A 50,821-nucleotide genomic window follows, 5' to 3' on the forward strand; every position below is an offset into this window, starting at 1 on the left:
CCTTGCCGGGGCGGGACTAAGAATTCATTATGAATTCAGTCCCGCTCCCTTTTTTATTTGTCCAAGAACTTTATGCCCCAGACTCCTAATCATTCTATGTTGTTATTCTTCATTAATGACATTCAAAAAGCGTCTTAGCTCATCTGTTTTTGGTTGATTAAATAGTTGTTCTGGTGGACCTTGTTCCCCGATAATGCCGTCATGAATAAACACGATACGGTTAGACACTTCTTTCGCAAAGCGCATTTCATGGGTCACAATAACCATCGTCATTCCCTCATCTGCAAGCTCTCTAATCACTTTCAATACATCTGTAACTAGCTCAGGATCTAGCGCAGATGTAGGTTCATCAAAGAGCATGACCTTAGGATTCATGGCTAATGCACGCGCAATAGCCACACGTTGTTGTTGTCCACCTGATAAAGCGTGGGGACGCTGGTCTTTGACACTTATTAAACCTACCTTTTCTAATAAAGCTAATGCTATACGTTCCGCTTCAGACTTTTTCATTTTCTTAACGGTAACTAATCCTTCCATCACATTCTCTAACGCTGTTTTATGAGGAAAAAGATTATAGCTTTGAAATACCATACCTGATTGTTTACGCACATTAATTTGTGACTTCTTATCATCTGCCGTGTAAGTAACACCGTTAACTGAAACCGTTCCTTCAGTTGGAATTTCCAATGCATTCATCATTCTTAATAATGTTGTTTTACCAGAACCAGAGCGCCCAATAAATGTGATGACTTCTCCTTTTTCTACCGTCAAATTGACGCCTTTAATCACTTCTTTATCATTGAAGGATTTATGAATATTGTTAAGTTCTATCATGAACGATACCCTCTTTCAATTTTAGATTCATATAATCCTTGGAGCACTGAAATAATAAAGCAGACAACCCAATACATGATGGCTACTAAAATATATATTGTAAAATATTCATACGTTGTTGAAGCCACCTCTTGTGCTTTACGGAACATTTCCGCTACTAAAATAAAGCCTAATAGCGATGTATCCTTTATCAAGCTTAAAAATGTGTTTCCTAAAGCAGGGATAGACACACGAATAGCCTGAGGTAAAATGATACGTTGCACCGTTTGACGATAAGTCATCCCAATGGAATATGCTGCTTCAGTTTGTCCTTTCGGAATGGAAATAATACCACCACGAATAATTTCGGATGCATACGCACCTACATTTAGAGATAAACCTATAATTGCAGCAATAACTGGTGCAAGTGTCCATTGATTATCTGCATCACCTGTGATTAATCTTCCTAATTCTGGTATACCATAGAAGATAATAAATAATTGTACAATCATTGGTGTGCCTCGAATAATTGAAACATATATACGTGCAATGGCTCTTAATATTCTACTGGTTGATATTCGCATTAAAGCAGTAAATAATGCAAGAATTAACCCAAGAATAAAAGTCACAATTGTAATCGGAATAGAATATTTAACTAATCCTTCTAACATAGGTCCGAAGGCTTGTCCAGCTGCGTCTAAAGCATGTTGCTGTTCATTATTGAGGTTTAGAAACATCTTCACCAAACCATTTCTTACCTATTTTAGCTAATTCGCCACTATCTTTTATTTTTTTCAAGCCTTCATTAAAGTCTTTAACGACTTTACTGTCAACCTTTTTAGAAAAAGCAAAGCCAGATTTACTTTGTTCTGCCTGACCTTTAATAGCTTTAATCTTAGCGTTCGGTTTTTGTTTTGTGTAGTCTAAATAAGATAAACTATCGTTAAAAGTACCATCAACACGATTAGATAATAATAAGTCCATAGATTGGTTAAATCCATCCACTTTAGTAATATCAGCGCCTTTATCTTTAGCTAATTTACCATAGTTAGATGTAAAGGTTTGCGCTAATTTTTTCCCTTTAACATCGTCAAATGATTTAATATCCTTTTCATTGTCACGCACAACTAACACAGCATTTGAATATGTGTAAGGCGTTGAAAATTGATATTTTTGTTCTCTTTCTTTATTGATGCCTACTTGGTTTGCAATGACGTCAAAACGGCCCGCATCTAAACCAGCAAACATTGAATCCCAAGATGTTTCATTAAATTTAAGTTTATAACCTTCTGCTTTTGCGACTGCTTTAATCACATCTATATCGTAACCAGTTAATTTATCTTGTTTATCATGATACGTAAATGGTGCATAAGTTCCTTCTGTTCCAACCTTTAAGGTTTTATCACTACTCGCTTTATCATCTTTAGATGATCCACCATTTCCACATGCTGCTAATACAAAAACAAGCGCAATTACTGTAAATAAAAGTCTTTTCATCTGAATTGTCCCTCCATATTCCTATTATTTCTATCAGAATAGAATAATTTTAATCCTATCCTTACTATTAGTCAATAAGGAGTTACTCATTACAATCATTTTTCATGCCTTTACATAAGCCTATTGACGCTGATTTTTTAACATAAAAGTAAGCAATAAACTAATAACTGTAATGATAACAGCAAATAAAAATCCAGCATGATAGCCATGTAACACCGCATCAATTTTTATTTGAGCTGTCATCTCAGCTTTGGTCATTCCACTATATTGTTGTATATCTGGCGAAAATGCTTGACTTGCTTGGGAAAGAATAGTGATTAAAGCCGCCGTCCCAATTGATCCAGAGATTTGTTGCGCTGTATTCGTCATGGAAGAGCCATGTGCATTTAACGCATGCGGTAATTGATTCATAGTATGTGTCATAATAGGCATTAAGCTCAGAGCGATACCAATCATTCGTATACCATAAATTGTTGTTAAAATAAGTGCCGACGTATGCTCATCCATAAAAATGAAATAACATGTTGTCACAATAACAATAATGACACCTATAAATGCTAACAATTTCACGCCAAAGCGTTCATATAATACGCCAGATATCATTGACATTATTGCCATCACTATTGCACCAGGTAACAACATTAATCCAGAATCTAATGCTGAGCGGTGTAAGACATTTTGTACAAACATCGGAAGCACAGTTTCTGAACCTATCATTGAGATCATTGTTACTGACATAATCGCTAGTCCAACGGCAAATTGCTTATTTTTAAAAACTTCAAAATTCAATAATGGTACGTCAAGTTGATATTGTCGCCACACAAATAAAGCAATAAAAATCACACCAACAATTATAGTTGTCAGCACAATAGGATTATTCCATCCGTCTGTTGCAATAGAGCTCACTCCATAAAGCAAGCCACCAAATCCTAATACTGACATTGTTATGGATAAAGTATCGATTGGAGCATACACTTTTGTGCCAACATTTTTAACCGTTTTTAAAGCAATTAAGAATGTGAATGCTGCAATAGGTGCTACTACGTGAAACAACGCTCTCCAATCTAAATATTCAACTAAATAGCCAGATAATGTCGGCCCAATCGCCGGTGCTAGTCCAATTACTAAGCCAAAGGTCCCCATATATTTGCCGCGTTCATGTGGCTCGAAAATATCTAAAATCGTTGTCATCATCAGTGGCATCATAATGCCAGATCCTAATGCTTGAATAATACGTGCGATTAATAAAACAGAAAAATGAGGACTAAATCCGCCAATTATCGTCCCAATAAAAAAGACAGCAATTCCGACTAGAAACACTTGTCGTGTCGTATAACGCTGAATTATAAAGGCAGACAAAGGAATAACAACACCGTTTGTTAATAAGAATGCTGTTGTTAACCACTGCACTTGTGAATACGTAATATGAAAATCTGCCATAATACTAGGTAACGCGGTTGTTAGCAGTGTTTCATTAAGCAATCCAAAGAATCCGCCAAATAACATCGTGATAATCATTGTAAGTTTTTGTTGTAGTGACATATGTTCCTCCCACTAAAATAACATCATACATTTCATAAATAATAGCTATTTTACTAATAAATTCAACACTCCCCTAATTTTTTGCTTAAAATAAAAATAAATCGTAATAATTCCTATTTACAAAATACTATTAATCCGTCATACTATATGAATAAGGGAGGCGATAATATGAAGCAAGATGTACAAACTGCACGTCGAAACTTAAAAAGCCCTAATATTAAAACTAGAAAACGTGCATTAAAAATTATCAAGCAACATAAACGCAAGTAACCCTATCACTCACTTAATAAATAGAAAACAAATTGTTGCATATTATTTTAATATTTCATTATTCATACTTATCTTTATTCACACTTATACTTTATATTTATCTTTATTTCTTAAGCACTTACATTGAATGACATAAAAGCCATTACGTCGCATTTCACGCAACGTAATGGCTTTGATTTATTAAAGATAATATTTATTTGTAACGTTTAAGTTATCATCTAATTCATAAACAAGTGGCGCACCTGTTTTAATTTCGTAACCGATAATGTCTTCATCTGAAACATCTTCTAAGTATTTAATTAAGGCGCGAATAGAGTTACCATGTGCAGAAACTAATACTGTTTGACCATCTAATAAATGTTGTGAAATATGGTCTGTCCAAATTGGTACAACACGATCTAATGTAGTTTTTAAACTTTCAGAGTATGGCATCATACGTTTATCTAAGTGACGATATTTTCTGCTTTGTAGATATTCTTCACGTTGTGCTTCTGTTTCAGCTGGTGGTTCAATATCATATGAACGACGCCATTTATGAACTTGTTCTTCACCAAATTCTTTTCGCGCATCATCTTTATTTAATCCTTGAAGCTTACCATAATGTCTTTCATTTAAACGCCAGCTTTTATGCACTGGAATCCATAACTGATCTGATTCTTTAAGGATATAATTTGTAGTTTCTAGCGCTCTTTTTAACAGTGATGTATAGGCTACATCAATTTCGATGTTGTTCTCTTTAACCTTACGTCCAGCTGTGACTGCTTCGTTAATACCTTGTTCAGATAAATCGACATCAGTCCATCCTGTAAATAAGTTTTTTGCGTTCCATTCACTTTGTCCATGTCTACATAAAATTAATTTAGGCATGTAAAACACCTTCCTATAACTGAGATTTTCTTGTTGCAGTGAACAATGTATTTTTTTGTTACTTATATTATAAAACGACTTGCACAAGATTACTATCATTGACATGCTATTTTTGTAATAAATTACCTGAAATTGTGATCTAGCAGTGATATTTGTCGCAAAATTGCAAAAGTTGTTATTAAATTATGAGCTGTTAGTAACCACCAATGACTTAATCTTTGCTATAATTAAGTTTCCGTAATTGATTTTGATAACGTAAATAAGGGAACCGTTTTTCTTCATATTATCCTGTTTATTAAAGGAGTTTTTATTATGAGAAAATCAATATTAGCATTTATCGCTACGGTATCAATTGGGGCAGCAAGTGCTGAAACTTATACACATACGGCACATGCAAATGACTTAACAAATGAACAACAAAAATCAACACCACCTACCACACAGTCTATACAAACAACCTCTTCTCCTGAAAGTGATAACGATGTAGATGCTGTATATGACCGCTTTATGGCTGCAGGTGGGACTGAAGAACTTTGGGAAAAAATTGTGTTACCTGAATCAGGAGGCAATCCGCATGCTAAAAATGGAGAATATTTTGGCTTAGCACAAACTAAGTTATCTTGGGGCTATGGAACCGTTGAACAACAAACGCGTGGCATGATTGAATATGCTCAGTCGCGCTATGGTTCAATCAATGCAGCAGTTAGATTTCGGACAACGCATGGATGGTGGTAAGAAAGCACACTAGGAACAGACAGCCATACATTACAGTGTATTGAATATAACAGAAGCGGGAAAAATTTATTATGAATTCGTAGTCCCGCCCCGGCAAGGTTGACTAGGATGGAAAAAAACTTGGTATAAGCCTATTTTCAATCCCTTCAACTACTGCCAATATATAGTAAATAGCCTAGAACATAATTACGTTCTAGGCTATTTACTCATAACTTAAAATTTTTTAATTCAAAATCTATTGGTAATATGGTTCCGGATGGACATAAACAGATGAAATTCCCTTACCATGCAAATGGCTTTCAACCCGATCACAAATATCATGTGCCTCTTTAAGCGATAGTTTAGCATCAACAGCAATTGTTACATCTAAAAATATACTGCTACCATGATAACGTCCTTTTAAACTATTCACTTTAATCACATCAGCTACTTCCAACACATCATCACGATATTGTTGTAACTCTTCCTCATTAAAGCCGTCACTTAAGGCAAATATCGATTCTTTAAAAATGCCAAACCCTGTATAGATAATTAAAAAACCTAAAATTGTAGCTAAAATAATATCGACAATTGGTAAACCAAATTGTGTAAACACTAGCCCTATCGCCGTTCCTATACTCACTAAACTATCCGATAAATTATCTTTCGCTGCTGAGTTTAGTGAGCTGCTATTTGTTTTCTTAGCGAGTTGTCGATTAACTATATAAACAGCGAACATGATTATACCGCTAATTGCACTAATCACAATTGTTATCGCACTTGGTGTGTGGTGGTCTCTTGTAATTAATCTAGGTACATTTTCAATAACAACTTGAATACCTACGAACATGATTATAAATGATACTAATAATGTTGATATATTCTCTGATTTTAAGTGACCATAAGGATGATTTTTATCTGCAGGTTTAATCGATATTTTCAAGCCTACAATCACTGCCAATGATACTACAATATCTGTCATATTATTTAAGGCATCCGCTCTTACTGCCGCAGAATCATAAATAAAACCTGTAAGATATTTCGTAACAGATAAAATAATATAAACAATCAAACTGAGATACGCGCCACGCTGTGCCAGTTTTAAATTTTCACTTTGCGACATTCAACTAACCACCTTAACATCCTTTATTAAAGCTAGTATGAATGAATTTTAATTGTTTTACAATAATTATTAATTTCGATATTTTTTGTAATAATAACATAACTATTTTATTAGAAGCACCTAAAATTTTAGTTATAATCACATACACTTTATAACACGTTAAAATTTGTCTCTAAGTATCCATTTAGACATAACAAATGTAATCGGTATAGTTATGATTAAACCGGCAAATGGTGCTATTTCTGATGGAAAATGTAGCCAGCGGACAAATATATATAATAACGCCGTTTGCATTCCCATATTAACAACTTGTGTAAATGGAAAACTTAAAAATTTAACTAGCGTCGGTTTAACTTTATAAACAAAATAACAATTTAAATAGTATGAAATAACAAAACTAACTACAAAACCGGTAATGTGGCTTACCATATAGTTTATGTCGAAGACCTTTAACAGTAATAAATAAACAATATAATAGTTTAGCGTATTGATGCCACCTACTATAATAAATCTTAAAATTTCATAATGTGTTGCATTTAATTTCATGATTGATTCCTCATTACCCTTCATCTTCTTTATTAAGACAGCGCCTATATTATCGTTTCTCGTACAAATAATATGCTATTAGTGTATTATTTTTCAAGCTATTTCTACTATAATAATAGTATAGCAATAAATGTCATAGACAAGGAGTGGCTTTATGTCCATAAAACATATTGTTATCGCACCAGATTCATTTAAAGAAAGCATGTCTGCTAAACAAGCAAGCATTGCCATCAAAGAAGGCTTTGAACGTGTTTTTAATAATACTGTTCATTATGAACTCATTCCTATGGCAGACGGTGGCGAAGGAACAACAGCAGCGTTAGTGGAAGCATTAAATGCTGATTGGCGATATATTCGTGTACGAGATCCATTATCACGACCAATTATGGCTGGATATGCCATTACACCGAATAAAGATACAGCAATCATTGAAATGGCAGCAGCTTCTGGACTCCATCTTGTTCAAGCTAGTGAACGTAATCCATTAATAACGTCCACGATTGGTACTGGCGATATCATTCTTGATGCATTGAATCAAGGTGTTAAACGTATCATTCTTGGTATTGGAGGTAGTGCAACAAATGATGGTGGTGCAGGCATGTTAACTGCACTTGGGGTTCAATTTCTCGACAACAATCATCAAATCTTACCACAAGGTGGCGGTGCGCTTGCTCAATTATCGAAAATTGACAGCACAAACCTTGATAAACGTTTAGCAAAAGTAACGTTTAAAGTTGCCTGTGATGTAACTAATCCATTATTGGGATTACAAGGTGCCAGTGTTGTTTATGGTCCACAAAAAGGTGCAACCGAAAAAATGATACCAAAGTTGGATTCCGCCTTGGCAAACTATCATGATAAAATAAAAATAGCTTTAAACAAAGATGTAAAAGATATCCCAGGGGCTGGTGCAGCTGGTGGCTTAGGGACTGGTCTACTTGCCTTTTGCCAAGTCACAATGATGAAAGGCATCGATCTTGTATTAGAAGAAACTCAATTTAAATCTTATGCCGCGCAAGCAAATTTAGTCATTACTGGTGAAGGAAAGATAGATGGACAAACAATTTATGGAAAAACACCTATTGGAGTAGCTAAAGCAGCTAAACAATTTCATTGTCCAGTCATCGCTATTTGTGGCTCATTAGGTGACAACTATGAGGCAGTGTATCATCACGGCATCGATAGTGTCTTTAGCATCATTGAACAGCCTGAGACATTAGATCACTTATTAGAGCATGGATATGATAATATGGTAAAAACTGCTGAAAATATTGCACGCTTGATTAAACTCTCATCGTCTTTTCAGCTCTTAAAGAAACAAAACAACTGATTAAGTATTTCCCAGAAAATATTAGAGGTGATGTTACATGAAACGAACAGAAAAATATAGAGACAGTTATGAACAAGATAAAGAATATCAAAATCAGCAACAACGTCAGCAGCACGCGCGTTATCAACAACAACGTTATACAAACCAACAGCAAGCACAATATCAAAATAACGGAGATAGATATCGTCAACAGCAAGCACGTTATGATGAAAATGGCAATCGTTATTACAATGATCGTGATTTTCGTAGAGAACAACAGTTAGAAGAAGATAATATAAGACAGAAAAAGTCTAAAAAATGGTTATATATTATCATCGCCCTGCTTTTAATTGTCGTTGCCGTGTTTGTGACACTTGCATTTATGGGTGGAGATAGCAATAGCGATAAAGTAAGTAACGATCCCAACGTATCACAGAACTACCAAAAACAAGTCAAAGATAAAGACGATAGTATTACAAGTCAAATTGAAGCGGCTAAAAATGATATCAAAGACAAAGTCAACACAGACAATACGATTCAAAAACTACAACAAGAAATCAATAGCTTAAAACAAAATGAACAAAATAATGCAGATTCAAAATTCACTAAATTTTATTAAGATCAGTTAGATAAATTAAAAAATGCCAACCAAGCACAACAAAACAATGCAGACCAAAGTAAAGTTGAAGGTATGCTTGATGATATCAATACTAAATTTGATAGTCTTAAAGACAAAATAGAAAATTTTATCAATAGTTTTAGTGGGAAATAAGTTACTTATTAAATTTGAAGACCATTAGGTAACATTTTAATATATGAGCAGGACTGAAATCATTATAATGACGTTAGATTTCAGTCCTGCTCTTTTTCTTTTTTGCTTAATGCACTATCACAGCTATTTATATTATGGCAAAATGTTGGTATAATTAAAAAATTAAAATATTTAAAATAAAACATGAATTTAACATTCGAGGAGTCTTTTATGTCTCAGTCATTTCGTACGTTTCCTATTACTTTGTTAATCATATTAGGTGTTATTACTGCCTTTGGCCCTATGACCATTGATATGTATGTTCCTTCATTACCTAATGTACAACATCATTTCGGGTCATCCACATCAAAAGTTCAATTAACGCTATCCTTTACTATGATAGGCTTAGCCATTGGTCAATTTTTATTTGGTCCGTTATCAGATGCATTTGGTCGTAAAAAAGTTTTATTAATGATTTTAACGATATTTTTAATTGCTTCATTCGTGGCAACGCTAACGGACCACTTACCTCTATTTTTAATTTTACGTTTTGTTCAAGGCTTAACTGGTGGTGGTGCCATCGTTATAGCCAAAGCTTCAGCTGGTGATAAACTCCATGGCAATGCGTTGGCTAAGTTTTTGGCGGCGCTAATGGGTGTCAATGGAATAATTACAATTATCGCACCACTGATTGGTGGTTGGTCACTTAAACTAGGGTCATGGCATGTCATCTTTATTGTGCTAACAATTGTCACATTTATACTTATTATAGGTGTATTATCGCAAATGCCAGAAACAGCAAAAGATACACATTCCAAATTAAACTTTAGCCACATTTTTTCAGACTTTGGACAACTGTTGCGTAAACCCAAATTTGTCATTCCTATGCTATTACAAGGATTGACATATGTGATGTTATTTAGTTACTCATCTGCATCACCTTTTATTACACAAAAAATATATACACTTACCCCGCAACAATTTAGTCTGATGTTTGCAATTAATGGCATTGGGTTAATAGTTGTCAGTCAAATTGTGGCGACATTAGTTGAATATATCCATAGACACACCTTATTAGTTTATTTAAGTATCATACAAATTATTGGCGTAATTCTAATTGTTATAACTTTAACATATCATCTACCTATATCTGTATTGATGATTTCGTTCTTTATTAATATTTGTCCAGTTTCCTCTATTGGGCCTTTGGGTTTTTCAATGGCAATGGAAGAACGTACTGGTGGTAGTGGCAACGCATCAAGTTTACTAGGTTTGTTCCAATTTATTCTTGGCGGCATGATTTCACCACTTGTAGGCTTAGCAGGTCAATTTAATCCAATGCCCTACTTAATTATCATTAGTACTACAGCTGCCGTGTTCATTATTTTACAATTTACTTATTTTAAAATTAATAAGCCGTATATTAAATAAAATATATCAGTTTGGGACATCATTATATTTTAAGCTATGAACTAAATATTGGCAGTAGTTGACTGGAATGAAAATACACTTATATCAAGCTTGTTTCAATCCTAGTCAACCTTGTCGAAGCGGGACTATGAATTCATAATGAATGCTGTTCCGCTTCTATATTTTTATAACATTACCGTTTCGTTGTTAACTTGCTTACCTTATTCCGACTCTATCGGAAGCCATATTTCAGCTACATAATCATCACTTTCAATATCTCCTGGCAGGTAAAGTTCAAAGAAATTGGCATCTTTGATACGAAAACCTTCGCGTGGCAACAAGTTTACATGAATATGGCGCATTGTGCGTTGTATAGAATCTGGAAAAGGTCCACTTGTCGTCACAACTAAATAATCACCTTTGACTAATTGAACCTTTGAATATCCCTCATGTGGTATAGATTGATTTGTGACACCTATTAAATAATCCATTCGCCCGTCTTCGTGTGAAATACACACGCCTAATAAGCCATTTAGTGTGCCATCACTGTGGCGTGCTAATTCTTCATCGATATGTGCACTTATCACATCCTCCCAAAATGATGCAATATGTTTTTGAGCTTGTGTACCACTTCGATAACTTCGATGAAAACCAACAACTTGTATTTCTTCTAGCTGTTCTAATCTATATTGCATAAATCTATCCCCTTTTTATTTTTCTATAATTATTATAGCCACAAAATGAATCATTTAATCTAGTAGTCAAAACTTTTTAATATACGAATTTGGCATTGCGTTATATAATAAGTTGTATTATTTTTGGACAGTGTGTTTACACGTACCGAGGAGAACGATGTCATGAGTAAAACAATCTTAAACGTTAAACCAATCAGCCAACTTTTCCCTTTACCCTTAGTTATGGGATGCGAAGGCGTTTCTGCAGCAATGTTGCTGCAATATAATCATCATACTACGAAAGCCACAGATATTATGAAAAACTGGCCGACACATAAAAATAATCCGTATAAAGGTTATGTTGGTCATCAATTATTTATTAAGTTTGGACATCACCAAACGATTTTTCCTGAAGCGTTTGTCCCACATCTTCAACAATTTGATGCACGCGTCAGCAATGGTACAGGACATGCATTATCCGAACTTGAACAGATTATTGATCAAGGCCAACCTGTCATTATTTATCACACAAGTTTAGGACAAAAGCCATTACACAAAATCTATCATTTCGATCAAAAACCTACGCCGACCGTCGCAAATATTCATGTGACATTATTAATTGGCTACGACGATACCCATTATTACTACATAGATCCACTATGGAGTCACCTAGGTTGGAAAATTGTCTTTCCAGCTATATTACCAAATAAATTTCAAATCATTAAAATTAGTAAACAAAAAATGGCTACGAGTTATAATGCACCTGGTCAAAAATGCATTTATATCAATCCTAACAGTGAACAACCTAATAACCTCTCAAGTAATAGGTAACTTCGAAATGCATATTAAATACAAACAGAGCATGCTCTGTTTGTATTTGTCTATAAGTATTTCATTTATATTCGCTCTCTTATTTTAATTCGTTTTTAGAACCTCTTACCATGTAATTAATGTATGATACTTATCATTTTTAATCATTTAGCAACCTATGTTTCTTGTTAATCATTAATTGTAAAATCCATTAATGCATGATTGACTTCTGATATGATATCATACGTTCGCCATTGCCGTTGATAGCCAAGACATGGGCAAAGATACGTTATGCCATTTTCTGTCAGTTCTTTTCTAAAATGCACATGCCCCATAATGCTATAACGTACAGGATAATCCTGATAGATACTGTCAATGTCTGTCGTCCCAATATAAGCATTAAAAAAATCAAATAGACGATGTGGTGTCGGAACCATAAATGCAGGGTAAGTCACAATATGCGTTACTATAATAAGTTTTCTTGGTGCTACTTGTGAAGCATGCGCTCGTAATTCATCAGCAAACTGTTTTGATAATTGCCGATCATCCACTGTCCAATCAATACGGACTTTATCTTGCCAGGTCGCCCCATAATGCTTGCCGCTTTGTAACTGTTCTTCTGAAAAACGTTCATGTGCATAGCTATAATCATACCAAGCCGTTGAGCCTATAATTGCCCAATTGTCATTGATAATATAAGGCTGTGTCATGAGACACTCTGGTTGTTGACGAAAAGATGTGACAATATCAGTTGAGCTATGATCTAATTGATCTGACCAATAGTCATGATTGCCAGGTACAAATAGCACAGGAATATTTATTTGGGCTTTAACTTGAGAGATAAACGCACACGTCATTTGATAATTGTTAGAAATATCACCGGCTATAATTAATAAATCCACTTGCCGCTTGATGGCACAGTCAACCAAAGCCTGCATGTAACCTTCACTATTTATATAAGTATGTCGATCGATATGTAAATCTGAAATAGTGCCTATTTTCATAAAACTTCCTACTTTGCTTGTTACTTATAATCATTATGTCACAAGCACTACACATTTTAAAATTTTGAAACTTACATATACCTAAAGATAATTGTAATTTCTATAATTAACTGTATAATAAAACCATATTTCATCATAATTACACATAAATATACATTATTATGACCTATAAAAAATATTTGACCTCAAAGTTTAAATAGCATATTTAGCTATGATTTCGACAAGCTTATCGTTTATATGGAGGATGACTTTATGGCACAGCAATTACAAAGAGAATTAAGCAATCGTCATATCCAATTAATAGCCATTGGTGGCGCTATTGGCACTGGTCTCTTTTTAGGTTCAGGCCAAACCATTTCGTTAACTGGCCCTTCCATATTATTGGCATATATGATTATTGGCATGGTGTTATTTGCTTTTATGCGTGCTTTAGGAGAGTTGTTGCTAAGTAATACGCAATACAATTCCTTTGTAGACATTGCCAATGACTTTCTCGGTCCTTTTGGCGGCTTTGTAATTGGATGGACGTATTGGATTAGTTGGATTATTTCCAGCATGTCAGACTTGACAGCTATGGGACAGTATTTTAGCTTTTGGTTTCCCAATTTTCCCCACTGGATTACGGTTTTATCTATCGTATTTATGCTAACTTTATTTAATTTATTAGGGGCGAAATTATTTGGGGAAATCGAGTTTTGGTTCGCGATTATTAAAATTATAACAATTGTCGCCATTATCCTTATAGGTTTGGTGATTATTTTATTTGGAATACACACTTATTATGGACAAGCTTCTTTTACTAATTTGGCACAGTATCAAGGGCTGTTTCCTCATGGTTCATTTGGCTTTTTAATGTCATTTCAAATTGCACTATACTCATTTGTTGGTATCGAATTAATTGGTGTCACTGCTGGGGAAACGAAGCATCCAGAAAAAACGATTCCACAGGCTATTAATAATGTACCTGTTCGCATATTATTATTTTATATTGGTAGTTTACTGGTCATCATGTCTGTGATTCCATGGGATAAAATTGGTACAAACAGTAGTCCTTTCGTAACAATGTTTAAATTAATCGGTATTCCATTTGCGGCTGGTATTGTCAATTTCGTTGTGTTAACTGCTGCCGCTTCTGCAACAAATAGTGGCATCTATTCCAATAGTCGTATTTTATTTGGATTGGCTAAAAGAGGCTTAGGCCCTCAACCGTTAACAAAAACAAATCATCATGGTGTGCCTTTTATTGCCATGCTAATATCGTCAGTCATCTTATTAGTAGCCGTATTACTCAATTATATATTTCCTAACGCGATACAATTATTTATCTATGTAACAACGCTATCTACTGTGCTCTTTATAGTGGTATGGTCCATGATTGTTGTGTCTTATATCAAATATGTACGTCAGCATCCCCAACAACATAAACAAAATACATTTAAATTATTAGGCGGACAGTGGATGGCCTATGTTATTTTAGGTGTCTTTGCTTTGATTTTCATTTTATTATTCTTTAGTAAAGAAACAAGAATGGCTCTATTTATCTCACCAATTTGGTTTATCTTTTTATTTCTTTTCTATCGGCGTCGCCTTGCAACAAAGATTAAAGAATAAATATCAAAAATATTCATCCCTCAATCACTTTAATATCGTGACTGAGGGATACTTTTTAACACTTCTTTATTTCATTCTAGGTACTTCATGATAAAATAACTATATTATCTATACTAGAAGGAGTGCGTTATGGAATTACTTGAAGCTTTCTTATTATTTATTACTGCAGTGATTATCAGTTCGATTATTTATAATCGCTTTCCTAAAATTCCTGCTGCTTTTATACAAATTGCCTTGGGTGTCTGTTTATTCATACTCCCCATTCCGATTCACTTTAAATTTGATTCTGAAGTCTTCATGTTTGCGGTCATTGCACCGTTATTATTTGTTGAAGGCACTCACGTGTCGCGTACAAAGCTGATGGAGTACAAAAAGCCCATCGTCTTAATGGCCATGGCGTTAGTATTCGCAACAGTTATTGGTGTCGGCTATTTTATTCATTGGATTTGGCCTGATTTACCTATGCCAGCAGCTTTTGCTATTGCAGCGATTTTATGTCCGACTGACGCTGTAGCAGTATCCGCTATTACAAAAGGAAAAATGTTACCCAAAGGCTCAATGGCTATCTTAGAAGGCGAATCATTACTCAATGATGCTGCAGGTATCATTTCCTTTAAAATTGCAGTAACAGCCTTAGTTACAGGGTCATTTTCTGCCTTTCATGCCATAGGACAATTTATTGTGTCCACTATTTTAGGTATTTTAATTGGCATTATCATTGGCACTTTGGTAGTTCGTTTACGTATTTATCTTACAGCAAATAAAGGTTTAAAAGATAACAATACATTAACATTTATCCAACTTTTGACACCTTTTGTTGTTTATTTTATTGCCGAAGAACTACATGCATCTGGAATTATTGCCGTCGTCATTGCTGGTCTCATTCATGGCTTAGAGCGTGACCGTCTCATTCGTGCCCAAACGGAATTACAAATGAACTACAACCAGATTTGGACTACACTGAGTTATGCATTAAATGGCTTCGTTTTCGTAGTACTTGGCTTTATCGTTCCTGAAGTTGTGGATGAAATTATTCGCGTAGAGCCAGAAAATATTATGTTTTTAATTGGCATTACGCTTAGTATTGCCGTAGCCATTTATGTTTTTCGTTATATATGGGTGTATATTTGGTTTAAGGACTTTTATGCCCCTAAAAATGTGCAGTCTTATTTGGATGATGACAGTGGTTCTATTCCAACACGTAGTCGTTATGCATTTATCATGACGATGTGCGGTATTCACGGTACCATTTCATTATCAATGGCTTTAACACTTCCAGAATTAGTAGGTCAACAGCAACATTTTGAATATCGTAATGATTTATTATTTATCGCAGCCTTAATGGTGTTAATTAGCCTGATCTTAGCGCAAATTATACTGCCGCTCATCACACCATCAGCACATGAGACAGATTTCCAAGGAATGAGCTATCAATCGGCAAAGATTTTCATTGTACAGCAAGTCATTGACTCTTTTAAAGAAAAGTCAACCTCACAGCCAGACATTGACTATCGACCAATTTTAAACCAATACTTTAATGAATTATCTTTCTTATTAAATATAGAGCCTGATAATAAAAATACAAAGGAATTGCGTCGTTTAGAAGATATTGCAGAAAAAATAGAGACAGAAACGTTAGAACGTTTAATTGCTAAAGGAAGTATCACTAAGCAAGATATTTCGAATTATCGAGGTGTAATTGAATATTCTCAATTTTTTAGAGAAGCATCTTTCATCAAAAAGCTCTCACGCTTCATCAAATTATTCTATCTACGCCTTAAAGCACTTAAAAGCAGTGACAAATCTGAGCGTAATGATATACGTCAAAAATATCAAGATGGCTTTAAGCATGTGCAAAAAATTATGCGTATCGTCAACCATAATATCATCTTAAAAATGCGTGAAGAACAACATAGTGGTAACGTACTTGAAGTAAGCTTGGTCATTAATCGCTATACGAACCTTACTCAAACCTTACGTCAAAGTGCTTCAAAAATAAAAGCACGCCAAAAAAACGAATTAATTGTTAGCAATGAAACCCAACAATCATTAAAATTACAAGCACTATATACACAACGTGACGTACTCGATAAACTGATTGCCAACAATAAAATAACGAATGATATCGCGAAACAAATTCGTGAAAATATCAACTATAATGAAATTGTGTTAGCCAGTGAATCAACACATTAATTGTACGAATATAAAGGTACGACCTCCTTAACTATGGAAGTCGTACCTTTTTAATGAATTTAAGAATCATGTACACCTTGGTCTAATACTTCTTTTTGCTCTTTAATGAATTTCATCATAGATAGATAATTACTGTTACCAAAATCCCTAGAACCACTCATAAATTCAATACCACTTAAATAAGCAACTTGTGGTTCTTTATCACTATTATAATTAAACGGTGAGAAAGTATAGAAAGCAAGTACTGGCACTTGATCTTCTTTCTTTTTCGCTGGTGCTTTAGCGATGACTGATACATTGACTAATGGAATACCAGAATATTTCATTTGTCCTATACCGTAAGACACTGGTTTAGGAGCTACCAATTGATTTAATGTTTTAATGTCTTTCATTTTGTCACCATCTAAAGCTTTTTCAAAATCAGCTGTATAGAATCCTGGTTCGATTGACGCATAAACGAGTTTACCATCTTTATATTTAGTTAAAATCTCAGCATAAAACTCTGGGATATTGCTCTTTCCTATTTTCTTACCACTTGGATCAACATACCAATAGTCAATTTGTTTCAGACCACCTGGATTTTTTATTTCTTTACGTTTAACACCTTTTTTATCTTTAAAGAAGTCATCAACTTCTTTCATAGATGCCCCTTTTGATTCTTTAACATAGTTATAATCTGCAAGTTCAACCTTTTTCATAAGTTCTTTATAATCTTTCCAACCTTGCATACCTGTTTTATTTGTTAATGACTTTTCAGTAACAAGTGGATCCAACTTGCCCATGATGTCTACTTTTTCTTTTTTACTTGCTTTCTTTTCTAATTCTTTATATTCTTTTTCTTTGTCAGTCATCTTATCGTCATCTTTAATTTTAACTGTTTCAGTATCTGTTTTAGATGATTTATCCGATTTGGTTGATGACTCTTTGTTATCATTATCATGGTGTGAGCAACCAGCTAATGTAAGTCCTAATGCAAGTAAAATCATAACTATACCTTTACGCATATTTGTTCCTCTTCTCTATTCGTATTTAATACTAGCGTCATACAATTCAAAAACGATGTTATATTTAAATTTTACAATAGTTGACTTACTATTTAAATAACTTTTTTAATATTTTAAGCAAAATAAAAAAGAAATCCGTATAGCACATAAATTTCTATGACATGTTAAAAAAGGAGCGGAACAGAATTCATTATGAATTCGTAGTCCCGCCCCGGCAAGATTAACTCGGATTGAAAAAGCTTGGTATACGCATATTTTCAATCCAGTCAACGACTGCCAATATATGGCATTCATAGCCTAAAACATAATAATGTCCCAGACTTTTTATGCTTTTATTTTTGGATTTATATCCCCGTCTAACCTCTATCATCTGTACAACAGGGTTTAATTATTTTTTTAACTTATACGGAATCGTCGCAAGAATAACATTTTTTTGATAGAATAAATGCATTTTCAAGCGAATACTCGTTTGATTGTGTAAAAAGTTATGCCATGGCTTTTTAGTTACAAATTGAGGTACAACCACGGTGATGACATAGTTCTTATCATTAGCTTTTTTATTAATTTTATCAATAAAGCGTGATATTGGACGTATCACACTACGATATTCTGAACGTAAAATAACCAAACGTATATCTGGAAAATGAGCTTTCCATTTATTTTGCAAACATGTTTCATCTTTATCTCCAAATGACACATGCACAGCAATGACGTCATCTGCAATCATTTGCGCGTAATAAATAGATTTATCAACGGCAGATGTAATACTACTAATCGGTACTAATGCTAAATTTTTATCCACGATTGGCATGTCTTGAATCATCGCATTTGAACGTAATTGTTCGGCAATATCTCTATAATGCATTCGTATTTTTAAGAAGCCAATAACGACGATTGGCAAGAAAATGAGAATTGGCCAAACCTGATTAAATTTCGTAATTAAGAATATCATAAATACGACAAAAGTAATGGTACCACCAACTGCATTCGCAATCAGTTTGACAGCCCATCCTTTTTCTCGACCCTTTATCCATTTAATGACCATACCAAACTGGGCTAATGTAAATGGAATAAATACACCTGTGGCATATAATGGAATGAGATTTTCAGTCTTACCATCAAATAAGATAATTAAAATAATCGCAAGTACTCCTAAGACGATGATAGAGTTAGAATAACCTAATCTATCACCTCTCGCCGTAAACATGACTGGCATATATTTATCTTTAGCCATGCTTGCAGCTAGCATTGGAAAGGCCGTAAAACCTGTATTTGCAGCAAGAACTAGAATCATTACTGTCGTAGCCTGTACAAAATAATATGCCACATTCTGGCCTAATACATGTTTAGCTAATTGTGATAGTACCGTTGTTTCTTCTTGTGGTAAAATGCCATACCAATATGATAAGCCTACGATGCCCACTAATAAGAAGCCCAAAATACTACCCATAGCGATAAGTGTTTTAACTGCGTTATTAGGTCCTGGTTCTTTAAAGTTTGTTACAGCATTAGAAATCGCTTCTACCCCAGTTAATGACGATGCCCCAGAAGAAAATGCTTTTAATAGCAAGAATAAGCTTACTCCTGGCACAGCCGTTCCTACAGCTGATTGCATGTGTGGTTCTGCCTGACCTGTAGCTACTTTAAATGTTCCTATAATAATCATCACAATAAGGCCCACGATAAATAAATACACCGGATAAGATAACACCGTAGCAGATTCTGTTAAACCACGTAAATTTAACAATAAAATAAACAATACTAATAAACATGCAATTAACACTTTATGTGAATAAAGTGTTGGAATTGCAGCAACAAGTGCATCTGCACCTGATGAAATACTTACCGCTACCGTCAATATATAATCGACAAGCAAAGAGCCACCTGCGAGTAAGCCCCATTTTTCTCCCAAATTAGATTTCGATACCATATAGGCACCGCCACCTTTAGGGTAAGCATAAATGATTTGTCTATATGATAGTGTCAATGCTGCTAACAAGATAAGCACTGCAACTGCAATTGGTAAGGTATACCATGCTGCTGCAGCACCTACAATAGACAAGGTAAGCAGAATTTGTTCTGGACCATAAGCCACGGATGACAAGGCATCCGAAGATAAAATCGCTAATGCTTTAAATTTACTAATCTTTTCATTCTTTAATTCTCTATTTCTTTTAGGTTTGCCAATAATTAGTCTTTTAAATTGATTGAACATAACTACTCTTCCTTATTTATTACATTTCGATGGATAAACTATACTCCCATCTCTAAGAAAAGTATACCGCTGTCATAGAAATTTAATAAATATTTTTGCCCAATTTGTTACAAATTGCCATAAATATTTAACTGCTTTACTATTGTTTTTATATTATAAAATAATTGCCAACAATATATGAAGCCCTTTATTGCGCGTTTTATAATTAAAATTGTTATAATGAGCATATATTTTAAAATGAGTTGAGTGCAATAATTTAGCAAAATTAGGGGTAAATCACGTTGAAGAAGAAAATATTTGCCTTTTTAGGCGGAACCATCTTTGTGGTCACTATACTTACGATCGCCATGATAATCAATCACCATATTAATCAGAAGAAGACAGAAACGATGTTATCTAAGTCATCACAACATTATATAGATAAAATTATCACAAGTGAAATGGATAGTGGACATATTCCCGGACTATCTGTGTTGATTATGAAAGATAATAAAGTCTATTTAAATAAAGGATATGGCTATGCAAATACCAGTACTAAGGTAAAAGCCACACCGAAAACACGTTATGAAATTGCTTCAAATACAAAAGCTTTTACAGGCTATGCAATTTTACAATTAGAAAATGAAGGCAAACTGCATCTATCAGATAAAGTTTCTAAATATGTTCCTGGTTTTTATATGAAATATAAAGATAAGAGAATAGATGATATCACGATAAATCAGTTGATTGCACAAACGAGTGGCATTCCTGGAGATATTACAGATAATGACACCATTACCAGTAAAAATGATAGTCTAAGTGGTATCGTTGATAGCATAAAAGGACGTGAACTCAATAATAAACCAGGTGATCAATTTGAATATTCAAATATGAATTACGACATTTTGGGATTAATTGTGCAAAAGGTTTCAGGCCAATCTTATTCTAGTTACCTTGAAAACCAAATTTTCTCACCACTCAATATGCATCAAACCTATGTTAAAGGTGATACCGAGAAAAAAGGTTCAACAGCTCAAGGTTATGAAATCAAGCATGGCAAAGCCGTAAAAGATAATCCTAAATATAATGTTGGTGATGGCCCAGCCGCTTATATGGTATCTAGTACAAAAGATTTAGAATCATGGATGAGCCGTCAACTTAACCCAACACAAGCCACGCAATCTTTAGTTCAGTCTTCACATAAGCCGAAAGTTAAAACGGCAGACGATAATAAAGCGCCTAGTTATGCAACTGGCTGGTTCGTTGATGACTCAGAAGCAAATACAATTGTATATCATCCTGGTACCCTTGAGAACTTCTCATCGTATATCTTGCTAAATAAAAAGAAAAACTATGGCATTGTTGTGCTGGCCAATGCCTATTCAGATAAAACACCTGACATAGCTGAAGATTTGAACAGTCAAATTTTAAATAACAAAAATTACACAACAATTGAAAATGCAATTAATCAAAGTTCATTAGTTTCTTACGTCATTATCACGTTAAGTCTGTTCATTACAATTGCCATTGCTTTCTACATGTTACGTCGAATAATCAATATCTATCACGGTACATTTGTAATTCATGTTCAAGGGAAACTTTTAGGTTGCTTTTTAATTATTATGGCTGTCTTTATTAGTCTCATGACAGCTATCTATTTGCTACCAGATTTAGTTATGGGCAACACCAACTGGGACTTTATCATGGTATGGTTACCACTGCATGCCAAACTGGCATTGTGGTCTGTTATGCTCACTATCTTATGCGCTACTATCACATTAGTAACGATGCTCTTTTCTAAGAAAAAAAGATAAATTTTATCGTTAAACCTAATTAATTTGAAATAAAAATTAATTAGGTTTAGTTATTTTTTTAATCTTTGTGTTATGCTATGTTTAACAATTATTTGTTGAAGGAGCTTAGCAATGAATAAACATACACGACTCTTATTCTTTAGCTGCATACTGCTACTAGCTGGCTGTAATTATTCAAAAAAACAACATCAAACGGGATTCTTTTTTTATGTATTTGTTAAACCTATTGATTGGCTGTTACACAGCATAGGTCAACTCTTTCACAGCTATGGTATTGCAATTATTCTCATTGTCATCATTATTCGTTCCATTCTGTTACCGTTAATGTTAAATCAAATGAAACAAATGCATACATTACGAGAAAAACGTGCCATCGTACAAGATGAAATAAGTGACATTCAAACACAAATGCGCCAAGCTTCAACGCCAGAGATTCGTAAAGAAGCGAATCAATTGTTGTTAGCTAAATATAAAGAATATGGTATTAGTCCATTTAAAAGTATTTTAGGATCTCTTCCAATCTTTATTCAAATTCCAATCATTTTAGGATTGTTAGCTTGCATTAAGCATCCAACCTCTGATGCATTGGCACAACATCCACATTTTTTATGGTTTAACCTCATGCATCCAGATATTTGGTTGGCATTGTTAGCTGGTTTACTTTACTTCATTCAACCACTGGTCAATGCAATCCATTATCCTAAAGGACAACGCAAAACTTATTATACTATGATGGTGCTTTCTCCTTTATTCATCATTTATGCTTCGCTGCATTCAGCTGCAGCTATTAGTCTCTATTGGGTTGTTAGTGCTTCATTCTTAATTGTACAGACTCATTTTGGCCATCGTCGATATAAGAAACAAGCTCAGGCGGCAGCAATACAACTTGAAAATTACATCGCCCAACGTGATCAAACATCTTCACAACACTGACATATGTAAAAAGCACGCAAGTCCTCCACCGAAGACGCGCGTGCTTTCTATTATCTCGCTTAATTATTGAATTGGATTCATGCCATCTTTCCATGATTTATATTGTAGCGTGCCACCTTGTGACTTAAATTTCTCATTTGATACGCCACGTTCGAATGGCTCTGCAGGTGTAATATTCACTTTAGGATTAACCTTTAGTTGTTGTTTATACCATTGTGCAAAGTCAGAACCTTTGACCGGTTCATCATCTGCAACATTATAAATACCGTTAGCAAAGTTAATTGCTTGGATAGAAGTTTCTACAGCATCATCTAAATGAACAAATGACGTCACACCATCTGATAATGTTACCTCACCATCAATAAATTGATTATAAATCATGCCATCCTTGCCATACCATGTTCCTGGACCATATAACCAACCAAAGCGTAAAACTACATAATTATCCATACGTGCTGTTTGTTCCTCTAAACCTTCAACCGTAATTTTACGATCACCAGTAGAATGATCATCTAATGGTGTCTCTTCTGTAGCTAAACCTTCTCCAGGTTCATAAGTAAATGCGATACTTTGGGCAATGACTTTTTTCACATGATGTTTTAATGCAGCATCAATTAAATTTTTAGAGCCATCAATACGTACTTTTGTATTTGCTGCCATATCAACCTTTTTCAAATCTGTAATTTGATTAATAATTATTTCGGGTTGAAAGTCAGCAATCGCTGCTTCAATCGTGTCAGCTTTTAATATATCTCCAATGTATGCTTTAACATTTGCAGCTTCTAATCTTTGCTTGCCTTGCTCAGAAGTCGTAAAGCCAGCTACATCGTACCCTTCTTCTAATAGACGTTGCGTTAATTTTGTACCAATTAGTCCTGTCGCACCTGTTACAAATATTTTTACCATATGACGTCACCTCGTCCTTATTTTATCATCGTAGCACTCAACAATATGTTGCAGTATTAAAGTTAACACTAGTTACATTTCACATGTGCACATTGTGTTTAAAAACATTTTTTAAAATTAATAATGTAATATGCATACATTAAAGTTGATTTTTAAATAGTAACATATCAAACAGCTGAACTCCATTATCACAAACTGGATAGTCATAATTGGTAATAAAAAACTTTCTTTGTTTCAACATACTTAAAACCAAGACTACGATAAAATGATTGTGTTACAGGACTATCACTTGTACCACCATACATTGTCGTACCACGATAGTCAGTAAAATTTTGTTCCATTAAACGTCTATCAAGCCCTTGGCACTGGTAATTGATGTCAACAGCAATATTTTTAATTTCATAGAAATGCGTATTTCGCATGGCAATCACTGCAATGGTGATAAACGTTTCTCCCTCTAAATAACCCACGACGTATGAATCATATGGATCATAAAGATAACGCAGTATAGCTTATCGTTCAGGATTCTTAGTTATCACTCAATATATCAGTTCTTCCATCGTCTATTCCTTTTGTAAAAAAAGACTGAGCATACACATTATCAATTGGTAATTAATTATAATGCTTGGTCTCAGTCTTTCATTAGTGATTTTATTTCGCTTGTCGTTGGCTCTCTTTAGCATGGATTAAGTTCGTTACAAATTGGTTCACAGGTGCATCGATACCATGTTCCTGTCCTAATCGTGCAACCGCCCCATTGATGTAATCTATTTCTGTAAGACGTTGATTATTGATTAAATCTTGATACATCGAAGGAAAATGTGGTCCTACTTTATGGTTTAAATCCACTAAGTAGTCATAAATATCATCTACGTTTAAATGTACCCCGTCAATGGTTGCCACTGCTAATATTTCTTGCGTTAATTTATAAACTAAATTTAGTGCATATTCACTCGCATTTAATGTTGACAAACGACATTCTAAGACTGTACATAGTGCATTTGCTGTTCCATTTACGCAAATCTTTTTCCAAATCGATTGTTGTAAATTTTCGCTTTTCAATGGATTTAATCCTGAATGTTTCAAAATATCAAAAACAACATCAACATTTGCCTGTCCTTCAGGTATTAATGCGCCAATTTCAACTGGTCCAGCACCCATTAAATGTGTATGTCCTGGTGATTCAAGGCCTGCTGTCCACACCGTCACACCACGTACAATGCGTGCTTCATCTACATAATTAACGATGACATCTTCATGTTTTAATCCGTTCATCGTACAAACCATAATCGTGTGTTCATGAATATGTGGCTTAATCTGTTCTAACATGTCACTTAGTTGCATTGATTTAGTAAATAGAAAGATGACATCATACTGATCACCTTTAGGAATTTCTGTATCGTGATACATTGGGATATTTAAATGATTTGCTTCCCCATTAATATCGATATGTAAACCATCTTGTTTGACAGCTTGCGCTTGTGGTTCCCAGCCGTCAATAAATGTCACATCATAATTTTGTTTATACATCATAGCGCCAAAGCCACTACCTAAAGCACCAGATCCTGCAATTGCTATCTTCATGTTTGTATGCTCCTTCTTTCACCTTAATTAATTTTAAAATACTACTTAACTATGTTAGCGTCAACAACATTAACATAATATTCTTAATTTTTAGATAAAATGGACTAAAAATTTTGAGACAACACTTATTTTATAAGTCGTTGCCTCAATGATGTTCATAAAAATGCTCCATACTAATATTTTTACGGTGTCATATTGGTGCGTTTTGGTACAAGTAATAAGATCATAAAGAATGCTAATACTGCAATTCCAGCGTTAAAGAGCACACCTGCAGCACCGCCCCACTGTAAATTCATTGCTGATGCAAATAGGCCATAAATTGTGCTGGACATAGCAACACCAAAGGCATTCCCTAATGACGATGCCATTTTATAGACGCCAGAAGCGACTCCTACTTTCTCATCCGGCGCTTCGGCAACTGCCGTATCAGTTGATGGTGTCGCATACATTCCAAGTCCAGTACCAAAAAGCAGATACCCTACAACGCTAGAAATGATATACCATATATCTGGCAAGAACGTTAATGACAGTAATAATAAACCTATAAATGTAAACGCACTACCAAATAACAATGGTCGTTTAGCACCTTGTGCTTGTAAAATCTTTTCTCCTACACGAATCATGATTAATACTGATATTAAATAAGTAATAGAAATCATACCAGCTTGTCCTGATGTAAAACCTAATTTTTGTTGATAAAACGTATTAATAACTACAATCGTACCACCAGCAACGCCATTTAACATAAAGTTTGATACTGTAGCACCACTATATCCTTTATTTCTGAATAAATGAAAATCTACCAATGGATTATCAGCTTTATTTTCATAGATAAGAAAAGTAAAGCCCGCTATAAAGAACACAACAAATAATGTGAGAATCATTGGTGAGAATAGTCCTTTATCTGATGCTTGCGTCACTACAACATTGACACTTAACAATGTGATCACTAATAAAATTAGTCCAATAACGTCAAATTTTTTAACTTCTGAGCCAGTTGTTTCAGCTTTCGTTTCCGGTGTATGTTTAATTAAAAAGAATGCAACAAATGACAGCGCTATTGAAATAATAAATATCCAGTGCCATCCAATTGTAGATGCGACCCAACCGCCAAATAAAGAACAAATACCACTGCCTCCCCATGATCCAATAGACCAATAGCTTAATGCACGTTGGCGTTCTTTACCTAAAAAGTATGTGTTAACAATAGCCAGTGTTGCAGGCATGATACATGCTCCAGCAAGTCCTTGTAAAGCACGTCCTGTAATAAGTAGCCAAGGAAATGGTGCAATAATAATTAATAATGAACCCACGATATTTAATGCTAGCCCTAAATAGGTCATCTTGACACGGCCAAACTTATCAGCGATGTCTCCAGCACCTACGACAAACAAGCCAGCAAACAGGGAAGTTAAACTAACAGCAATGTTAATTGTCCCTATATTGGCATTAAATGAAGACTGCAGCGCTGGTATAACACTCACTACTGATTGCGCAAACAACCAAAACGTGAGGACCCCAATAATAATACCTGCTAGCAGTCGATTATCTCCCCTAAATTCTTGTGAAGTGTTCATAATAAAAAATTGCCTCCTAAAATTTCAAACTGAGATGAATGATTGTATATTGAAAACGTTATCATATCTAAAGCTTAAATGGAATTACATACTTAATTATATTATAAAAGCATGTTAACTATTATTTCTCTAAATAGTCGGAATATATGTTTATAGATAAATATTTTACTCTATTCATTTTCAATTTTCCACAGTTAACAAAACGATGACTGTTTAACACATGAGCATAAAAACCTGTTAAAATACTGTTATATAAAACTTTTCAGTTATTTAGAAGTGGAAAATATTTTTTTGGGAGTATGGCACAATGTTCAACCTTTTTATTTTATTATTAGAACGTGTAGGGCTCATTATTATCATTGCTTATTTATTGATGAACACAAGTCATTTTAAAACAATGATGGGAGAGCGAGAAAAATGGCGTTCACAGTGGCAATTGTTAATTATTTTTGGCCTATTTGCGATTACTTCAAATTTTACAGGCATTGAAATTAAAGATGGTCAAATTATTTCAAGCAATATTTATTATCATTTAAATTCTGAAGCTTCCATGGCAAATACACGCGTGTTAACGATAGGTGCATCCGGATTAATTGGGGGTCCATATGTTGCCCTTTTTGTAGGTATCATATCTGGTTTATCACGCATGTATATCGGAGGCGCGGATGCCTACACCTATTTAATTTCATCTATTATTATAGGTTTAACATCAGGGTTTATCGGACATTTAGCCATTAAAAATCATCGTTATCCAACGGTTCTACAAGGGGCAGTTATCGGTATTATCAATGAAGCGATTCAAATGCTATGTATATTAATATTTTCAGAAGATACCACTGCTGCTATTGAACTCGTACAATTAATATCTTTACCCATGATTTTAATTAATAGTATTGGCACCGCAATTTTCTTAAGTATTATTTTATCCACATTGAAACAAGAAGAACAAGCACGTGCCGTTCAAACTCACGATGTATTACAAATAGCTAATGAAACACTGCCTTATTTTAGAGCAGGGCTTAATGAAGCTTCTGCTAAACGTGTGGCAGAGGTGATTTTACCGCTTATGAATGTCTCTGCCGTAGCAATCACTAATAAAAAAGATATCTTAACACATGTGGGCGCAGGAAGTGATCATCATATTGCCAAAAAAGAAATCATTACAAATTTGTCCAAAGAAGTGATTAGAAGTGGACAATTAAAAGAAGCCGAATCTAAAGAAGGCATTGGTTGCAATCATGACAATTGTCCACTTGAAGCCGCAATTGTTATTCCACTTTATACCAATCATAATGTCGTTGGCACATTAAAATTCTACTTTAAAGACAAACACGATGTTACAAATTCGACAAAGCAGTTAGCACGAGGCTTAGCCGAGATTTTTTCAAGTCAGTTAGAACTGGGTAAAGCAGAAACACAAAGTAAATTATTACGTGATGCAGAAATTAAATCATTACAAGCGCAAGTTAATCCGCATTTCTTTTTCAATGCTATCAATACAATATCAGCATTAGTACGCATTGATAGTGAAAAAGCACGTAAATTACTGTTACAACTAAGCCAATTCTTTCGTTCAAATTTACAAGGTGCGCGCAATAATACCATCACATTAGAAAAGGAATTGCAACAAGTTGAAGCATATTTGTCACTCGAACAAGCGCGTTTTCCTAATCGATTTCATATCGATTATCACATCGATAAACAATACCACCACATTTTGATACCGCCATTTATTATTCAAATATTAGTGGAGAATGCGATTAAACATGCGTTTAAAAATAGAAAAGCAAATAATCATATTATCGTCACTGCTAGTCAACACGACGATGCGATTCAATTAACTGTAACTGACAATGGTCAAGGTATTCCAAAAGAACGCATACCATTGTTAGGTCAAATAAGCGTCAACTCTGAAACAGGCACTGGCAGTGGTTTAGAAAATTTAAATCGTCGATTAATCGGCTTATATGGCCCAACTTCACAACTCTCTATTACTTCTACAAATAAAGGAACTCGTGTCAGTTGTATGATTCCTTATCATGAACAAAAGGAGGATATTTAAGTGAACATATTAATCGTAGATGATGAACCTTTAGCACGTAATGAATTACATTATTTATTAGATAATATTCCAACAGTAAAACATGTGGAAGAAGCTGAAAATATATCAGAGACTTTAGAACATTTACTATATGCGTCTTTTGATGCTGTTTTTTTAGATATTAATCTCATGGACGAAAGTGGTATTGATCTTGCAGAAAAAATAAAAAAGATGCAACATGCACCTTACATTATTTTTGCAACGGCACATGACACCTTTGCAGTTAAAGCCTTTGAGTTAAATGCTACAGACTATATATTAAAACCATTCGAGCAACAACGCATTGAACAGACGATAGAAAAAATTGCCCGCACCAAACAGTATGTAAATTCAGCGGCAGATCAAAATAAATTAGAACCACAAAATCATCAAAATATAAACACGCATACGAAGCAAACCGTACTGCCGATTGAGGTGGATGAACGCATTCATGTGCTTAATGTAGAAGATATTGTAGCCGTAACCGTCAATAATGGCATTACAACCATTCATTCAGTAAACCAAGATTACCAAACTTCTGAAAAGCTCAATTATTATGAAAAGAAATTACCCACAACACAATTTCTTAAAATACATCGTTCAACCATTATTAATAAACTGCATATTAAGACTGTAGAACATTGGTTTAATTATACTTATCAACTTACCATGACGTCTGATATCAAGCTACAAGTTAGCCGATCATATATGAAAACATTTAAACAAGAAATAGGTATAGATTAAAGCATAAATCTAACACACGAATCAAATGCAAGACGCTGATTCGTGTTTTTTCTTATTTACAGGATTAATTTAGTTAATATTTTTACATTGTTTTAGTGAAGATTTACAGTCTATGAACAGGATAAGACATAAATTCCAAAATAATTGCACAAAGATGATTAGAAATTAAAAATCCTCTTTGTGCTTCTTTTATATACAATACTTTTTTGATTGGCAGGTATACCAGTGGACTCTATCACGTTGAAATGCACTTCACTTTGTTGGGTCCACCCCAGCTTGCGTTGTCCGTAGAAATGCGTTTTGCATTTCTTTTTGCTGGGGCCCCTGTATCTGGGGTGTGTTTTTTTGTATGTGGGGGTGTGTTTTTTGTATGTCGGGGATGTTTTTGTCACAGTGAAGCGTTTTCATATTAAAATGTGATCAAGATTAATAACCAGGGGGAAATTGATATTATGGCAAATGAAAATGTGAATAAAGCAAAGGCTCATGGTCAGTCTGTTGTGTCTAAAACGTATAACTTTTTCCAGCAAGCATTAACAATAGCAGTGATTTTACTTATTTCGAAAATCATTGAAAGTTTTATACCGTTTCCAATGCCAGCTTCAGTAATAGGGCTAGTATTACTGTTTATTGCATTGTGTACTGGTATTGTGAAGCTGGGACAAGTTGAAAGTGTTGGTACAGCGTTAACGAATAACATCAGTTTCTTATTCGTACCTGCAGGTGTTTCAGTTATTAATTCTTTACCAATTTTAAGCAAAAATCCAATTCTAATTATCTTATTAATTATTATTTCAACATTACTATTACTTGTATGCGTTGGTTTTGCATCGCAATTCTTGGTAACAAAATCATTGTTCCCAACGGCTGAACAAAATGAAAAATCTAGACATGTTGAGGGGGATAATCACTAATGATTGAACATTTAGGAATCAATACACCTTATTTTGGAATATTAGTTTCATTAATACCATTTGTAATCGCACAATATTTTTATAAAAAGACAAATGGTTTCTTCTTACTAGCACCGTTATTTGTAGCCATGGTTGCTGGCATAGTTTTCTTAAAGCTAACAGGCATAAGCTATGCTCAGTACAAAGTCGGTGGAGATATTATATACTTCTTCTTAGAACCAGCAACAATTAGCTTCGCCATTCCACTATACAAAAAACGTGATGTCTTAAAAAAATATTGGTTACAAATTTTTGGTGGAATCACTCTAGGTACACTTGCTGCATTGATTTTAATTTACTTAGTCTCTACATTATTCCAATTAGGAAATACTGTAAGTGCTTCTATGCTTCCACAAGCAGCTACAACAGCGATTGCATTGCCAGTATCAACAGGTATTGGTGGTGTCAAAGAACTTACATCATTAGCGGTTATTCTTAATGCGGTGGTTATCTCTGCCTTAGGTACTAAAATTGTCAAATGGTTTAAAATCTCCAATCCAATTGCACGCGGTTTAGCATTAGGCACAAGCGGACATACACTAGGTGTTGCAGCAGCCAAAGATTTAGGTGAAACAGAAGAATCTATGGGCAGTATTGCAGTCGTTATCGTTGGGGTCATTATAGTAGCAATTGTTCCACCGCTAGCTTCTATTTTATTCTAAACAAAAACTCATAAACGGTTGATTCAATATAGCAGAAATGGGAGCGGGACTATGAATTCATAGTCCCGCTCCAAAAGATTGACTAGGATTAAAAAAGCAATGTATCAGCGTATTTTCAATTTTTTCAACTACTGCCAATATAAAGTTCATAACCTAAAACGTAATGATATGCTCCTACCAAAGCAAATATTGAAAAAATGAAAACCTTGAAGTGTGTTTTTTATAATCTTATTTATTAAGTGTTCCTAATTCCATGGCACTATTTTTGTGGTTCAACCATGGCAATTCATTTCTTTGTTTTTTAATATGATATGAACTTTTTTATCCATAATCGCAAACATATTGATAAAAAAGAAACCTGCTATTATACCTATCCATGCAATAAACATAAATATATTATATAAGTGATCTATTGTAAGCATCTCCATAGTCACCCATGAAATTCCTCCAAGTAAAAGATAAGAAAATAGTGTAAAACCAAAATTTTTTAATGTTGGTATGAGTATAATTTTTGATTTAGTTTTATTTCTCTTATATATATCTAGTGTTACTTTTTTATTGATGTATAAGAAAAAGATAAATATACCTAAAAATCCAATAACACAACTCAATATAGCCACACTTTCTTGCACTTGAACATTAAATACGTCGATATATTTCCTAAATAGTACGTTTGAAATTATAATAATCCCCACACCTATACTTGATCCACTATTTTTGACAGGTTTCACGATATCTAAATTGTTATATTCTTCTTCACTCAATTTGGCGTATCTTTTTGGGATAAACCAATTAATCATTGGAAATAGAAATGTAATCCAGTGACTGATGGTATCAACCATAAAATAGTCATTATTGTATTTTATAATTCGATATTTGGGATTCATATTTATAATTTTTGATTCACATAGAACGTTAATCACTTCCATTTTATTGAAACAATAGTGTCTAATAACCGACATCTTTATTTTTTTCTTTTGGTTAAAAATAGCTAATGAAAATTGATATGTTTCATCAGCTATTTTATAAAATTCACAACTATAGCTTTATTCTAAACCAAATTGTTTTTCTTCTACTTCTCCACGAGTTATATCATCGCTTAATTCATTTAGCATTTCTTGATACAACTCTTGAAATCTTATTTCATCATCATCTGAGTATCCTTCAAATATAACGCGATCGACATTTTCAGTATTAAAATAATATATTTGATTTTCCACTAAACCTAATGGATATTTACAAGCAGAATAGTCAAACATTACTTTTTTATCGTCTTGTTCTATAATTGGACCTCGATTCAATATCATCATTTTTTGTGATCCACCTTTTAAATAGACAATGCTACCTATTGTAATCATATCTTCACCTCTTTGTTTTTTAATATGACATGTACTTTTTTATCCATAATCGCAAACATATTGAAAAAAAAGAAACCCGATATTATGCCTATCCATGCAATAAAAATAAATATATTATATAAGTTTTCTATTACTAGACCATAGAAAGTCATCCATGAAAACCCACCGAATAAAATATAAAAAAATATTGTGAACCCAAAATTTTTAAATGTTGGTATAAGTATAATTTTTGAATGAGTTTTATTTCTCTTATATATATCTAGCGTTACTTTTTTATTGATGTATAAGAAAAAGATAAATACACCTAAAAATCCAATAACACAACTCAATACAGCAACACTTTTTTGTATTTGAATATTAAAAATATTGACGTAATTACGCAAAAGTGCACTAATCAAAATTGCTAGTCCAGCACCTATACTTGCCCCACTATTTTTAACAGGTTTCACGATATCTAAATTGTTATATTCTTCTTCACTCAATTTGGCGTATCTTTTTGGGATAAACCAATTAATCATTGGAAATAGAAATGTAATCCAGTGACTGATGGTATCAACCATGAGATAGTCATCATTGTATTTTATAATTCGATATTTTGGATTCATATTTATAATTTTTGATTCACATAGCACGTTAATCACTTCCATTTTATTGAAACAATAGTGTCTAATAACCGACATCTTTATTTTTATCTTTTGGTTAAAAATAGCTAATGAAAATTAATATGTTTTACTCATATCGCTTTTAATTTCACTCATTAATATTCCACCTTTCAACAATTAAAGTTATATTAATCATTGCTATGTCTTATTCTTAAAAGTTTCACTCTATTTGAATAAAAGTTCGTAAGATGACTAAACAATTGTTAAATTAGAATTATTATAGAATAATAATAGATTATTTACATATGTTTATTCTATCTAAATATTGTGAAAATGTATATATCAATATTTGTTTTTAAACCTTATTTTCCTTTTTTAATTTTTGACTCCTTTGTAAGATTTATCAGTTACAGCTATACAAAAAACCAGCCAACAAATTGATATATTTGCTGGCTGGTGTATTTTTAATTAATTGTTTGAGGTTGTGGACCTTTTTTCTTTTGTGTTGGATCAAGCTTGCGTTCTAACATTCTCAGTCCAATATCGATTAAAATGGCAATGAGCGCAATTGGTATCGCTCCTGCAAGAATAAAGGCTGTACCGTCTGTTGAGTTTGTACCACGTATGATAATATCACCCAATGTTGGTGCTCCAATAAACGAACCAATAGCTACGATGCCAACCGCAACAACAAGTGCAATCCGTATCCCACCGATAATCACGGATAAGGATAATGGTAGTTCAATCATACGTAATACTTGGTTACTTGTCATTCCCATTCCTTTACCTGCATCTTTAATATTGGCATCAACTTCGACAATTCCCGTATACGTATTTTTTATAATTGGTAATAGCCCATACAAAAATACGGTCACTACAACGGTGGTTGGTCCAAGACCTAATGCTAACATTAAAATGGCTAACATAGCGATAGCTGGAACCGTTTGAATCACGTTGGCAATCGTAATCACAGGCCAAGCTAATTTTTTAAATCTAGCAATAAAAATACCAATAGGGATACCCACAATACTTGCAAATAGCACGCCATACACAGACATTAGTAAATGTTTAAAGAATAATCCCATTAAATAGCCGAAATTGGTCGAATAGTAGTGTGCTAATTGTTGTAATAAATTACCATCCATTATTTACTACCTTCTTTCTTATCATCAAAGAAATGATGTTTTTCTAGAAATTCTTTGGCTATGACTGCTGGTTCTTTACCTTGACCATCCGCTTCGTAATTTAATTTCTGCATCTCTTTAGTAGTGACGGTACCTTCTAATTTTTTCAATGCTTTATCTATCTCTGGATGATCTTTAATTAATTTTTCGGTTGCTAATGGACTACCATCATACGGTGGGAAAAATTTGCGATCATCTTTTAAAACTTTTAAGTTATATGCGGCAATACGTCCATCTGTTGAATAACCTACGGCAACATCTAATTTTTTGTTCTTTAAAGCATCATATACTAAACCAATCTGCATTGGTCGTGCACTATCAAATTTGAAGCCGTAGTCTTTTTGGAATGCTGGATAACCATCACCTTGGCGATTCATCCATTGGGTATCCATCCCTAAACGCAGCTCATCTTTGTATTTCTTTAAGTCCGATACTTTCTTTAAATGGTATTTGTCGGCAACTTCTTTGGTCACCATAAATGCATAGGTATTTTCAAAGCCAAATGAATTATAATATTTCTGATTAAATTTCTTTTTAAATAAGCGTTGTGATTCAGACATTGCTTTGTCTGTATCTTTCGTTGGTGGTGCAGCAAGGACACTTGTTAATTCTGTCCCTGTATATCGCACGGCTGACATATTGACATCCCCACGTTGTAAGGCGTTATGTTGAATAATACTTGAACCAAGATTACCAATAATTGTTGGTTTGATTTTACCTTTGGTCTCATGTTCAATCATATATTTTTCAATGTAGCCCATAATTTTTGTTTCACTTGTTTCGGTTGTTGTAATTTTGACATCATCTTTTGAATTGCCATCACCAAGGCCTGGTAAACTACATCCAGATAACACGAGTAGAGATAGGACCATGATGATTAAGCTTGTTTTCACTTTATTCATTATAATGTTCTTCCTCCCTCTATTATCTAGATACTTTTAAGCCTTTTGGGACGACCCATTTTTCAACTAATGATAATAAGAAATCAACAATAAGTGCTATTGCTGTAACAAGTATCGCAGCAGTAATAATCATTGGTGGTTGGTATAAATTTAACCCATTAAATACTAAATCACCTAAACCACCAGCGCCGACATAACTTGCTAATGTTGCCCAACTAATTACATACACGCTTGATAAGCGTATGCCACTAATAATCATTGGCAATGCAAGCGGGAGTTGAACGTCTTTCATAAGTTGAAGTCTAGTCATTCCCATGCTTGTACCGGCTTGAATAACATTTTTATCAATATTTTTCACACCGAGAATGGTATTGTTTAATATAGGTAGTAATACATATACGAATAATGCCACAATGGCAGGCGTTTTACCCACACCAAAAATAGGAATCATTAACGCCAAAATCGCAAGTGTTGGAATGGTTTGAAGCACCCCTGCAATCGTTAATACGATATTTGCTGTTTTTTTAGTTTTAGATAATAAAATTCCAAGCGGAACTGCTATCACAATGGCTAATAGTAATGCAATAATTGATATTTGGAAGTGTTCAATTGTCTTTGATACGAGTTGACTTCCATATTCTTGGAGAAATTCACGCATTAACGATCATCTCCCATTTCGTTTGTTTTATGGTCTAAACCATTCATTACATCTTGTTCTCGAGGTGGTGCATCTTGTTGTGATGTTGACTGTTTATCTTTGTTATCACTGTCCAATGGGGCGGCATCATCATTTTCGTCTCCCCATAATGAATCATAAACAATGTCTACAAGGTTTGCGCGTGTGATAAGTCCTATTAAAGTATTATCATCATCGACAACTGGCACATTACGTACATTTCGCTTTAAAATGGTACGCACAGAATCTTGTAATTTCGTATCGATATGTACTTTATAAACATCACGCTGCATCATATCAATTAATTCTTCACCTCTACGTAAACCTTGATTAATATCTTCAATATCTAAAAAGCCCAATAGTCGATTTTGATTATTCACAACAAATATGGTATCAACACGACGTTCTCTCATAATATTAACTGCATCATTAAGCGAATCATCTGCGTGCACCGTCACAGGTGTAATCATTGCACCTTCTACAGTTTTCATATTTGGTCTATCTTGGATCAATCTATTTTGACCAATAAAATCAACAACAAAATCATTAGCAGGATGTCTTAAAATATTATCTGGCGTATCAAATTGAACAATCTTTCCTTTTGACATAATACAAATGCGGTCTGCTAATTTAATCGCTTCATCCATATCATGCGTTACAAAAATAAAGGTTTTACCTAATTTTTGTTGTAACGTTTTTACTAAATCTTGCAATGTATCACGTGTAATAGGATCTAGTGCACCAAATGGTTCATCCATTAAGATAACATCTTGATCTGCTGCTAATGCACGTACCACCCCAATACGTTGCTGTTGACCACCTGAGAGTTCTGCTGGATAACGATCTAAATAATCCTCTGGTAAGTCAACCAACTTAATCAATTCTTTCGCTCTAGCATCCTTTTTCTCTTTTGACCATTTTAATAGTTTAGGTACTAATACAATATTTTCTCGAATTGTCATATGTGGCATTAATCCAATTTGTTGGATGACATAACCAATACTTCGTCGCAATTCAACCGGATTCATATCCCCAATATTTTTACCATTAATAGTAATTTGTCCTTCTGTTGGTTCAATCATACGATTAATCATTCTTAACGCTGTCGTCTTACCACTTCCACTGGTACCAATAAATGCAATAAATTCCCCTGACTCTATATCCAAAGATATGCGATCTACTGCCTTTTTGTTACCTGAGTATATCTTTGTTAAATTTTTAATACTTAACATCTATGTACTCCCTTTCTTCAATACATATCAGAAAATGATTAACATTATAAAAACCGTCATTCCCTTGGTTTAACAAATATAGTAATAAGTTAACAAGCGCATGACGGCTTTTACTTTAAATCTCATTTAATTGTGATTGTTAATCCATTTTCTTCGCATATATTTTTATGGTTACTTCATACATATACCCTAATTATTAAAAATAAACATATTAAACTTGCGAAAAATTAAATTTTTATAGAGTTTGCCTATTTTGTGAAAAAAATTCGCTCCAGCTTAGATAAAATATAAATTTATTATTATTCGCCAAAATAGTTTGAATATTTCATAAATTAGTATTACTCTATATGTATACTAAGGATTCAAAATTGAGGAGATGTCTAATTATGAAAGCAGCAGTATGGTATGGTCAAAAAGATGTTCGCGTGGAAGATCGTGAACCAAAAGTATTAAAAGATAATGAAGTGAAGGTTAAAGTATCATGGACGGGGATTTGTGGTACGGACTTACACGAGTATTTAGAAGGTCCTGTCTTTATTTCTACAGAACAACCTGACCCTTTATTAGGTCAAACTGCACCAGTGACGTTAGGCCATGAATTTTCAGGCGTAGTTGAAGAAGTAGGTAAAGACGTAACTAAATACAAAAAAGGGGATCGTGTTGTTGTGAACCCTACCGTGTCTCGACATGAAAAAGAAGAAAATATCGATCTTTATGATGGTTATTCATTTATTGGGTTGGGATCTGATGGTGGATTTGCTGAGTTTACAAATGCACCAGAAGAAAATGTTTACGCATTACCTGACAATGTTTCAGCTAGAGAAGGTGCTTTAGTTGAACCAACAGCCGTTGCAGTACAAGCTGTCAAAGAAGGCAACTTATTATTTGGTGATAAAGTAGCTGTCTTTGGTGCTGGTCCAATTGGATTATTAACAGTTGTCGCTGCTAAAGCAGCTGGCGCAAGTAAAATCTATGTCTTTGATTTATCTGAAGAACGCTTAGCTAAAGCTAAAGAAGTAGGTGCAACTCACGTCGTTAATTCTGGTAAAGTTAATCCTGTTGAATACATCAACGAACACACTGACAACGGTGTTGATGTCACTTTTGAAGTTGCTGGCGTCGGCGTTACGTTACAACAATCTGTTGAAGTCACTCGCCCACGTGGGACAGTAGTCATCATCTCTATCTTTGCGCACCCGGTTGAATTTGATCCAATGTTATTAACAAACTCTGGAGTGAAATTAACTTCAACTATTGCTTATACACCAACGACATTCCAACAAACCGTTGACTTAATCGCTAGCGGTAGCTTGGATGTTAAATCAGTCGTAACGGATGAAATCGAATTACAAGACATTGTTGAATCAGGTTTCGAACAACTTGTAAATGATAAATCACAAGCTAAAATATTAGTAAAATTAAATGGCGACCAAAAATAATACTAATGTATTTATTTTATAGGAAAAGACGGTTGAATGGCATATTCAACCGTCTTTTCCTATAAGCTTTTTTCAAATTAAGCTTGTTTACTGCCCTCATAATTTGTTGTTCAACCAATTAGAAATCTCAACTTCACTGTCTATCTTCTTTCTAATATATTTACTAATCCATCATGCCTTTACCATCTAATATATGATTCACATATTTTTCCACTCTATTATGACGAGTTTGACTACGTTTTGCTTGACCAATATAGTACATATATTGGCGTTGACGACCTGGTGTTAAACTTTCAAATGCCGTCTTTAATTCGGGCATCTCATCAAATTTAGAGGCTAATTCTTCAGGCATCTCATAGTCTGCAGTCTCTTTCAACGTCACTGTTTTACCTTGTTGTTCAACCTGGATTGCTTGTTTAACATAGTATAGAATCTCATCACGACGTTGTTCTATTTCCTTTAAAGAAGTAAAGCGTAGCTGTCTCGCTGCTTGGACCTTTTCTGTTTGTTGTACCAATGTACCATATTGATCTTCGAGTAAAGCGCCTTTATGAAATAATAATGCTACATAGTGTTTAAACCCGTGAATGAGCACGACATTTTTATTATTTAATGTATAACATGGGTGCATCCATTTATACTGTTCTTCTAATTCTGTTTCATTAAAAATAAGTGTTCTTAAATATTGATATGCCGATTGCCATTGGCTATCTTTACGCAAAAACGCTTCAACTTGTGCGTTGGTCTGCTTTTTATCCATCACTTCGCCCCTTTCTTTATTTTTATCAATTTAAGTTCATATTAGCCTGACACCAGAGCAATTGCAACTATAGGATATGTTATAGTAACAGTAAGTATCATATTAGGAGCGTGTATAGTCATGGTCATCGTCAAAACAGCTGGCGGCGCTATTGAAGGTACAACAAGTGATGGGATAGATTGCTTTCTTGGTATTCCTTACGCGCATGCGCCAATCGGATCAATGCGTTTTAAGCATGCACAACTTAAGACATCATGGTCCTCCCCATATCAAGCAATGCGTGTTCAAGCCATCCCACCCCAACCACAAAATAAGCTTGAAACCTTTTTTTCTTCGACACCTAGATCTTTTGTTCAAGATGAAGATTGTTTATATTTAAACATTTGGCGTCAAGCTAATGACAATTACCTTAAGCCAGTAATTATTTACTTTTACGGTGGTGGATTTATCAACGGACATAGCACTGCTGAACTCTATACACCAGAACATATCGTAGCGCAAGAAGATGTCATCGTAGTGACCTTCAATTATCGCTTGGGCGCCTTAGGTTATTTAGATTGGTCCTATTTTAATGCAAATTATGATAAAAATAACGGTTTATCTGATCAACTCGCCGCATTAAAATGGGTGCATACATTTATTGACTCTTTTGGCGGAGACCCAAATAATGTGACTTTAATGGGACAATCTGCAGGCAGTATGTCTATTATGGCATTAATGCAAATGCCTCACGCAGTTACCTACTTTAAACAAGTCATCTTATTAAGTGGTACGCTCAAATTAGACAGTGCTGATGTAGGAACGACGAAAGTAAGACATTTTGAACAATTAATGGAACAGCGCTATGGTCATCATGATATTACGTTATTACATTCTTCCCAGCTATTACAGCTTATGGATGACGATGAACAAGCGCGTGGTAAATCGAAAGGATTAGAACTAATTTACGCACCAATAGCTACAAGTGACATGTCTCTACCTCTCCAAAAAAATCGTAAACCTATGCTCGTATGCACCACACATGATGAAGGAGATATTTATATTACTGGCGAAGAACATAAGCTCACGCCTAGACGCTTTACAGAAGTGATGGCCTTATATGATATATATGTTAAGCCACATGACGTGCAAAGTGCAGTACAACAGTCACAAATCATTACATATTCTTATTTTTTAGCACCTGCATTGCACTTTTTAAAGCATTTCAGCACAACTAACCAGGCATGGTTAGCACGTTTTGATTGGTGCATACCACTTCATCATGACTACGGAAGTGCGTATCATATTTTAGATGTTATCTTTTGGTTCGGTAAAATGGACATCTTAGCTGCACACCAAGTATCACAATTAACGCATGTCCGACGACTAAGCAGGCAAATGATACGTGATTTAGCGCAATTTGCTCGCACAGGAACATGTCATTGGCAACCTTATTCTGCAACACACCAGCAACCATATGTATATAAGTAAAGGAGCGGGACAGCATTCATTATGAATTCGCTGTCCCGCCCCGGCAAGGTTGACTAAGATTGAAAAAGCTTGGTATACGCGTATTTTCAATCCAGTCAACTACTGCCGATATAGATTCCATAGCCTAAAACATAATGATGTCTCAGACATTTACTGCTAATTATTAATATAATGATTGCGTAAAGCTAAAGTAATGATAAGTCCAGCAAGTCCTATCGCAGCACTGACATAGGGTAAAAATGAGACCTCCCATTGCGATACAACTAAGCCGCCAATCATTCCTCCTATACCAATACCTGCATTCAATGCTGACATATTCCAACTCATAACCTGGCTTGTATCCCCTTCAACTTGCTCAATCAAACCACTTTGAATGGCGGGATTAGTGCTCCATTGCATAATATTCCATACAAAAATACCGATTAATAATAAAGCTGCATAAGGTAATATTATATTCAATAGCACCATCATAACAACAAAGACTGCGATTGATATCGTAAGCCAGCGCTTACTTGTCCATTTATCAGCAAACACCCCACCAAGTGAAGTGCCTATAACACCAGCGACACCGTTCATTAGTAATGCAACAGAGACAAAGCGCAATGTATAATCATGTGATAATATCAAGGGATTAATATAAACAAATGTGGCTGAATTTGCCACAAGTATTAAAAAGGTAATTGTGATAAATTTGACGACTTCTTGCGGTCTAATAATTTTTGAAGGCACATCAGATGCTTCTGTACCATTTGACTGCTCTGTACCAGCCACCTGTTGAAGTTCTCTTTGATGTGGTAAGTAATACAGCATCAATATACCTGCTAGCACACTAACGACAATAATAAATAGAAAGGTGTAACGCCAACCTACTATATCCCCAATCATGGTTCCAAGTGGCACACCGAAAACATTAGCCGCACTAAATCCAGAGTATACAACGCCAATCATTTTCCCACGATTTTTAGGAAGGGTTAACATGGCGGTTAAGGCTAACACTTTTACAATAATAAGCGAAGCAGCAGCAGATGATAGGATGCGACCTATAACGAGTATAGTGAAATTAGGCGCCAAAGCAATCATAGCATTACCTATAATGAATATAAGCAACGTCCATAACAGTACCGATCTTGCACTAAAGCGATGAGTTAATTTAACTAATATAGGTCCACAAATAGCAAAAGTCAATGCATATAGCGTGACCAATTGCCCGACAACCGCTTCAGACACATGCAAATCAGCACTCATTAGATTCATGATTCCCGCAACCATCATTTCTACCATTCCAACAATAAAAACACTAAGAATAAATGTTGCAACACGCATGACTGACACTTTGTTTCTCTCCTTTCTATCATTCATTTTGTATTGCATAATAAAAAAACAGCTACGTCTAACACTGTTTATGTCGTAACTGTTTCATTATATAATAAATTATTCTTTTTTGTATATAACTCCCATTTATATACGATCAGACTCATCTAAATAGTCCTCCGTGATGGTCATGGTAATCATGGCAATCGCAAAACCGATTAACGCACCATAGATGACATATGAATTGTGTAATAATAAATCAATACCAAAGTTTAAATGAAAGCGTGCTTCAAACCATGCAAAGACAAACCGTAAAATATTAAATAGAAATAACACCGTAGCAATAAAACCAGAAGTATAAGCTACTATTTTCATTTATATATCCCCTTTTCTAATAAGCTTAATAATAACTTTAGTATAATCAAGATACTTTAACTTCAATTTATTATCAGCTTAATTCTTCCTTAAATATGTAAAAAGCATATAGTTTAATTAGCTAAAGTTTAATATGATAGAGTGTGAGGTGTTATATATGACAATAGATGTCCTAATTGTTGAAGATGATAAAGATATTAATGAACTGATGAAATTGTCCCTTACGACTAAAGGAATTAAACAAATAAAAGTGGCTTATGACATTGACCATGCAAAGACCTTACTGCATGACTTTAACTTTCAAGTTGTATTACTAGATTTAAATTTACACGCTGAGGATGGCTACCAATTGCTCAAATATATTGATTTATCGGTGACTAATGTTATCGTAGTTACAGCCAAAGATACCAATTTGGATGTATATAAAGGCTTTGAAAAAGGAGCCGTAGATTACATTAAAAAACCCTTTGATCCAATGGAGCTGTATTATCGGGTTTCATTACATCTTCATTCAGATGCCTGCACAACTTACCACTATGATTATTTAGATATCGACTTTAACAGCATGGATGTCCAAGTAAATGGACATTCTGTACCATTAACTGCCCGCGAATATGATTTGCTTATTTATTTTATCCGTCATAAAAATCAAGTACTGACAAAACAGCAATTATATGAGCATGTCTGGGGCTATGATACCGGTGTAGATGATAATACTTTAATGGTTCACATTCGGACATTACGTAAAAAGATAGAACGCCAACCTAATCAACCTACCTTTATTCAAACCGTACGCGGTAAAGGTTATATTTATAAGGAAGATGCCTATGAATAAACGTTTTAATTTTAAATTTTCAAAATATATGACATTATTTATGCTTGCGAATATTATTTTAGGTGTCGTATTCGTAGTATATTTGTTAATTGAAACTTATGACCGCATATATAGTGATATCAATACTATTGATCCTGATTATTTAATTGCAAATGATATTGTCAAAGAACCCAATCAACATATAAAGGATTTGGCAGCCGAACACAACGTTTCGCTTTATTTTACGGATACTGCGGGAAATATACTATATCCTCATACAAAAAAAGGACAAAACTTGAAGTCTCGAATTCTTAAAAATTTGCGTTATGCACATGCTGTATCAAATAAGAAAGGCACGTATATGGTCTATTTTTATCCAAATCAATCAACAACTCGTGTTAACAATGCACGTCAAATTAAGACAGATCAACTATTAGAGAGCATTGTTACTCAAGATTATAATAAATGGGACTATAAATTAAATCAGCATCATCTTAGCTTTATTAAGAATCCCAACCCTAAACCTATATTAGATGATGATGAATTGGGCAAAGGATTTGAAAATAGTGGAAAGTTCTATTTAACTGTTTTAATGATTTATGTGTTACTCAGTATTGTATTAATTGTTATTGCTACATTCTTTGTAACAAAGCGTGTAACAAAACCAATGTCTTATTATATTCATTGGATTAACCATCTAGCACATGGTAAATTGTACCAACCTACCACAAAAAGTAAGTTGAAGCGTTTTATTAATACTTATCCAGAATTACATCACAGTTTGTCACATCTAACACAGCAATTATTAAATGATAAATTTTATCATAATCAAATGACTTATTATAAATCTAAATGGATTAGCCAAGTCTCCCATGATTTAAAATCACCTTTAACAACCATTTATGGTTATGCGAAATTAATACATGCCGATAGTGAAACACAACAATATGTAAATTTAATTACACAAAAAGCCTCATTTATGACTGAACTGTTAGAAAGTTTAAATCAAACATTTGATATTGAAACCAACCAGATACAGTATAGTAAAGAGCTTTTCCCCGTTGAATCAACGATGAATAAAGTGATTAATGTGATTGGCTATGACAATATAGACGTATACTTTCACACAGCATCACACAAGACATTTTATGGCAATAAGCTTTATTTTGAACGTCTAATGATTAATTTAATCAATAATAGTCTTGAACATAATAATGAGAATCCACATATTCAAATCCAGTTGAAGGTATACGGTACACAGCTCATTATCGATTATTTAGATGATGGTATTGGACTGCCACATACTGATTTTAAATCATTAGTTCAGGAAACATATACAACTAAGAAAGATCGCGAAAGCCATGGCTTCGGTTTATCCATCATCAATGATGCCGTCAACTATCACCATGGAACAATACAATTACAACCAACAGCGCAAGGCGTTCACTTTCATATTATGTTACAAGACAAAAGCTAACATCATTGAAGTGACTAAATTATTCATCCTAGGATTATAGACCTATAACATCAACGCCAAAATTATAAAATCTGGGAAATCACAACTGAAGCATCATAGCCAGTAAATGTGTTGTCACAAATGCATTTCCTGGCTTCTTTTATGCTAATATAACGTTTTATTAACTCGCTTTCTTTGAGAATAGCTTCAGCCCACCTTAATCGACAGTATTTGTAATTTTGCGCTTTTTTCATCTTATACTGCTTTCGCAAGCACCCAACCAAAACACTTCGCTTACATATGTTTAAATATTTTTTTTTAAAAATAAGGCCCTTTCATTTAATTTAGTATAGACATCTTAACTAAATTAAAGAGGTACCTTTTCTTCAAAAATGATTACATTGTTCAACTTACACTGATACAAGAATCTTCTGAATACATCCTAACTTATGATTTATTCAGATATGTGAAAACAATCATTAAAATGCTTCTAGATGCTATAGACGATGTCATTATGCTTCATCAACAATGTCATTATCACGTGCAACCAACTGATGACGCGCATTAAAGAATTGACCGTAGCTTAAATAAGTAGCAATTAACGCTGACATCACGGTAGACGTCGTATGAACAAAGACAACAAGCAATTGAAATTTGACCGCTTCTAATGGCGGTGTGCCACCTATAATTAAGCCTGTCATCATCCCAGGAATTGACACTAAACCATATGTTTTAACTGAATCAATGGTTGGAACAATCGCTAATCGAATGCTATCACGTACAGCATCTTTAGACGCAAGTTTTGGCGATGCAGCTAACGTTAACTTAGATTCAATATCATTTACATCTTTAACAAAGGCACGGTCTAAATGCTGATATGCCAAATTAATAGCTATAAGCCCATTGTTTGCCAACATACCACTGATTGGAATGACTTCATTTGGTTTAAAGTCTATCGCACCTGTCAAAATAATAGCCGTCAATGGAATAGCTGTCCCAATGATAATCGCAATGAGTGAAATCCAAAAGACGTGATGCATCACTTTTGAAGCCCTATGTAATGTATTCCATGAAGCGTTAATTATAATGATAAATACTGCAAGTAAGAGTAACCACGTGGCATCTATTTCAAAAATATAATGCAATAGAAAACCTAGGATAAGCAATTGGATGGTCGCACGTAGTGACGCTACAACTAAATCTTTAATAATATGTAAGCCTTCTTTATACGAAATGGCAATCGGTATGATTAACAATAATGCCGTTAAGCAAATGGCTGTATTACTCATTGTGCTTCAACTCCTCTTGCTTAGTAATTTGACCATCAACAATCGTAATTCGTCTGTCGAAATGACGCATGCTCTGATCATCACTATGTGTAATCCACATAACACCTACACCGGTCTTGGCTAAATCGAACACGAGCTGTTCTACAATTCGCTTATTGGCGGTATCCAAGGCACTAGTCGCTTCATCTAATAATAATAGTTCGGGTTGATACATCAACTGTCTAGCTATGGTAATACGTTGTCGCTCACCGCCTGATAAATGTTCGATGCGTGTATTTAAATTATAATGTCCTAAATTAAGATGTTGAAGTAATTGTAGCGCTTTAGTTTCATCAAACTCATCAGAATGGGCCATCGCTGGAAAACGCATATTATCACCAATATTTTGGCCAAAAAGTTCACTTTGTTGCATCAGATAACTTATTTTCGAGCGCAATACTTCTGGTTCATATGCATCGAACGGTTTATCGTTTAATAATAATTCGCCACTTGTCGGACTGATTAAGTTATCTATTTGTTTTAACAAAGTGCTCTTCCCACTTCCTGAAGGTCCTACAATGGCTACAGTTTCCCCTTTTTTCAATTGGAAATTGATATTGTCTAAAATTGTACGACGTGTTGCTTGATAACATAGATGTTTAATTTCTAATAACACGTAACATCGCTCCTTATTATGTCTTACTACTATCGTACCTTATTTTCAGGTATCATCAATGACGAATTAACAACAAAAAACTATGGTTAAGCATGTAATAATGATGTTTCTTAGCCTTTACAATAATTATAAAAATTGTAATAGTGTCAAAATAAATGAAAGTAAGTTATTAAAACTATGTAACGCTATTGTTACTGCTAAATTGCGACCACTCATGTTATATGCCACCACAAAACTGGTTGCCATAATTAAATAAGGTCCGATTTCAAATGGCGATGTTGCGTCAGTGACATGAATACCAGCAAATAGCAGGATTGAAATAATCGACATTACTGGATATGACAATTTCTTACCTAATTCATGAATTAATAAATGACGAAATAGCAGCTCTTCAACTATTGGTGTAATAATTACAATATTTAAAAATAATAACGGCCATACCTTGATATTACTAAATAGTTTTCTAATTTCTTGTTCATTCTGCGTATCATGAAATTGCCAATGTTCTGGTAAAAATTGCATTACGTTGGCATAGACGATATTCGCTACATACATGACCAACAAGACGATAATCATGAGATAAATATATCGTTGTAATTGCTTCACACGAGCGATTGCAGTGTTTAAAAGTGCACGATAATGTAAGGCCCAAAAAATCAAAACTACAGATAATTGTGCCAATAAAGCATAAAGTTGTGAAGTATAAGTTAAACCACTTGGCCGATGCAATAAAGTAAATGATAACCAATTGATTGCGTCAGCTAATATAAATGGCAAATACATATTACCTAATACGTATACAAGTATCAGTAAGAAATCACGTTTAACCATCTGGGGCTGTCGCCAAGGATTTTGATGATATGTCATTGATGAAATTCTGTTATTTTTTGTCATTCTATGATTCATAATAAACTCCTTTAATTTATGCTTAAAGATAACTTTGGTAGCTAAGCACTAGAAAAATGATACATTGCGTCATACTATGATATACATATGCTGCTAATAAATTTTGTTGTGACCATCTATATATGATAACAGCACCTATAGGAATAAGGCTGTAAATTCCAATTTCCAGAACAGAATGATAATGATAGGAATGAGCTACAACATCGGCAATGATGCTGAATATCATGGCAACTACCATGGGTATGCACTTCGCTAATTCGTGTATGAATAAATGGCGAAAAATCAGTTCTTCAACCAACGGCCTTAAGACAACCATCGATACCCAGACAAATGGTAATGCGTGAGGATGCGTAAACATACCAGATAAGTACTGCTCAGATTGACTGTGTTGAAACCCCCAAGGTTGGTTAAGATGATGTGCTATACATTGACCGCCATAATAAGCCAATAATGTTAAACAACTTACAATGACGATTGGCCATAGCATAGGTTTGATATCACTACTTAAACGTTGATAAATTGTTCTTAATTTCTGCTGATACAAGAAGAAAAAGCATTTCAACGTCACAATTTCCGCAACAATGAAACTCAATGTTAATACAATGGGATAAATAACTTGTGTTGGTTTATCTTGTGTTAATACCGCCCAGATACCATAGACGCCAAATACTATGATGATAGGCATGAGAACCTTTAAGAAGACATAAACTGGAATTACCCAAAACAATCGTTTCTTTACGTGCGCATCAATGGGTTGTCGTGTATTATATGTATTTAATGTCTGCATAGGTCACCTCATTCATTTGAAGCTATCACATGGCTACCAACATCGTGCTGATACCATGCTCCGCGTATTGTTCACATTTCACTTTACCATGTTCCTTAAATTATGAAAATGTTAATTATTTTGACATTAAAAAATAAGTAAATCAATTTTAAAAAATAGACAGTCACTATATTTCTCATATGTCATATTTAAACGTTGTACTACTTTTATGCTTAATGATCATTAACTTGTATCCTTATATTAGTGGAACATTACATTGTTTTTCCATATAAATAATGTACAATAATCATTACAGAGATAACGGGGGGATAAAGAATGATATTAACAACAATGCAATTTATTGTAAATGTTATTATAGTAAGCTGTCTATTATTCGTTGTTTTATTAGGGCTGTGGTTACTCTTTAAAGACAAACATCAGAAACAACATAGCGTATTAAGGAACTTCCCTTTATTAGGAAGAATTCGTTATTTTTCAGAAAAAATTGGTCCCGAAATGCGTCAATACTTATATGCTAATGATACCGAAGGCAAGCCGTTCTCACGTGTCGACTATAAAAATATTGTTATTGCCGGAAAATATAACTCAAGAATGACCAGTTTTGGTACGTTGAAGCACTATGAACATGGGTTTTACATACAAAATGCAATGTTTCCATTACAGTCAACTGAACTAGTTATTGATAACCAACATATGATTTCTACATTTATTTATCAAGTTGATAATGAGCGGTTATTTAAACGAGACGAACATCGCAAACCAGCTGATATTAAACCATTTCAACTTGATGATCAGCATGCTGTCGTCATCGGCAATGATTTAGCACATCCGTTCATCGTTAAACGTTTAGTTGGACAATCTGGCATGAGTTATGGTGCATTAGGTCAACGTGCCATAACAGCACTATCTCAGGGGTTAGCACGTGCTGGCACATGGATGAACACAGGTGAAGGTGGCTTATCTGATTATCATTTGTCCGGTGGTGGGGATATTATTTTTCAAATAGGACCTGGCCTTTTTGGTGTCCGTGATCAAGAGGGAAATTTTAGTAAAGATGAATTTGTAAAATTAGTGAATCAATCGGCAATCAAAGCATTTGAGCTTAAACTTGCACAAGGTGCCAAGACCCGTGGCGGTCATATGGAAGGAAATAAAGTGACTGAAGAGATTGCACAAATACGCAATGTCAAACCGTTTCAAACAATTAATTCACCAAACCGTTTTAACTTTATTTCAAATGCAGCAGAATTAATCATTTTTGTTGATGAACTTAAACAGCTTGGACAAAAACCAGTTGGCTTTAAAATTGTAGTGAGTCATGTTGATGAAATTGAAATATTAGTGAAAGAAATGATACGTTTAGATAAGTATCCTAGTTTTATTACTGTTGATGGTGGCGAAGGTGGTACGGGCGCTACTTTTCAAGAATTACAAGATGGCGTTGGCCTACCATTATTTACAGCACTTCCTATTGTGTCTGGCATGCTTGAACGCTATGGTATACGGGATAAAATTAAGATTTTTGCTTCAGGCAAGCTAATCACACCCGACAAAATCGCCATTGCACTCGGATTAGGCGCTGATTTAGTTAATATTGCTCGAGGCATGATGATTAGTGTCGGCTGCATTATGAGTCAACAATGTCACCTCAACACATGTCCAGTAGGTGTTGCTACGACAGATCCTAAAAAGGAAAAAGCGCTCATTGTAGAAGAAAAAACATTTCGCGTAACCAATTACATCACAAGTCTACATGAAGGCTTATACAACATCGCAGCAGCAGTTGGTGTTAACAATCCAACAAATATCACAGCACAACACATCATACATCAACAACAAAATGGCACGTTACAAAGCATAGACACATACAAACTTAAACTTCTGGAGCCATAAGTTAAGAAGCGTTAAACATTTCTTTTTACAACATGTAATAAGCGTTAGTAAGTCTCACAATAAAATATAAACAAAGCCAAAAATAAAGGAGCAGGACAGAATTCATTATAAATTCGTAGTCCCGCCC

47 protein-coding genes and 1 pseudogene are annotated in these 50,821 nt (G+C 34.2%); 19 read left to right on the forward strand and 29 right to left on the reverse strand.

What is annotated here, in order from left to right; translation table 11 throughout:
• Positions 1-102: 102 nt before the first annotated feature.
• The 4 genes from HMPREF2864_RS09140 to HMPREF2864_RS09155 all read right to left on the reverse strand — a co-directional run bounded on the left by HMPREF2864_RS09140 (position 103) and on the right by HMPREF2864_RS09155 (position 3,852).
• On the reverse strand, positions 103-834 hold the full coding sequence (locus HMPREF2864_RS09140; RefSeq protein ID WP_002460301.1) for an amino acid ABC transporter ATP-binding protein: 732 nt from the start codon (positions 832-834) through the stop codon (positions 103-105).
• Positions 831-1,550 carry an amino acid ABC transporter permease gene (locus HMPREF2864_RS09145; RefSeq protein WP_002460302.1) on the reverse strand — a complete coding sequence of 240 codons (720 nt, stop codon included), beginning with the start codon at positions 1,548-1,550 and terminating at the stop codon, positions 831-833. Before HMPREF2864_RS09145 ends, HMPREF2864_RS09140 begins: the two co-directional genes overlap by 4 nt.
• Positions 1,531-2,310 carry a transporter substrate-binding domain-containing protein gene (locus tag HMPREF2864_RS09150; RefSeq protein WP_002460303.1) on the reverse strand — a complete coding sequence of 260 codons (780 nt, stop codon included), beginning with the start codon at positions 2,308-2,310 and terminating at the stop codon, positions 1,531-1,533. The genes HMPREF2864_RS09145 and HMPREF2864_RS09150 overlap by 20 nt, the downstream gene beginning before the upstream one ends.
• 120 nt (positions 2,311-2,430) lie before the next feature.
• Positions 2,431-3,852, reverse strand: a complete 1,422-nt coding sequence (locus HMPREF2864_RS09155) for an MDR family MFS transporter (protein ID WP_070545444.1) — start codon at positions 3,850-3,852, stop codon at positions 2,431-2,433.
• Between the two features lie 168 nt (positions 3,853-4,020).
• Here HMPREF2864_RS09155 and HMPREF2864_RS12085 point away from each other — a divergent pair, with 168 nt between their 5' ends.
• Positions 4,021-4,122, forward strand: coding sequence for a putative metal homeostasis protein (locus HMPREF2864_RS12085; RefSeq protein ID WP_002478693.1), 102 nt, complete (start codon positions 4,021-4,023; stop codon positions 4,120-4,122).
• Positions 4,123-4,302: 180 nt separating this feature from the next.
• Here the strand turns inward: HMPREF2864_RS12085 and HMPREF2864_RS09160 are convergent, their stop codons facing one another.
• Positions 4,303-4,989 carry a 2,3-diphosphoglycerate-dependent phosphoglycerate mutase gene (locus tag HMPREF2864_RS09160; protein WP_002460306.1) on the reverse strand — a complete coding sequence of 229 codons (687 nt, stop codon included), beginning with the start codon at positions 4,987-4,989 and terminating at the stop codon, positions 4,303-4,305.
• 312 nt (positions 4,990-5,301) lie between these two features.
• Between HMPREF2864_RS09160 and HMPREF2864_RS09165 the strand changes: the two genes are divergently transcribed.
• On the forward strand, positions 5,302-5,724 hold the full coding sequence (locus tag HMPREF2864_RS09165; RefSeq protein WP_002460308.1) for an aggregation-promoting factor C-terminal-like domain-containing protein: 423 nt from the start codon (positions 5,302-5,304) through the stop codon (positions 5,722-5,724).
• 235 nt (positions 5,725-5,959) lie between these two features.
• Here HMPREF2864_RS09165 and HMPREF2864_RS09170 read toward each other — a convergent pair whose 3' ends face one another.
• Entirely contained in the window at positions 5,960-6,826 is an 867-nt protein-coding gene (locus HMPREF2864_RS09170) for a cation diffusion facilitator family transporter (RefSeq protein ID WP_002460309.1), read from the reverse strand.
• A 159-nt stretch (positions 6,827-6,985) separates the two neighbouring features.
• Positions 6,986-7,372, reverse strand: coding sequence for a GtrA family protein (locus tag HMPREF2864_RS09175; protein WP_002478691.1), 387 nt, complete (start codon positions 7,370-7,372; stop codon positions 6,986-6,988).
• 154 nt (positions 7,373-7,526) lie between these two features.
• Between HMPREF2864_RS09175 and HMPREF2864_RS09180 the strand changes: the two genes are divergently transcribed.
• From HMPREF2864_RS09180 to HMPREF2864_RS09190, 3 genes and pseudogenes are all read left to right on the forward strand, one after another.
• Positions 7,527-8,702, forward strand: coding sequence for a glycerate kinase (locus HMPREF2864_RS09180; protein ID WP_070545446.1), 1,176 nt, complete (start codon positions 7,527-7,529; stop codon positions 8,700-8,702).
• A 37-nt stretch (positions 8,703-8,739) separates the two neighbouring features.
• Positions 8,740-9,453, forward strand: a pseudogene (locus tag HMPREF2864_RS09185) (hypothetical protein).
• Positions 9,454-9,663: 210 nt separating this feature from the next.
• A complete protein-coding gene (locus tag HMPREF2864_RS09190; protein ID WP_070545448.1) occupies positions 9,664-10,863 on the forward strand; it encodes a putative multidrug effflux MFS transporter TcaB in 1,200 nt (399 codons plus the stop codon).
• Between the two features lie 200 nt (positions 10,864-11,063).
• On the opposite strand, the gene HMPREF2864_RS09195 is transcribed toward HMPREF2864_RS09190, so the two are convergent.
• Positions 11,064-11,537 carry a GyrI-like domain-containing protein gene (locus tag HMPREF2864_RS09195; protein WP_002460315.1) on the reverse strand — a complete coding sequence of 158 codons (474 nt, stop codon included), beginning with the start codon at positions 11,535-11,537 and terminating at the stop codon, positions 11,064-11,066.
• A gap of 162 nt (positions 11,538-11,699) precedes the next feature.
• On the opposite strand from HMPREF2864_RS09195, the gene HMPREF2864_RS09200 reads away from it, so the two are divergent.
• The gene (locus tag HMPREF2864_RS09200; protein ID WP_002478688.1) at positions 11,700-12,347 is read left to right on the forward strand and encodes a C39 family peptidase; all 648 of its coding nucleotides are present in this window, start codon (positions 11,700-11,702) and stop codon (positions 12,345-12,347) included.
• 167 nt (positions 12,348-12,514) lie between these two features.
• On the opposite strand, the gene HMPREF2864_RS09205 is transcribed toward HMPREF2864_RS09200, so the two are convergent.
• Positions 12,515-13,330 carry a metallophosphoesterase gene (locus HMPREF2864_RS09205; RefSeq protein ID WP_070545450.1) on the reverse strand — a complete coding sequence of 272 codons (816 nt, stop codon included), beginning with the start codon at positions 13,328-13,330 and terminating at the stop codon, positions 12,515-12,517.
• A gap of 252 nt (positions 13,331-13,582) precedes the next feature.
• On the opposite strand from HMPREF2864_RS09205, the gene HMPREF2864_RS09210 reads away from it, so the two are divergent.
• Positions 13,583-14,941: an amino acid permease gene (locus tag HMPREF2864_RS09210; RefSeq protein WP_062078053.1), complete on the forward strand. Its 1,359-nt coding sequence runs from the start codon at positions 13,583-13,585 to the stop codon at positions 14,939-14,941.
• Between the two features lie 129 nt (positions 14,942-15,070).
• Complete coding sequence (locus tag HMPREF2864_RS09215; RefSeq protein ID WP_002460321.1) at positions 15,071-17,134, forward strand: cation:proton antiporter; 2,064 nt, start codon at positions 15,071-15,073, stop codon at positions 17,132-17,134.
• Between the two features lie 59 nt (positions 17,135-17,193).
• Here HMPREF2864_RS09215 and HMPREF2864_RS09220 read toward each other — a convergent pair whose 3' ends face one another.
• Both HMPREF2864_RS09220 and HMPREF2864_RS09225 read right to left on the reverse strand, forming a co-directional pair.
• Entirely contained in the window at positions 17,194-18,138 is a 945-nt protein-coding gene (locus HMPREF2864_RS09220) for a hypothetical protein (RefSeq protein WP_002492845.1), read from the reverse strand.
• 388 nt (positions 18,139-18,526) lie between these two features.
• Positions 18,527-20,353, reverse strand: a complete 1,827-nt coding sequence (locus tag HMPREF2864_RS09225) for an APC family permease (RefSeq protein WP_002460323.1) — start codon at positions 20,351-20,353, stop codon at positions 18,527-18,529.
• A gap of 281 nt (positions 20,354-20,634) precedes the next feature.
• Between HMPREF2864_RS09225 and HMPREF2864_RS09230 the strand changes: the two genes are divergently transcribed.
• Both HMPREF2864_RS09230 and yidC read left to right on the forward strand, forming a co-directional pair.
• Positions 20,635-22,146, forward strand: coding sequence for a serine hydrolase domain-containing protein (locus tag HMPREF2864_RS09230; protein WP_070545452.1), 1,512 nt, complete (start codon positions 20,635-20,637; stop codon positions 22,144-22,146).
• Between the two features lie 111 nt (positions 22,147-22,257).
• Positions 22,258-23,079, forward strand: a complete 822-nt coding sequence (gene yidC, locus HMPREF2864_RS09235) for a membrane protein insertase YidC (protein ID WP_002460326.1) — start codon at positions 22,258-22,260, stop codon at positions 23,077-23,079.
• A gap of 63 nt (positions 23,080-23,142) precedes the next feature.
• Here yidC and HMPREF2864_RS09240 read toward each other — a convergent pair whose 3' ends face one another.
• The 4 genes from HMPREF2864_RS09240 to HMPREF2864_RS09255 form a co-directional block, all read right to left on the reverse strand.
• A complete protein-coding gene (locus HMPREF2864_RS09240) occupies positions 23,143-23,985 on the reverse strand; it encodes an NAD-dependent epimerase/dehydratase family protein (protein WP_070545454.1) in 843 nt (280 codons plus the stop codon).
• 203 nt (positions 23,986-24,188) lie between these two features.
• Entirely contained in the window at positions 24,189-24,494 is a 306-nt protein-coding gene (locus HMPREF2864_RS09245) for a GNAT family N-acetyltransferase (protein ID WP_371089615.1), read from the reverse strand.
• A gap of 142 nt (positions 24,495-24,636) precedes the next feature.
• Positions 24,637-25,569, reverse strand: a complete 933-nt coding sequence (locus tag HMPREF2864_RS09250; protein ID WP_002492820.1) for a 2-dehydropantoate 2-reductase — start codon at positions 25,567-25,569, stop codon at positions 24,637-24,639.
• Between the two features lie 182 nt (positions 25,570-25,751).
• A complete protein-coding gene (locus tag HMPREF2864_RS09255; RefSeq protein ID WP_070545458.1) occupies positions 25,752-27,146 on the reverse strand; it encodes an MFS transporter in 1,395 nt (464 codons plus the stop codon).
• A 307-nt stretch (positions 27,147-27,453) separates the two neighbouring features.
• On the opposite strand from HMPREF2864_RS09255, the gene HMPREF2864_RS09260 reads away from it, so the two are divergent.
• The 4 genes from HMPREF2864_RS09260 to lrgB all read left to right on the forward strand — a co-directional run bounded on the left by HMPREF2864_RS09260 (position 27,454) and on the right by lrgB (position 31,585).
• A complete protein-coding gene (locus tag HMPREF2864_RS09260; RefSeq protein ID WP_070545460.1) occupies positions 27,454-29,208 on the forward strand; it encodes a sensor histidine kinase in 1,755 nt (584 codons plus the stop codon).
• Complete coding sequence (locus HMPREF2864_RS09265; RefSeq protein ID WP_070545462.1) at positions 29,209-29,970, forward strand: response regulator transcription factor LytR; 762 nt, start codon at positions 29,209-29,211, stop codon at positions 29,968-29,970.
• Between the two features lie 452 nt (positions 29,971-30,422).
• The gene (gene lrgA / locus HMPREF2864_RS09270; RefSeq protein ID WP_002492530.1) at positions 30,423-30,884 is read left to right on the forward strand and encodes an antiholin-like murein hydrolase modulator LrgA; all 462 of its coding nucleotides are present in this window, start codon (positions 30,423-30,425) and stop codon (positions 30,882-30,884) included.
• Positions 30,884-31,585: an antiholin-like protein LrgB gene (gene lrgB, locus HMPREF2864_RS09275; RefSeq protein ID WP_002460339.1), complete on the forward strand. Its 702-nt coding sequence runs from the start codon at positions 30,884-30,886 to the stop codon at positions 31,583-31,585. Before lrgA ends, lrgB begins: the two co-directional genes overlap by 1 nt.
• Positions 31,586-31,857: 272 nt before the next feature.
• Here lrgB and HMPREF2864_RS09280 read toward each other — a convergent pair whose 3' ends face one another.
• The 7 genes from HMPREF2864_RS09280 to HMPREF2864_RS09310 all read right to left on the reverse strand — a co-directional run bounded on the left by HMPREF2864_RS09280 (position 31,858) and on the right by HMPREF2864_RS09310 (position 37,539).
• Positions 31,858-32,514, reverse strand: a complete 657-nt coding sequence (locus HMPREF2864_RS09280) for a DUF443 family protein (RefSeq protein WP_070572223.1) — start codon at positions 32,512-32,514, stop codon at positions 31,858-31,860.
• 117 nt (positions 32,515-32,631) lie between these two features.
• Positions 32,632-32,943 (reverse strand): DUF4176 domain-containing protein, encoded by a 312-nt coding sequence (locus HMPREF2864_RS09285; protein ID WP_002460342.1) that lies wholly within the window; start codon positions 32,941-32,943, stop codon positions 32,632-32,634.
• Entirely contained in the window at positions 32,940-33,575 is a 636-nt protein-coding gene (locus tag HMPREF2864_RS09290; RefSeq protein WP_070572192.1) for a DUF443 family protein, read from the reverse strand. Before HMPREF2864_RS09290 ends, HMPREF2864_RS09285 begins: the two co-directional genes overlap by 4 nt.
• 434 nt (positions 33,576-34,009) lie before the next feature.
• On the reverse strand, positions 34,010-34,690 hold the full coding sequence (locus tag HMPREF2864_RS09295) for an ABC transporter permease (protein WP_002460346.1): 681 nt from the start codon (positions 34,688-34,690) through the stop codon (positions 34,010-34,012).
• The gene (locus tag HMPREF2864_RS09300; protein ID WP_002460348.1) at positions 34,690-35,631 is read right to left on the reverse strand and encodes an osmoprotectant ABC transporter substrate-binding protein; all 942 of its coding nucleotides are present in this window, start codon (positions 35,629-35,631) and stop codon (positions 34,690-34,692) included. Before HMPREF2864_RS09300 ends, HMPREF2864_RS09295 begins: the two co-directional genes overlap by 1 nt.
• Positions 35,632-35,653: 22 nt before the next feature.
• Complete coding sequence (locus HMPREF2864_RS09305) at positions 35,654-36,289, reverse strand: ABC transporter permease (protein WP_002460349.1); 636 nt, start codon at positions 36,287-36,289, stop codon at positions 35,654-35,656.
• A complete protein-coding gene (locus HMPREF2864_RS09310; protein ID WP_002478670.1) occupies positions 36,289-37,539 on the reverse strand; it encodes a betaine/proline/choline family ABC transporter ATP-binding protein in 1,251 nt (416 codons plus the stop codon). The genes HMPREF2864_RS09305 and HMPREF2864_RS09310 overlap by 1 nt, the downstream gene beginning before the upstream one ends.
• A 386-nt stretch (positions 37,540-37,925) precedes the next feature.
• Between HMPREF2864_RS09310 and HMPREF2864_RS09315 the strand changes: the two genes are divergently transcribed.
• The gene (locus HMPREF2864_RS09315) at positions 37,926-38,978 is read left to right on the forward strand and encodes a 2,3-butanediol dehydrogenase (protein WP_070545466.1); all 1,053 of its coding nucleotides are present in this window, start codon (positions 37,926-37,928) and stop codon (positions 38,976-38,978) included.
• Between the two features lie 163 nt (positions 38,979-39,141).
• On the opposite strand, the gene HMPREF2864_RS09320 is transcribed toward HMPREF2864_RS09315, so the two are convergent.
• A complete protein-coding gene (locus HMPREF2864_RS09320) occupies positions 39,142-39,738 on the reverse strand; it encodes a YdeI/OmpD-associated family protein (RefSeq protein WP_002460352.1) in 597 nt (198 codons plus the stop codon).
• A 120-nt stretch (positions 39,739-39,858) separates the two neighbouring features.
• Between HMPREF2864_RS09320 and HMPREF2864_RS09325 the strand changes: the two genes are divergently transcribed.
• The gene (locus HMPREF2864_RS09325) at positions 39,859-41,208 is read left to right on the forward strand and encodes a carboxylesterase family protein (protein ID WP_070572195.1); all 1,350 of its coding nucleotides are present in this window, start codon (positions 39,859-39,861) and stop codon (positions 41,206-41,208) included.
• Positions 41,209-41,364: 156 nt separating this feature from the next.
• On the opposite strand, the gene HMPREF2864_RS09330 is transcribed toward HMPREF2864_RS09325, so the two are convergent.
• Positions 41,365-42,540, reverse strand: coding sequence for an MFS transporter (locus HMPREF2864_RS09330; protein WP_002492478.1), 1,176 nt, complete (start codon positions 42,538-42,540; stop codon positions 41,365-41,367).
• 126 nt (positions 42,541-42,666) lie between these two features.
• Positions 42,667-42,894: a hypothetical protein gene (locus HMPREF2864_RS09335; protein ID WP_002460355.1), complete on the reverse strand. Its 228-nt coding sequence runs from the start codon at positions 42,892-42,894 to the stop codon at positions 42,667-42,669.
• 157 nt (positions 42,895-43,051) lie between these two features.
• On the opposite strand from HMPREF2864_RS09335, the gene HMPREF2864_RS09340 reads away from it, so the two are divergent.
• Positions 43,052-43,729: a response regulator transcription factor gene (locus HMPREF2864_RS09340; protein ID WP_002478666.1), complete on the forward strand. Its 678-nt coding sequence runs from the start codon at positions 43,052-43,054 to the stop codon at positions 43,727-43,729.
• On the forward strand, positions 43,722-45,185 hold the full coding sequence (locus HMPREF2864_RS09345) for a HAMP domain-containing histidine kinase (RefSeq protein ID WP_012990729.1): 1,464 nt from the start codon (positions 43,722-43,724) through the stop codon (positions 45,183-45,185). Before HMPREF2864_RS09340 ends, HMPREF2864_RS09345 begins: the two co-directional genes overlap by 8 nt.
• Before the next feature lie 491 nt (positions 45,186-45,676).
• On the opposite strand, the gene fetB is transcribed toward HMPREF2864_RS09345, so the two are convergent.
• The 4 genes from fetB to HMPREF2864_RS09365 all read right to left on the reverse strand — a co-directional run bounded on the left by fetB (position 45,677) and on the right by HMPREF2864_RS09365 (position 48,801).
• Positions 45,677-46,453, reverse strand: coding sequence for an ABC transporter permease (gene fetB, locus HMPREF2864_RS09350; RefSeq protein ID WP_002478664.1), 777 nt, complete (start codon positions 46,451-46,453; stop codon positions 45,677-45,679).
• Complete coding sequence (locus tag HMPREF2864_RS09355) at positions 46,446-47,108, reverse strand: ABC transporter ATP-binding protein (protein WP_002460359.1); 663 nt, start codon at positions 47,106-47,108, stop codon at positions 46,446-46,448. Before HMPREF2864_RS09355 ends, fetB begins: the two co-directional genes overlap by 8 nt.
• Positions 47,109-47,234: 126 nt before the next feature.
• Positions 47,235-48,014 (reverse strand): CPBP family intramembrane glutamic endopeptidase, encoded by a 780-nt coding sequence (locus HMPREF2864_RS09360; RefSeq protein WP_002460360.1) that lies wholly within the window; start codon positions 48,012-48,014, stop codon positions 47,235-47,237.
• Between the two features lie 22 nt (positions 48,015-48,036).
• Positions 48,037-48,801, reverse strand: coding sequence for a CPBP family intramembrane glutamic endopeptidase (locus HMPREF2864_RS09365; protein ID WP_002478662.1), 765 nt, complete (start codon positions 48,799-48,801; stop codon positions 48,037-48,039).
• 315 nt (positions 48,802-49,116) lie between these two features.
• On the opposite strand from HMPREF2864_RS09365, the gene HMPREF2864_RS09370 reads away from it, so the two are divergent.
• The gene (locus HMPREF2864_RS09370; RefSeq protein WP_070545470.1) at positions 49,117-50,694 is read left to right on the forward strand and encodes an FMN-binding glutamate synthase family protein; all 1,578 of its coding nucleotides are present in this window, start codon (positions 49,117-49,119) and stop codon (positions 50,692-50,694) included.
• Positions 50,695-50,821 lie beyond the last annotated feature (127 nt).

The organism is Staphylococcus sp. HMSC059F04 (genome assembly GCF_001812565.1).
In the GTDB taxonomy this organism is placed as follows: domain Bacteria; phylum Bacillota; class Bacilli; order Staphylococcales; family Staphylococcaceae; genus Staphylococcus; species Staphylococcus lugdunensis.

Excerpts from the sequence above, each read along its gene's own strand:
- HMPREF2864_RS09320 (WP_002460352.1), bottom strand. The coding sequence starts at position 39,738 with ATGGATAAAAAGCAGACCAACGCACAAGTTGAAGCGTTTTTGCGTAAA.
- HMPREF2864_RS09140 (WP_002460301.1), bottom strand. The coding sequence starts at position 834 with ATGATAGAACTTAACAATATTCATAAATCCTTCAATGATAAAGAAGTG.
- HMPREF2864_RS09190 (WP_070545448.1), top strand. The coding sequence starts at position 9,664 with ATGTCTCAGTCATTTCGTACGTTTCCTATTACTTTGTTAATCATATTA.
- HMPREF2864_RS09285 (WP_002460342.1), bottom strand. The coding sequence starts at position 32,943 with ATGATTACAATAGGTAGCATTGTCTATTTAAAAGGTGGATCACAAAAA.
- HMPREF2864_RS09335 (WP_002460355.1), bottom strand. The coding sequence starts at position 42,894 with ATGAAAATAGTAGCTTATACTTCTGGTTTTATTGCTACGGTGTTATTT.
- HMPREF2864_RS09165 (WP_002460308.1), top strand. The coding sequence starts at position 5,302 with ATGAGAAAATCAATATTAGCATTTATCGCTACGGTATCAATTGGGGCA.
- HMPREF2864_RS12085 (WP_002478693.1), top strand. The coding sequence starts at position 4,021 with ATGAAGCAAGATGTACAAACTGCACGTCGAAACTTAAAAAGCCCTAAT.
- HMPREF2864_RS09340 (WP_002478666.1), top strand. The coding sequence starts at position 43,052 with ATGACAATAGATGTCCTAATTGTTGAAGATGATAAAGATATTAATGAA.
- HMPREF2864_RS09295 (WP_002460346.1), bottom strand. The coding sequence starts at position 34,690 with ATGGATGGTAATTTATTACAACAATTAGCACACTACTATTCGACCAAT.
- HMPREF2864_RS09170 (WP_002460309.1), bottom strand. The coding sequence starts at position 6,826 with ATGTCGCAAAGTGAAAATTTAAAACTGGCACAGCGTGGCGCGTATCTC.
- HMPREF2864_RS09370 (WP_070545470.1), top strand. The coding sequence starts at position 49,117 with ATGATATTAACAACAATGCAATTTATTGTAAATGTTATTATAGTAAGC.
- HMPREF2864_RS09150 (WP_002460303.1), bottom strand. The coding sequence starts at position 2,310 with ATGAAAAGACTTTTATTTACAGTAATTGCGCTTGTTTTTGTATTAGCA.
- HMPREF2864_RS09325 (WP_070572195.1), top strand. The coding sequence starts at position 39,859 with ATGGTCATCGTCAAAACAGCTGGCGGCGCTATTGAAGGTACAACAAGT.
- HMPREF2864_RS09300 (WP_002460348.1), bottom strand. The coding sequence starts at position 35,631 with ATGAATAAAGTGAAAACAAGCTTAATCATCATGGTCCTATCTCTACTC.
- HMPREF2864_RS09305 (WP_002460349.1), bottom strand. The coding sequence starts at position 36,289 with ATGCGTGAATTTCTCCAAGAATATGGAAGTCAACTCGTATCAAAGACA.
- yidC (WP_002460326.1), top strand. The coding sequence starts at position 22,258 with ATGAATAAACATACACGACTCTTATTCTTTAGCTGCATACTGCTACTA.
- HMPREF2864_RS09195 (WP_002460315.1), bottom strand. The coding sequence starts at position 11,537 with ATGCAATATAGATTAGAACAGCTAGAAGAAATACAAGTTGTTGGTTTT.
- HMPREF2864_RS09250 (WP_002492820.1), bottom strand. The coding sequence starts at position 25,569 with ATGAAGATAGCAATTGCAGGATCTGGTGCTTTAGGTAGTGGCTTTGGC.
- HMPREF2864_RS09180 (WP_070545446.1), top strand. The coding sequence starts at position 7,527 with ATGTCCATAAAACATATTGTTATCGCACCAGATTCATTTAAAGAAAGC.
- HMPREF2864_RS09280 (WP_070572223.1), bottom strand. The coding sequence starts at position 32,514 with ATGGAAGTGATTAACGTTCTATGTGAATCAAAAATTATAAATATGAAT.
- HMPREF2864_RS09210 (WP_062078053.1), top strand. The coding sequence starts at position 13,583 with ATGGCACAGCAATTACAAAGAGAATTAAGCAATCGTCATATCCAATTA.
- HMPREF2864_RS09240 (WP_070545454.1), bottom strand. The coding sequence starts at position 23,985 with ATGGTAAAAATATTTGTAACAGGTGCGACAGGACTAATTGGTACAAAA.
- HMPREF2864_RS09160 (WP_002460306.1), bottom strand. The coding sequence starts at position 4,989 with ATGCCTAAATTAATTTTATGTAGACATGGACAAAGTGAATGGAACGCA.
- HMPREF2864_RS09220 (WP_002492845.1), bottom strand. The coding sequence starts at position 18,138 with ATGCGTAAAGGTATAGTTATGATTTTACTTGCATTAGGACTTACATTA.
- HMPREF2864_RS09225 (WP_002460323.1), bottom strand. The coding sequence starts at position 20,353 with ATGTTCAATCAATTTAAAAGACTAATTATTGGCAAACCTAAAAGAAAT.
- HMPREF2864_RS09205 (WP_070545450.1), bottom strand. The coding sequence starts at position 13,330 with ATGAAAATAGGCACTATTTCAGATTTACATATCGATCGACATACTTAT.
- HMPREF2864_RS09145 (WP_002460302.1), bottom strand. The coding sequence starts at position 1,550 with ATGTTTCTAAACCTCAATAATGAACAGCAACATGCTTTAGACGCAGCT.
- lrgB (WP_002460339.1), top strand. The coding sequence starts at position 30,884 with ATGATTGAACATTTAGGAATCAATACACCTTATTTTGGAATATTAGTT.
- HMPREF2864_RS09155 (WP_070545444.1), bottom strand. The coding sequence starts at position 3,852 with ATGTCACTACAACAAAAACTTACAATGATTATCACGATGTTATTTGGC.
- HMPREF2864_RS09255 (WP_070545458.1), bottom strand. The coding sequence starts at position 27,146 with ATGAACACTTCACAAGAATTTAGGGGAGATAATCGACTGCTAGCAGGT.
- fetB (WP_002478664.1), bottom strand. The coding sequence starts at position 46,453 with ATGAGTAATACAGCCATTTGCTTAACGGCATTATTGTTAATCATACCG.
- lrgA (WP_002492530.1), top strand. The coding sequence starts at position 30,423 with ATGGCAAATGAAAATGTGAATAAAGCAAAGGCTCATGGTCAGTCTGTT.
- HMPREF2864_RS09310 (WP_002478670.1), bottom strand. The coding sequence starts at position 37,539 with ATGTTAAGTATTAAAAATTTAACAAAGATATACTCAGGTAACAAAAAG.
- HMPREF2864_RS09200 (WP_002478688.1), top strand. The coding sequence starts at position 11,700 with ATGAGTAAAACAATCTTAAACGTTAAACCAATCAGCCAACTTTTCCCT.
- HMPREF2864_RS09315 (WP_070545466.1), top strand. The coding sequence starts at position 37,926 with ATGAAAGCAGCAGTATGGTATGGTCAAAAAGATGTTCGCGTGGAAGAT.
- HMPREF2864_RS09365 (WP_002478662.1), bottom strand. The coding sequence starts at position 48,801 with ATGCAGACATTAAATACATATAATACACGACAACCCATTGATGCGCAC.
- HMPREF2864_RS09345 (WP_012990729.1), top strand. The coding sequence starts at position 43,722 with ATGAATAAACGTTTTAATTTTAAATTTTCAAAATATATGACATTATTT.
- HMPREF2864_RS09175 (WP_002478691.1), bottom strand. The coding sequence starts at position 7,372 with ATGAAATTAAATGCAACACATTATGAAATTTTAAGATTTATTATAGTA.
- HMPREF2864_RS09215 (WP_002460321.1), top strand. The coding sequence starts at position 15,071 with ATGGAATTACTTGAAGCTTTCTTATTATTTATTACTGCAGTGATTATC.
- HMPREF2864_RS09360 (WP_002460360.1), bottom strand. The coding sequence starts at position 48,014 with ATGAATCATAGAATGACAAAAAATAACAGAATTTCATCAATGACATAT.
- HMPREF2864_RS09260 (WP_070545460.1), top strand. The coding sequence starts at position 27,454 with ATGTTCAACCTTTTTATTTTATTATTAGAACGTGTAGGGCTCATTATT.